Origin of the sequence: Brevundimonas sp. UBA5713 (assembly GCF_002419815.1) — a bacterium.
Taxonomy (GTDB): Bacteria; Pseudomonadota; Alphaproteobacteria; order Caulobacterales; family Caulobacteraceae; genus Brevundimonas.
In genome coordinates this window covers 1-56745 of record NZ_DIGV01000055.1, presented here as the reverse complement: position 1 = coordinate 56745, position 56745 = coordinate 1, and the positions used below count along the sequence as shown (strand labels likewise).

At 60.4% G+C, this 56745-nt stretch carries 55 protein-coding genes and 1 pseudogene (1 of these 56 only partly in view); 34 read left to right on the top strand and 22 right to left on the bottom strand.

The features are described from left to right. The 3 genes from mreC to B3B04_RS13445 form a co-directional block, all read right to left on the bottom strand. Positions 1-770, bottom strand: the 5' portion of a protein-coding gene (gene mreC, locus B3B04_RS13455; RefSeq protein WP_292043610.1) for a rod shape-determining protein MreC. Its footprint begins 361 nt before the window's first position; the window shows 770 of its 1131 coding nt (coding positions 1-770); the start codon lies at positions 768-770; its stop codon lies off the left edge, out of view. A 109-nt stretch (positions 771-879) separates the two neighbouring features. Beyond that, entirely contained in the window at positions 880-1920 is a 1041-nt protein-coding gene (locus B3B04_RS13450; RefSeq protein WP_292043608.1) for a rod shape-determining protein, read from the bottom strand. 289 nt (positions 1921-2209) lie between these two features. Continuing rightward, the gene (locus B3B04_RS13445) at positions 2210-2911 is read right to left on the bottom strand and encodes a TVP38/TMEM64 family protein (RefSeq protein WP_292043607.1); all 702 of its coding nucleotides are present in this window, start codon (positions 2909-2911) and stop codon (positions 2210-2212) included. A gap of 123 nt (positions 2912-3034) precedes the next feature. On the opposite strand from B3B04_RS13445, the gene B3B04_RS13440 reads away from it, so the two are divergent. Then, on the top strand, positions 3035-4240 hold the full coding sequence (locus tag B3B04_RS13440) for a pyridoxal phosphate-dependent aminotransferase (RefSeq protein WP_292043606.1): 1206 nt from the start codon (positions 3035-3037) through the stop codon (positions 4238-4240). Between the two features lie 72 nt (positions 4241-4312). Here the strand turns inward: B3B04_RS13440 and B3B04_RS13435 are convergent, their stop codons facing one another. Further along, the gene (locus B3B04_RS13435; protein WP_292043635.1) at positions 4313-5287 is read right to left on the bottom strand and encodes a polyprenyl synthetase family protein; all 975 of its coding nucleotides are present in this window, start codon (positions 5285-5287) and stop codon (positions 4313-4315) included. A 142-nt stretch (positions 5288-5429) separates the two neighbouring features. Here B3B04_RS13435 and B3B04_RS13430 point away from each other — a divergent pair, with 142 nt between their 5' ends. After that, a complete protein-coding gene (locus tag B3B04_RS13430; protein ID WP_292043605.1) occupies positions 5430-6200 on the top strand; it encodes a tRNA1(Val) (adenine(37)-N6)-methyltransferase in 771 nt (256 codons plus the stop codon). Between the two features lie 7 nt (positions 6201-6207). Further along, on the top strand, positions 6208-7899 hold the full coding sequence (locus B3B04_RS13425; RefSeq protein ID WP_292043603.1) for an alpha/beta hydrolase: 1692 nt from the start codon (positions 6208-6210) through the stop codon (positions 7897-7899). 58 nt (positions 7900-7957) lie between these two features. Here the strand turns inward: B3B04_RS13425 and B3B04_RS13420 are convergent, their stop codons facing one another. Next, positions 7958-8185 (bottom strand): hypothetical protein, encoded by a 228-nt coding sequence (locus tag B3B04_RS13420; protein ID WP_292043602.1) that lies wholly within the window; start codon positions 8183-8185, stop codon positions 7958-7960. 142 nt (positions 8186-8327) lie between these two features. On the opposite strand from B3B04_RS13420, the gene B3B04_RS13415 reads away from it, so the two are divergent. After that, positions 8328-8939 carry a TIGR02466 family protein gene (locus B3B04_RS13415; RefSeq protein ID WP_292043601.1) on the top strand — a complete coding sequence of 204 codons (612 nt, stop codon included), beginning with the start codon at positions 8328-8330 and terminating at the stop codon, positions 8937-8939. A 9-nt stretch (positions 8940-8948) separates the two neighbouring features. Here B3B04_RS13415 and B3B04_RS13410 read toward each other — a convergent pair whose 3' ends face one another. After that, entirely contained in the window at positions 8949-9581 is a 633-nt protein-coding gene (locus tag B3B04_RS13410; RefSeq protein ID WP_292043599.1) for a TetR/AcrR family transcriptional regulator, read from the bottom strand. Between the two features lie 109 nt (positions 9582-9690). On the opposite strand from B3B04_RS13410, the gene B3B04_RS13405 reads away from it, so the two are divergent. The 8 genes from B3B04_RS13405 (at position 9691) to metH (ending at position 19470) form a co-directional block, all read left to right on the top strand. Beyond that, positions 9691-10443 (top strand): SDR family oxidoreductase, encoded by a 753-nt coding sequence (locus B3B04_RS13405; RefSeq protein WP_292043597.1) that lies wholly within the window; start codon positions 9691-9693, stop codon positions 10441-10443. 177 nt (positions 10444-10620) lie between these two features. Further along, a complete protein-coding gene (gene ettA / locus B3B04_RS13400) occupies positions 10621-12288 on the top strand; it encodes an energy-dependent translational throttle protein EttA (protein WP_292043596.1) in 1668 nt (555 codons plus the stop codon). 111 nt (positions 12289-12399) lie between these two features. After that, the gene (locus tag B3B04_RS13395) at positions 12400-13326 is read left to right on the top strand and encodes a 2-hydroxyacid dehydrogenase (RefSeq protein WP_292043594.1); all 927 of its coding nucleotides are present in this window, start codon (positions 12400-12402) and stop codon (positions 13324-13326) included. Between the two features lie 136 nt (positions 13327-13462). Then, complete coding sequence (locus tag B3B04_RS13390; RefSeq protein WP_292043593.1) at positions 13463-14425, top strand: ArsR/SmtB family transcription factor; 963 nt, start codon at positions 13463-13465, stop codon at positions 14423-14425. Between the two features lies 1 nt (position 14426). Continuing rightward, on the top strand, positions 14427-15371 hold the full coding sequence (gene metF, locus B3B04_RS13385; protein WP_292043591.1) for a methylenetetrahydrofolate reductase [NAD(P)H]: 945 nt from the start codon (positions 14427-14429) through the stop codon (positions 15369-15371). A 3-nt stretch (positions 15372-15374) separates the two neighbouring features. Next, a complete protein-coding gene (locus B3B04_RS13380) occupies positions 15375-16445 on the top strand; it encodes a homocysteine S-methyltransferase family protein (protein WP_292043589.1) in 1071 nt (356 codons plus the stop codon). Next, on the top strand, positions 16445-16813 hold the full coding sequence (locus tag B3B04_RS13375) for a DUF6508 domain-containing protein (protein WP_292043588.1): 369 nt from the start codon (positions 16445-16447) through the stop codon (positions 16811-16813). The genes B3B04_RS13380 and B3B04_RS13375 overlap by 1 nt, the downstream gene beginning before the upstream one ends. Beyond that, positions 16813-19470, top strand: coding sequence for a methionine synthase (gene metH, locus B3B04_RS13370; protein WP_292043587.1), 2658 nt, complete (start codon positions 16813-16815; stop codon positions 19468-19470). The genes B3B04_RS13375 and metH overlap by 1 nt, the downstream gene beginning before the upstream one ends. Positions 19471-19535: 65 nt before the next feature. Here the strand turns inward: metH and B3B04_RS13365 are convergent, their stop codons facing one another. Next, positions 19536-22574: a TonB-dependent receptor gene (locus tag B3B04_RS13365; protein WP_292043585.1), complete on the bottom strand. Its 3039-nt coding sequence runs from the start codon at positions 22572-22574 to the stop codon at positions 19536-19538. Positions 22575-23047: 473 nt separating this feature from the next. After that, positions 23048-26053, bottom strand: coding sequence for a TonB-dependent receptor plug domain-containing protein (locus B3B04_RS13360; RefSeq protein WP_292043584.1), 3006 nt, complete (start codon positions 26051-26053; stop codon positions 23048-23050). A 166-nt stretch (positions 26054-26219) separates the two neighbouring features. On the opposite strand from B3B04_RS13360, the gene B3B04_RS13355 reads away from it, so the two are divergent. Beyond that, positions 26220-26702, top strand: coding sequence for a hypothetical protein (locus B3B04_RS13355; RefSeq protein ID WP_292043582.1), 483 nt, complete (start codon positions 26220-26222; stop codon positions 26700-26702). A 60-nt stretch (positions 26703-26762) separates the two neighbouring features. On the opposite strand, the gene B3B04_RS13350 is transcribed toward B3B04_RS13355, so the two are convergent. Further along, positions 26763-29633: a TonB-dependent receptor domain-containing protein gene (locus tag B3B04_RS13350; protein WP_292043580.1), complete on the bottom strand. Its 2871-nt coding sequence runs from the start codon at positions 29631-29633 to the stop codon at positions 26763-26765. Positions 29634-30046: 413 nt separating this feature from the next. On the opposite strand from B3B04_RS13350, the gene B3B04_RS13345 reads away from it, so the two are divergent. Both B3B04_RS13345 and B3B04_RS13340 read left to right on the top strand, forming a co-directional pair. Next, the gene (locus tag B3B04_RS13345; RefSeq protein ID WP_292043579.1) at positions 30047-30541 is read left to right on the top strand and encodes a hypothetical protein; all 495 of its coding nucleotides are present in this window, start codon (positions 30047-30049) and stop codon (positions 30539-30541) included. A 177-nt stretch (positions 30542-30718) separates the two neighbouring features. Beyond that, positions 30719-31609 (top strand): MBL fold metallo-hydrolase, encoded by an 891-nt coding sequence (locus B3B04_RS13340; RefSeq protein ID WP_292043578.1) that lies wholly within the window; start codon positions 30719-30721, stop codon positions 31607-31609. Positions 31610-31615: 6 nt separating this feature from the next. Here the strand turns inward: B3B04_RS13340 and B3B04_RS13335 are convergent, their stop codons facing one another. Then, the gene (locus tag B3B04_RS13335; protein WP_292043576.1) at positions 31616-32308 is read right to left on the bottom strand and encodes a DUF1499 domain-containing protein; all 693 of its coding nucleotides are present in this window, start codon (positions 32306-32308) and stop codon (positions 31616-31618) included. A gap of 27 nt (positions 32309-32335) precedes the next feature. Next, positions 32336-33964: a long-chain-fatty-acid--CoA ligase gene (locus B3B04_RS13330; RefSeq protein WP_292043574.1), complete on the bottom strand. Its 1629-nt coding sequence runs from the start codon at positions 33962-33964 to the stop codon at positions 32336-32338. A gap of 183 nt (positions 33965-34147) precedes the next feature. Here B3B04_RS13330 and udk point away from each other — a divergent pair, with 183 nt between their 5' ends. Together udk and B3B04_RS13320 are read left to right on the top strand one after the other, a co-directional pair. Further along, the gene (gene udk / locus B3B04_RS13325; RefSeq protein WP_292043572.1) at positions 34148-34807 is read left to right on the top strand and encodes a uridine kinase; all 660 of its coding nucleotides are present in this window, start codon (positions 34148-34150) and stop codon (positions 34805-34807) included. Positions 34808-34945: 138 nt separating this feature from the next. After that, positions 34946-35548, top strand: a complete 603-nt coding sequence (locus B3B04_RS13320; protein ID WP_292043571.1) for a TetR/AcrR family transcriptional regulator — start codon at positions 34946-34948, stop codon at positions 35546-35548. 6 nt (positions 35549-35554) lie between these two features. On the opposite strand, the gene pdxH is transcribed toward B3B04_RS13320, so the two are convergent. After that, positions 35555-36217, bottom strand: coding sequence for a pyridoxamine 5'-phosphate oxidase (gene pdxH / locus B3B04_RS13315; protein ID WP_292043569.1), 663 nt, complete (start codon positions 36215-36217; stop codon positions 35555-35557). 127 nt (positions 36218-36344) lie between these two features. Here pdxH and B3B04_RS13310 point away from each other — a divergent pair, with 127 nt between their 5' ends. The 5 genes from B3B04_RS13310 to B3B04_RS13290 all read left to right on the top strand — a co-directional run bounded on the left by B3B04_RS13310 (position 36345) and on the right by B3B04_RS13290 (position 39926). Beyond that, positions 36345-37040, top strand: coding sequence for a J domain-containing protein (locus tag B3B04_RS13310; protein ID WP_292043567.1), 696 nt, complete (start codon positions 36345-36347; stop codon positions 37038-37040). An 11-nt stretch (positions 37041-37051) separates the two neighbouring features. Beyond that, the gene (gene aroC, locus B3B04_RS13305; protein WP_292043566.1) at positions 37052-38137 is read left to right on the top strand and encodes a chorismate synthase; all 1086 of its coding nucleotides are present in this window, start codon (positions 37052-37054) and stop codon (positions 38135-38137) included. 23 nt (positions 38138-38160) lie between these two features. Next, positions 38161-38364, top strand: coding sequence for a DUF4365 domain-containing protein (locus tag B3B04_RS13300; RefSeq protein WP_292043565.1), 204 nt, complete (start codon positions 38161-38163; stop codon positions 38362-38364). Between the two features lie 35 nt (positions 38365-38399). Further along, entirely contained in the window at positions 38400-39125 is a 726-nt protein-coding gene (locus B3B04_RS13295; protein ID WP_292043633.1) for a DUF4365 domain-containing protein, read from the top strand. A gap of 105 nt (positions 39126-39230) precedes the next feature. Continuing rightward, the gene (locus B3B04_RS13290) at positions 39231-39926 is read left to right on the top strand and encodes a pirin family protein (protein WP_292043564.1); all 696 of its coding nucleotides are present in this window, start codon (positions 39231-39233) and stop codon (positions 39924-39926) included. A gap of 54 nt (positions 39927-39980) precedes the next feature. On the opposite strand, the gene B3B04_RS13285 is transcribed toward B3B04_RS13290, so the two are convergent. After that, positions 39981-40433, bottom strand: a complete 453-nt coding sequence (locus tag B3B04_RS13285; protein WP_292043563.1) for a GNAT family N-acetyltransferase — start codon at positions 40431-40433, stop codon at positions 39981-39983. Positions 40434-40601: 168 nt separating this feature from the next. Here B3B04_RS13285 and B3B04_RS13280 point away from each other — a divergent pair, with 168 nt between their 5' ends. Together B3B04_RS13280 and B3B04_RS13275 are read left to right on the top strand one after the other, a co-directional pair. Then, a complete protein-coding gene (locus B3B04_RS13280; RefSeq protein WP_292043562.1) occupies positions 40602-40853 on the top strand; it encodes a hypothetical protein in 252 nt (83 codons plus the stop codon). Positions 40854-40940: 87 nt separating this feature from the next. After that, a complete protein-coding gene (locus tag B3B04_RS13275; protein ID WP_292043561.1) occupies positions 40941-43025 on the top strand; it encodes an alpha/beta hydrolase family protein in 2085 nt (694 codons plus the stop codon). A gap of 59 nt (positions 43026-43084) precedes the next feature. On the opposite strand, the gene B3B04_RS13270 is transcribed toward B3B04_RS13275, so the two are convergent. From B3B04_RS13270 to queC, 5 genes are all read right to left on the bottom strand, one after another. After that, entirely contained in the window at positions 43085-43378 is a 294-nt protein-coding gene (locus B3B04_RS13270; protein ID WP_292043560.1) for a hypothetical protein, read from the bottom strand. After that, positions 43375-43902, bottom strand: a complete 528-nt coding sequence (locus B3B04_RS13265; RefSeq protein ID WP_292043559.1) for an RNA polymerase sigma factor — start codon at positions 43900-43902, stop codon at positions 43375-43377. The genes B3B04_RS13270 and B3B04_RS13265 overlap by 4 nt, the downstream gene beginning before the upstream one ends. A 25-nt stretch (positions 43903-43927) precedes the next feature. Continuing rightward, positions 43928-44344: a hypothetical protein gene (locus tag B3B04_RS13260; RefSeq protein WP_292043558.1), complete on the bottom strand. Its 417-nt coding sequence runs from the start codon at positions 44342-44344 to the stop codon at positions 43928-43930. A 95-nt stretch (positions 44345-44439) separates the two neighbouring features. Beyond that, on the bottom strand, positions 44440-45075 hold the full coding sequence (gene queE / locus B3B04_RS13255) for a 7-carboxy-7-deazaguanine synthase (RefSeq protein WP_292043556.1): 636 nt from the start codon (positions 45073-45075) through the stop codon (positions 44440-44442). Beyond that, entirely contained in the window at positions 45072-45812 is a 741-nt protein-coding gene (queC, locus tag B3B04_RS13250; protein ID WP_292043554.1) for a 7-cyano-7-deazaguanine synthase QueC, read from the bottom strand. The genes queE and queC overlap by 4 nt, the downstream gene beginning before the upstream one ends. A gap of 228 nt (positions 45813-46040) precedes the next feature. On the opposite strand from queC, the gene B3B04_RS13245 reads away from it, so the two are divergent. From B3B04_RS13245 to B3B04_RS13220, 6 genes are all read left to right on the top strand, one after another. Next, positions 46041-47642, top strand: a complete 1602-nt coding sequence (locus B3B04_RS13245; protein WP_292043553.1) for a response regulator — start codon at positions 46041-46043, stop codon at positions 47640-47642. A gap of 68 nt (positions 47643-47710) precedes the next feature. Beyond that, positions 47711-48178 (top strand): PaaI family thioesterase, encoded by a 468-nt coding sequence (locus tag B3B04_RS13240; protein ID WP_292043551.1) that lies wholly within the window; start codon positions 47711-47713, stop codon positions 48176-48178. Further along, complete coding sequence (locus B3B04_RS13235) at positions 48175-48594, top strand: PaaI family thioesterase (RefSeq protein WP_292043549.1); 420 nt, start codon at positions 48175-48177, stop codon at positions 48592-48594. The genes B3B04_RS13240 and B3B04_RS13235 overlap by 4 nt, the downstream gene beginning before the upstream one ends. Positions 48595-48688: 94 nt before the next feature. Further along, on the top strand, positions 48689-49039 hold the full coding sequence (locus B3B04_RS13230) for a hypothetical protein (RefSeq protein ID WP_292043547.1): 351 nt from the start codon (positions 48689-48691) through the stop codon (positions 49037-49039). 83 nt (positions 49040-49122) lie between these two features. Continuing rightward, positions 49123-49578 (top strand): hypothetical protein, encoded by a 456-nt coding sequence (locus tag B3B04_RS13225; protein ID WP_292043546.1) that lies wholly within the window; start codon positions 49123-49125, stop codon positions 49576-49578. A 215-nt stretch (positions 49579-49793) separates the two neighbouring features. Further along, the gene (locus tag B3B04_RS13220; protein ID WP_292043545.1) at positions 49794-50249 is read left to right on the top strand and encodes a S24 family peptidase; all 456 of its coding nucleotides are present in this window, start codon (positions 49794-49796) and stop codon (positions 50247-50249) included. A 69-nt stretch (positions 50250-50318) separates the two neighbouring features. Here B3B04_RS13220 and B3B04_RS13215 read toward each other — a convergent pair whose 3' ends face one another. From B3B04_RS13215 to B3B04_RS13205, 3 genes are all read right to left on the bottom strand, one after another. Next, the gene (locus tag B3B04_RS13215) at positions 50319-50795 is read right to left on the bottom strand and encodes an SH3 domain-containing protein (protein WP_292043544.1); all 477 of its coding nucleotides are present in this window, start codon (positions 50793-50795) and stop codon (positions 50319-50321) included. A 153-nt stretch (positions 50796-50948) separates the two neighbouring features. Further along, entirely contained in the window at positions 50949-52619 is a 1671-nt protein-coding gene (locus tag B3B04_RS13210) for a lysine--tRNA ligase (RefSeq protein WP_292043542.1), read from the bottom strand. A 72-nt stretch (positions 52620-52691) separates the two neighbouring features. Then, positions 52692-53135 (bottom strand): Lrp/AsnC family transcriptional regulator, encoded by a 444-nt coding sequence (locus B3B04_RS13205; protein ID WP_292043540.1) that lies wholly within the window; start codon positions 53133-53135, stop codon positions 52692-52694. Positions 53136-53263: 128 nt separating this feature from the next. Here B3B04_RS13205 and B3B04_RS13200 point away from each other — a divergent pair, with 128 nt between their 5' ends. Continuing rightward, a complete protein-coding gene (locus B3B04_RS13200; protein WP_349679374.1) occupies positions 53264-54541 on the top strand; it encodes a D-amino acid dehydrogenase in 1278 nt (425 codons plus the stop codon). A gap of 44 nt (positions 54542-54585) precedes the next feature. Further along, on the top strand, positions 54586-55677 hold the full coding sequence (gene queA, locus B3B04_RS13195) for a tRNA preQ1(34) S-adenosylmethionine ribosyltransferase-isomerase QueA (protein WP_292041020.1): 1092 nt from the start codon (positions 54586-54588) through the stop codon (positions 55675-55677). Here the strand turns inward: queA and B3B04_RS13190 are convergent. Next, on the bottom strand, positions 55674-55892 hold the full coding sequence (locus B3B04_RS13190) for a hypothetical protein (RefSeq protein WP_292041022.1): 219 nt from the start codon (positions 55890-55892) through the stop codon (positions 55674-55676). The two genes, queA and B3B04_RS13190, sit on opposite strands and share 4 nt — an antisense overlap. 213 nt (positions 55893-56105) lie before the next feature. Here B3B04_RS13190 and B3B04_RS13185 point away from each other — a divergent pair, with 213 nt between their 5' ends. Both B3B04_RS13185 and B3B04_RS13180 read left to right on the top strand, forming a co-directional pair. Then, positions 56106-56582, top strand: a complete 477-nt coding sequence (locus B3B04_RS13185) for a hypothetical protein (protein ID WP_292041024.1) — start codon at positions 56106-56108, stop codon at positions 56580-56582. Positions 56583-56597: 15 nt separating this feature from the next. Beyond that, positions 56598-56745: pseudogene (locus tag B3B04_RS13180) on the top strand (tRNA guanosine(34) transglycosylase Tgt); the annotation flags it as partial.

Sequence of the window (56745 nt, the reverse complement as noted above, 5' to 3'; positions counted from 1 at the left end):
ACACGCCACGATCCGTCAACGCCCTTGGCCACCACGCCCACCGGCAGGCCACGCGGAATACCGCCACCGTCGCCAGACGTGATGACACGGTCGCCTTCCTGAATGACATCAATTCCGCGCACATAGTCGAGGCGCGGGTTACGGCTGGCATCACCGGCCAGAATGGCGCGGGCATCCGTGCGCTCGACCATGACCGGGATACGCGAGGACACGTCGGTCACCAGCACCAGTCGGCTGACACCGTGGCTGACACCGCTGATCCGGCCCACAATGCCGTGCTCGCTCAGGGCGGGATTTCCGGGACGGACGCCATCACGACTGCCCAGATTGATCAGACGCGCGCGGGCGAAAGGCCCACGGGAATCCAGAACCGTACGGCCCGTCACCATCGGAATGGGTGGATCGGCATGGATGCCCAGCATCTGCTCATAGCGGGCATTGATGTTTTTGAGGGCGATGGCCTCGTCACGCCAGTCGCTCAGTTCGGCAACCTGTTCGCGCAGACGGCGGTTCTCGGATACGGCGAAGAAGTAGCCCGTGACGTATTCGACCACGTCGCCGGTCCAGCGGACGGGAGCCGACAGAACTTCGCCGACGGGCGCCGTCGCGCTTTCGACGCCAGCGCGCATGTAGGAGGCCTGCCCCGCCGACTGACGCGATCCGCTGGCCAGCATGACAATGGCGGCAACCACGCCAACAACGACAACTGCCGCAGCAGTCCACGCCAACGGCAGTTTAAGATTCTCGAATGGTCCGTCGCGAAACGCCACGGCCAGCCTTCCTACCTAGTGTTCGATACCGACAGCGTCGGTAATGGGGAATTGGAGTAAAGGCCGATTCTCATGAAACCGGCCTTTGCACCAGAGGAATCACGCTGGATTAGAGCGTCGAGTCCAGAATGCCCTTCATCCACGACGGATGTTCCAGCACCTTGCCGCAGCCAATGGCCACGCAGGACAGCGGATCATCGGCCACTTGAACCGGCAGGCCGGTGTGGTCGCGGATTTCAGCATCCAAGCCGCGCAGCAGTGCGCCGCCGCCGGTCAGCATGATGCCCTTGTCGGCGATGTCGGCCGCCAGTTCCGGCGGGGTCGCTTCCAGAGCCACCTTCACGGCTTCGACGATTTGCGAGACCGGCTCGGCCAGAGCTTCGGCAGCCTGACGCTCGCTCATCTTCACTTCGCGCGGCACGCCTTGCATCAGGTCACGGCCCTTGACCTCGATCTGAAGGCCTTCGCCGTCAGCCGGAGTACGGGCGGTGCCGATGTCTTTCTTGATGCGCTCTGCGGTCGTTTCACCGATCAGCAGGTTGTGGTTACGGCGCATGTAGCTGATCAGCGCATCGTCCATCATGTCGCCGCCGACGCGGACCGAACGCGAATAGACGATACCCGACAGCGACAGCACGGCCACCTCGGTCGTACCACCACCGATATCGACGACCATCGAGCCGGTCGGCTCGTGGATCGGCAGACCGGCACCGATAGCGGCTGCCATCGGCTCGTCGATCAGGCCGACGCGGCGGGCCGAAGCATTCAGGCACGAATCGTTGATGGCGCGGCGCTCAACGGCCGTTGCGCCCGAAGGCACGCACACGATCATCTTCGGATTCACAAAGCCCTTGCGGTTGTGAACCTTGCGGATGAAGTGCTTGATCATTTCCTCGGCGACTTCGAAGTCGGCGATGACGCCATCGCGCATCGGGCGAATGGCTTCCATGTGGCCGGGCGTACGACCCAGCATCTGCTTGGCCTCGAGGCCAACGGCGTGAACGATCTTGCGACCACCGACATTACGCAGGGCAACAACGGACGGTTCGTTCAGGACGATCCCCTTGCCGCGCATATAGATCAGGGTGTTCGCCGTACCCAGATCCATCGCGATGTCGTTGGAGATCATGCCGAAAAGGGGTGAAAGCATGGGCGTCGGGTACCGCTTGTGTGTTTTTCGAGCCGAATGGGCGCTAAAGGATGTTTGTCAGCACTGGCTACGCCCCCGTCCCGAAACGCCAAGAGTATGACGCGTCGGGCCTTTCTGTGTGTACGCCAGCCGACTTAAAGTCCGGTGTGCCCTTATGACGCGATGATTGCAAGCACCTATGCAACTGCCATCACCGCCTTGTCAGAAGGGCCGTAAACTTAAGTCACCAATGAGGCGATTTCTGACCGGTTTTTAGCCCTGCCGTCAGAAACCACCGCAAATGCCCGCTCTATCTGACCGTGTGACGACGGATTAATTCTCGCACAGCCAACATGACCGCCAGCGACACCACGGCCACAACCGCCAGGATGACCGACGACCACACGCCGTCGCCTTTAACCGCGGTGACAAAGCTCCCGCCAAAGAAAGCAACCATGGCGGTCTTGGGCAAAATTCCCAGCGCGCACCCCGCCAGATAGGCCCAGAAATTGGCCCTTACTGCGCCAAACGCCGCATTTACAACGATAAAGGGTGCGGATGGCACATTGCGAATAACGAAGCTGGCGACAAAAGCATTGCGATCAATGAAGGTGCGAAGACGCTGCCCATGCTCGCTGGCGCGCCCTTCCAGCCACCGCGCCAAGGGCCCTCGCCCTGCCCAATAGGTCACGGCTGCCGAAACGACCGTGGCGATCCAGCTGTAGGTAAAGCCGTGCCAGGGACCAAACGCCAGCACGCACAGCGCAATCAGAATGAACTGTGGCGCGCCGATAAAGGCTGAAACTGTAAACAGGAAAATCGCGGCAGCCAGACCCCATGGTCCCGCTCGATACCCCATCAACCACTGCGCCAGATCTTCCTCGGCCTGGCCGAACTGCTGCTTGCCCACGGTGAACAGCACGCTGATTCCCGCGAACACCAGCACACCGACCAGCAACACCCGCCAGCGACGGGCCTCCATGTGCATTAAAAATTCGGCCAAACGTCGCATGAATCTCGCTCAAATTGCCGAAGTCGGCGATCATTGGCGCACAAACATTGTGCTAAGGGGCGGCTGTGGTTATCAACCCTCGCCTCCCCGGCGCATTCGTCCATTTGTTCTGACGGGATCACTATGTCCAGCCTGCAGTCCTCCGCCCTTGCCCGCGTCAAGCCTTCGGCCACCATCGCCGTCACTGCGCGTGCACGCGAACTCAAACGCGAGGGCCGTGATGTGATCGGTCTGGGTGCTGGCGAGCCGGACTTTGATACGCCCGAGAACGTCAAGCAGGCAGCCATCGACGCCATCTCGCGCGGCGAAACCAAATACACCGACGCCGACGGCATGCCGGAACTGAAGGCTGCCATCGTGGCCAAGTTCGCCCGGGAAAACGGCCTGAAGTACGAAACCAACCAGATCCACGTCGCTCCGGGCGGCAAGCCGGTCATCTTCAACGCTCTGGTGGCCACGCTGAACCCCGGCGACGAAGTGATCGTGCCGGCCCCGTACTGGGTGTCCTATCCGGACATGGTGCTGCTGGCCGGTGGCGAGCCAGTGACCGTAATCGGCGAGGAAGCCGATGGCTTCAAGCTGCGCCCCGAAACTCTGGAAGCGGCCATCACGCCCAAGACCCGCTGGCTGATCCTGAACAGCCCATCGAACCCGACCGGCGCCGCCTATACGCGCGCCGAGCTGGAAGCCCTGGCGGATGTGCTGCGCAAGCACCCGCACGTCTGGGTGCTGACCGACGACATGTACGAGCACCTCGTCTATGACGGCTTTGAATACACGACCATCGCCCAGGTCGCACCGGACCTGTACGACCGCACCTTGACCGTCAACGGCGTGTCCAAGGCCTATGCCATGACCGGCTGGCGCATCGGCTATGCCGGTGGCCCCAAGCCGCTGATCGACCTGATGCGCAAGGTGGCCAGCCAGACGACGTCCAATCCGGCCTCGATCTCGCAATGGGCCGCTGTTGAAGCGCTGAACGGTACGCAGGAGTTTCTGGCTCCGCGCGCCGAGGCCTTCAAGAAGCGTCGCGATCTGGTTGTCGGTCTGCTGAATGACGCCGAGGGCATCACCTGCGCCACGCCGGAAGGTGCCTTCTACGTCTACCCGTCGTGCGCAGGCGTGATCGGCAAGACTTCGCCGTCGGGCGTCGTCATCGAGAACGATGAAGTCTTCACCACCGAACTGCTGAACCACGCCGGTGTCGCGGTGGTGCAGGGTTCGGCCTTCGGTCTGGCCCCGTACTTCCGCATTTCCTACGCGACGTCCGACGCCGTGCTGGAAGATGCCTGCAAGCGCATTCAAAAGTTCTGCGCTTCTCTGAAGTAAGCGGCTCAACCGTTTGAATTGGAAAGGGCGCTAACGGTATCCGGTAGCGCCCTTTTTTATTGGCCGGAAAAGTTAGGCACCGCGGCTGACGGCGTAGTCGGCCACATCTTCCAGCGCCTTGCGCCACGGGGTGTCCGGCAGGATGGACAGCGCCGCCTTGGCTTGGTCCGCGTACTCATAGGCGCGATCCAGAGTGGCCGTGATGGCCCCGCAGCCGCGCATCAGCTTCAGCGCGTGCTCGAAGTCACCGTCCTTGCGGTCGCCACGGTGGATGGTGCGCTCCCAGAAAGCGGCCTCGGTGTCGCTGGTGCGCTCAATGGCCAGCAACAGCGGCAGGGTCACCTTGCCCTCGGCAAAGTCGTCACCGGCATTCTTGCCCAGAGCCTCTGACGTTGCGCCGTAATCCAGTGCATCGTCTGCCAGTTGGAAAGCAATGCCCAGTGCCATGCCGTATTCGCGCATGGCGGTCACGCGATCGGCCGAGACGCCGACACCCAGCGCACCCGTTTCAGAGGCCGCCGCAAACAGTTCAGCCGTCTTGGCCCGGATGATTTGCAGATAGGTGTCTTCGTCGAGGTTCACATCGTGCGAGCGGGTCAGTTGCAGCACCTCCCCCTCGGCGATCACCGACGAGGCCGTGGCGAGCACGCCCAGCGCCTTGATGGAATCCGTCTCCACCATCAGCTCGAACGCGCGCGCAAACAGGAAGTCGCCCACCAGCACCGACGAGGCCGCACCCCAGATGAGGTGCGCGGCGACCTTGCCACGGCGCATCTCCGACGAGTCAACGATGTCGTCGTGCAGCAGGGTAGCTGTGTGAATGAACTCGACCGAGGCGGCCAGTTTGCGGGCGGCGACAATATCGCCCTCTCCGCCACAGGCGCGGGCCGAGGCCACGGTCAGCAGAGGACGCAAGCGTTTGCCACCCGCCGCAATCAGATGCTCGGCCAGCGCCGGAATGACCGGCACGTCAGACTGCATCCGCTCGACGATCAGGGCGTCGACAGCGGTCATGTCTTCCTTGGCCAACGCAACCAGAGCGTTCACATCACCCTTGGGGCGATCAGCGACGGCGAGCTTTGCGTCCACGAAATTCTCTTTCAAGTCTTGGGCAAAGTACAAATTCTGCCCGAAAATCCCCTGCGTCGTCTTGCCCCGACGCAATGGCGCGCACAATGGTGTCGGCACCATGATGGGTCAAGCCGAACACGACATCGAAAACCCTGCTTTCGCCACAGAGACGCATCTCTTGGGGGGACGTGTGACCTTACGGCAGCCCGCCAAGGGCTATCGGGCAGGAATGGACGCGGCCCTGCTTGCCGCTACGGTTGCGCCCAAGGCGGGCGAGCGACTCATCGAGGCCGGATGCGGGGCTGGTGCTGTGCTGATGCAACTGGCCAAGCGTCACAGCGATCTGAACCTGTGCGGGCTGGAACGCGATCCGTTCGCGCATGCGCTGGCCCGGCACAATGCCAAGGCCAATGGCGTGGACGATCGCACCACCCTTTTACAAGGCGATGTCGCCAAGGGTTTCCGCGCGCTGGATTTGCCTCTGTTTGACTGGGCCGTCAGCAACCCGCCCTATTTCGATGATCCCAACACCATCCGCGCCCCTGCCGAAGAACGTCGCGGCGCGTGGATCGCCGATGACGGCCTCAAAGCCTGGACCCTTTTCCTGCTGAAGTCGGTACGCGAAGGCGGCAAGATCGTCATCGTTCACCGCGCCGACAGACTGGCCGACATTCTATCGTTGCTGGCCCCCAAGGCCGGATCATTCGCTATCCGTCCCGTCCACTCCTTTGCCGACGAGCCCGCCAAGCGCGTGCTGGTTCAGGCCATCAAGACGGGCAAGGCTCCGTTGCGCCTGTTGCCGCCACTGATCCTGCATCCGCGCACAGGGCCCAAGCACACGCCCGAAGCCGAAGCCATCCTGCGCGGCGAAGCCGATTTGGTGTTCTAGACCTGTCATGATCATCCAACGCGCGAACCAATTGCTGAATGGCCTCCGAGCACGACGCTGGTGGCGAATATTTCTGGCTCCGTTCGGCGTGTCGGTCCTCGGCATTGTGCTGGGCTCGATCTGTTTCTTTACGTCCCTGACCCCCAGTCTGGTCCCTCGCAGTGGTCTGTTGCAGGGTGTGCTGGCAGGCTGCTGTTTTGCAGCGGGCTATGGGGTTGGCGTCGGGGTGAAATTCATCTGGACGTGGCTGGGCCTGCCACGTCTTGATCGAACCAAGCGCAACATGGCCATCAAGATCGCCATCGGCACGGCTGTCGCCTTCATCGTGGCCGGCCTTGTGATGGCGGCCCACTGGCAGCAGGACGTGCACACCGCCATGGGCTTGCCGCCGGTCGAGACGGTGCGCCCCTTCACCATCGCCGGTGTGGCGGGCGCGGTGGCCATTGTGCTCCTGAGCATAGGGCGCGTGTTCCGGGCGGCGGTTCAGGTCAGCTCGAAATGGCTGGCCGAGCACCTGCCGCAAAAGGTCGCCCTGCTGGCCAGCTTGGTCGCCACTATCGCGGCCTTTGTCTTCATCGGCGGAGACGTGATCATCGGCGGGGCGTTCACGGCCTTTGACAAGACCTATGCCCGCATAGACGCCACCTTGCCCGACGATGGACTGAGCCCGTCCGATCCCTTGGCGACCGGCTCGCCTGCGTCCTTGATCGACTGGTCATCCATGGGGGCCGAGGGGCGCGCATTCGTCAGCCAAGGTCCTGACGCCCCCGCCATCAGCGCCATCACCGACCGTCCGGCCCTTCAACCCTTGCGCATCTATGTCGGCATGGGTTCGGCAGAGACGGCGGCCGAACGGGCCCGTCTGGCTTTGAACGAAGCCATCCGCGTCGGGGCGTTTGAACGTGACGCCTTGGTTATAGCCACCCCCACGGGCACGGGCTGGATGGACCCGTCATCGCATTTCCCGCTGGAAGTTCTACTGGACGGCGATGTGGCCACGGTGGGCGTGCAGTACTCCTATCTGCCCAGTTGGCTGTCCTTGCTCGCCGTTCCCGAATACGGGGCCGAGAGCGCGCGCGCCGTGTTTCTGGCCTTCCATGACTATTGGTCGCGCCTGCCCGAAGACACCCGCCCCAAGCTCTATCTGTTCGGCCTCAGTCTGGGAGCCATGAACACCGACCTGTCCTATGATTTCTACGACGTGGTCGATGCGCCGATGGACGGGGTCTTTATGTCGGGCCCGCCCTTTACCAGCCGAGGATGGGGGCAACTGACCCGTGATCGGGATGCCGGCTCTGCGGCGTGGCTGCCACGCTTCCGGAACGGCGAAGTCGTGCGCTTCATGAACCAGGACGGCATCCCGCCCCAGTCCGGTGAATGGGGTTCGACCCGAATTCTGTATCTTCAGTATGCGACAGACGGCATCGTCTTCTTCTCGCCGTCACTGATCTGGCAAAGGCCCGAATGGCTGGATCAACCGCGCGGTCCGGGCGTCAGCCCGCGGCTGCGCTGGGTGCCCATCGTCACCTTCCTGCAAGTCGGGTTTGACCTTTTGACCGCCACCACCACGCCCAGCGGTCAGGGCCACGTCTATGCCGGAGTGGACTATATGACCGGTTGGAACGCCATGCTGGGTACGGACCGCTCTTCTCAGGAAAAAGAACGATTGAAGCGTGCCATGGCCGCTAATGACCTCTAACTCCAGATAAGGTTATAGCATCGATCGGCGCGAAAGTGCGCCGACCGATGCCGCCCTTTTAGTTGCAGGAGTAGGTTTCCGTTTCGGTGTAATTGCCGAGTATTAAAGGGAAATGATAATAGCGTCCGGAGCAGTCGACGCCGGACTCAGCAACCAGCCTGCCTGAGAAATCATAGTGATATGTCCGCTCGCCGAAATCGCGAGGACCACCTTTACCCGCCGTTGCGCCTCCTGCGCCGAAAATTAGTAGCAGAGCCGCACTGGTTGCGATCAGTTTACGCTTCATGTTCCACTCCTATTAGCCCCCGCCTTATCAAACAGTGTGATGACAGCGCGCAACCTGTGCGAGATCACATGAACGTGGCTAGGTTGTATCTTCCAGTTAAACGCCGCTTGGCCGACCATAATCGGCGCGATAAGAGAACCTTATGTCTCTACGCACCCTCTTCCCGACCCAGATCTATGAAACCAGCGTCGCCGCCGACAAGGGCTGGGCCGAGCTGCACGAAGAGTTGCTCGACCTGTGTCTGGTCATGGGCGAGGAAGATGAAGCGGGCATTAAATGGTGCGAGGACAACCACTATTCGGGCTATACCTCCTATGGCTCGATCAACGACCTGCCCCAGCGCTTCCCCGAATTTGCCGAGCTGAAACGCATTCTGGACAAGCACGCTGCCGCCTATACCAAGGCGCTGAACTTTGACATCGCGCGCAAACCCAAGCTGGACAATCTGTGGGTCAATATCCTGATGCCGGGCGGTGGCCATACCGGTCACATCCACCCCCACTCCATCATCTCTGGCACCATCTACATCCACATTCCGGACGGCGCGTCATCGCTGAAAATGGAAGACCCGCGACTGGTCATGATGATGAACCGGCCGGGCGTGACCGAAGCCGCGACCGAGGCGGAAAAACCCTTCGTCTACCTACGCCCCCAGGCGGGCACCATCCTGATGTGGGAAAGCTGGCTGCGTCACGAAGTGCCCGCCAACCGCGCCAGCGAGCAGCGCATCTCCATCAGCTTTAATTATAGCTGAAGCCCGTGTTCAGGCGGCGCGGACAAGGGTGTCCCACACCGCCATGGAAGAGGCTATGACGCTGCGCAACTCTTCGGGCGTGGCACCGGTCTTGGCGCTGATCGACAAGCCGCGCTGGAGAGTGCCGTAAAACTCGGCGATGGCGCGGGCATCGATATCCGCCGGCACCTCGCCCGTTTCCATGGCCCGGTGAAGCCGCTGCTCCATCAGCGCCACAGCGACCGCACGGCGCGACGACAGGTCATCGGCCAACTCTGGCGATAGTTCGGCGCGCTGTTCGCAGGCCATCAGCATCATACAGCCCGCAGGCGTCTGGCGATCATTCTCTCGCGCCGACAGGTGCAGCAGTCCCTCGAACTGGTCGCGCACCGGGGCATCGCTGTTCAACGCCTCGCCTGCCAAGTTCCGGAAATTACTGTCGTAACGATCCAGCGCCTCGCGGAACAGGTCTTCTTTAGAACCGAACGCCGCGTAAAGGCTGGGCGAAGCAATCCCCATGGCCGTGGTCAGATCAGTCATGGACGTTGCGACATAGCCCTTTTCCCAGAACACGCGCATGGCCGCTTCCAGCGCCTGATCACGATCAAAGGCACGCGGGCGTCCACGTTGCGAACGGGCTTTCTGAGGCAGGGTCTCGGACATGGATTCATATTATTTTATAATGATCATCAAATAAAGCCTTGCGGAAGCTTGGCCACTCCAATTCATTTTGTATCGATCAGCACAAAAAGAATCACCGGAGCGACTTCCCATGACCAACACCTCCCTTCCCCTCGCTGGCAAACGCGCACTGGTCACAGGCGGCGCACGCGGCATTGGCGCTGCTGTCGCCCGCCAACTGGCCGCTGATGGAGCCGACGTCGCCATCACCTATGAAAATTCAACAGAGCGCGCCGAGGCCCTGGCCGCAGAACTGCGCGCGCTGGGCCGCAGGGCCATTGCCATCCGGGCCAATGCGGCGGATCGCTCGGCGGTCCGCTTCGCGGTAGATCGGACCGCATCCGAACTGGGTGGTCTGGATATCCTTATCAACAATGCGGGCGTGGCGCGGATGGCCCCTTTCGCCGAAATGTCGGCCGAAGACATCGATATCCAGATCGATGTGAATGTTCGCGGCGTCTTCTATACGACCCAAGCCGCTTTAAAGCATTTGGCCGACGGTGGTCGCATCATCACCATTGGCAGCAATATCGGTCTTCAGGTTCCGTTTGCGGGCCTCGCCGTCTACGCCGCCACCAAGTCGGCGCTGGAATCCTTCACACGCGGCCTTGCTCGCGACCTGGGCAGCCGCAAGATCACCGTCAATCTGGTGCGTCCCGGCCCCACCGATACTGACATGAATCCTGCTGACGGCGAACTGGCCTCTATGGTGACCAGCACCATCCCCGTGCAACGCTATGGCCGCCCCGAGGAAATCGCCAAGGCTGTAGCTTTTCTCGCCGGTCCGGATGCGGCCTTCATCACCGGCACTGGCATCACCGCGGATGGGGGTTCCATCGCCTAATGTGACGCCCGTTTCCCAAAGGTGCGGCACCGATCGGGTTTATGAGAGCGCTGGAAGCTCTGCTACCCGCCAAATAGGTCCGACATTCGTCGCGCCACATTTGCCCTTTCGCCGCCCAATCGCTACATCCCCCTGCAACACTCCCAATTCCTCTGAATCAAGGGCGCGACGCACCGAATGGCGCAACAATATATTTTCCAGATGCAGGGCCTGACCAAGGCCTATCCCGGCGGCAAGAAGGTCTTCGAGAACATCTGGCTCAGCTTCTACAACGACGCCAAGATCGGCGTGGTCGGCGTGAACGGCTCGGGTAAGTCCACCCTGCTGAAGATCATGGCTGGCCTGGACACCGAGTTCCAGGGCGAGGCCCGCGCTGCCGATGGCATCAAGCGCGGCTATCTGGAACAAGAGCCGAAGCTGGACGACAGCCTGAACGTTCGCGAGAACGTCGAAGCGTGGTGCGAAGAGAAGCAGTGGGTCAACCGCTTCAACGCCATCGCTGCCGAGCTGGGCGAAAACTACACCGATGAACTCATGGAAGAGATGACCGCTCTCCAGGAGAAGATCGACGCCGCCGACGTGTGGGACATCGACAGCCGTATCGAAATGGCCATGGGTGCCCTGCGCTGCCCGCCGGACGATTGGGCTGTGACCAACCTGTCGGGTGGTGAAAAGCGCCGCGTGGCTCTGGCTCGCCTGCTGCTGTCGAAGCCCGACATGCTGCTGATGGACGAACCGACCAACCACTTGGACGCCGAATCCGTCGCATGGCTGCAGCACCACCTGGAAAACTTCCCGGGCTGCGTCATCCTCGTGACCCACGACCGTTACTTCCTTGACCAAGTGACCAAGTGGACGCTCGAACTGGACCGCGGCAAAGGCCACCCGCACGAGGGCAACTACTCCTCCTGGCTGGAAGCCAAGCAGAAGCGCGTTGTGCAAGAGCAGTCGGAATCCGAAGCTCGCCAGCGCGCCCTTACCCGCGAACTGGAATGGGTCCGTTCGGGTGCCAAGGCCCGTCAGGCCAAGTCGAAAGCCCGTCTGGCCGCCTATGAGCGCATGGTGGAGGAACAGGAGGCCCAACGCGGCGCCCAGACCTACGCCCACATCCAGATCCCGCCGGGCCCGCGCCTCGGCAACGTGGTGCTGGAAGTCAACGGCCTGTCCAAGAAGTTTGGCGACAAGCAGCTCTTCAAGGATCTGACCTTCAAGCTGCCGCCGAACGGTATCGTTGGCGTTATCGGCCCGAACGGTGCCGGTAAGTCGACCCTGTTCAAGCTGATCACCGGCCAAGAACAGCCGGACGAAGGCACGATCCGTGTCGGCGAGACCGTCAAGCTGGCCTATGTCGACCAGTCGCGCGACGACCTGAAGCCGGAAGACACCATCTGGCAGGCTATCTCGGGCGGCACCGACGTGATGATGGTCGGCAAGCGCGAGATCAACACCCGCGCCTATGTCGGCTCGTTCAACTTCAAGGGCGGCGACCAACAGAAGAAGGTCGGCCTGCTGTCGGGTGGTGAGCGCAACCGCGTCCACCTGGCCAAGACGCTGGCCACCGGCGGCAACCTGATCCTGCTCGACGAACCGACCAACGACCTTGACATCGAAACCCTGCAGAACCTCGAAGAGGCTCTGGAAGAGTTCGCCGGCTGCGCCGTGGTCATCAGCCACGACCGCTGGTTCCTTGACCGTCTGGCCACCCACATCCTCGCCTTCGAAGGCGACGGCCACGTGGAATGGTTCGAAGGTAACTTCGAAGCCTACGAACAGGACAAGATGCGTCGCCTTGGTGCGGACAGCATCATTCCGAAGCGTATCCAGCACCAGAAGTTCGGCCGCTAAGCCGATCTTCCGCTGACATGATAGACGGCCTCGCCCACCACGGGCGGGGCCGTTTTTCTTTGGTTCTCTATTGGCTATAGCCAGATGGAATAACAGCGGTAGTGTAGAGGCATGACACGCCCTGCCGTCCTGATCATGCAACGGATGCTGGCCCCGCTCAGCCCGTTCCTCGAAACCCAGTTTGACGTCTATCGCCTGTGGGAAGGCCCGCCCGTGGAAGCCGCCAACGACATCCGCGCCATCGTCACGGCGGGCGAAGAGCCACTGGACAAGCCGCTGATCGAAAAGCTGCCCAATCTGGAACTCGTGGCCTGTTTTACAGCGGGCTATGACGGGCTGGACGTCGAATGGTGCCGTGCGCGCGGGCTGAAACTTAGCCACTCGCCCAATGTGAACCATGAGGACGTGGCCGATCTGGCCATGGGGCTGGTGCTGGCGGCGCGGCGTGAAATGGTTGCGGGACACCTCAAGGTGCTGTCGGGCACATGGAGCCTCGAGCAGCGGAACATCACTGCCTCGCTGCAAGGCCAAAAGGTGGGCATCGTCGGACTGGGTGCCATCGGGGCGGCCGTAGCAAAACGCGCCGAGGCCTTTAATCTGGAGGTTTCATGGTGGGGCCCGCGCGCCAAAGACGCACCGTGGCCACACGCGGAATCCTTGCTTCAACTGGCCAAGGATACTGACATTCTGGTGGTCGCCTGCCGCGCCGATGAAACCAATCGCGGCCTGATCGATGACCAGGTCATCAGGGCCATCGGCCCACACGGCATTCTGGTGAATGTCTCGCGCGGGTCTCTCGTCGATGAAGATGCCCTGATCGCCGCCCTGCACAGGGGGGCCATCGGTGGAGCCGCACTGGATGTCTACGCCACCGAACCGACGCCGCCTGAACGCTGGATCAATGTGCCGAATCTGGTGCTGTCACCCCACGCGGGCGGCGCGACCACGCACGGCGTCCAAGCCATGTTGGTGCTTACGCTGCAAAATCTGGCCGCTCATTTTGCCGGACAGCCTCTGCTAACACCGATCTCGGACTGATTTTTCACATTTAACGCTATTAGCGCTCGATTTTGAACGATCCGTGCGGCATTCCCACGCCGCAGGGCGGCTTTAGTGCGGCGGGAAAACGGTTTTTCCCTTGCATAATCATATAAAGATATCTTTATATGGGCGCATGAACCTGTCCGCTGATCAGACTGTCGAGATTCTCCGCGCCGCGGGTGAGCCGACGCGCCTGCGTATCCTTTCCTTGCTGGCCGCCGAAGAGCTTTCGGTCATGGAACTGTCCCGCGTGCTGGACCAAAGCCAGCCGCGTGTGTCGCGCCATCTGAAACTGATGGCTGACGCCGGTCTGATCGAGCGCTTTCCCGATGGGGCGCGGGTCTTCTACCGCCTGTCGCACGACATGACGGCCCGCCGCTTGATCGACACCGTATTGGACATGCTGGACGATGGCGAAGGCGAAGCCGACCATCGCCGCCTCGAAGAGGTCCGCGCCGAACGCGCCGAAGAAGCTGCCCGTTATTTCGAACAGGTCGCGCCCCAGTGGGACCAGATGCGCTCGCTCTATGTCTGCGAAAGCGATGTCGAGGCCGCCGTTATGCGCGCCGCAGGCCCCGGCCCGTTCGAGCGTGTTGTCGATCTCGGCACCGGTTCGGGCCGCATGCTGACCTTGCTGGGCAAGAAGGCCAAGATGTCGGTCGGCCTCGATCTCAGCCAGAACATGCTGAACATCGCCCGCGCCAATGTCACCAAGGCCGGTCTGGAGAAGGTGGAACTGCGCCACGGCGACATCTTCTCCACCCGCTTGCCGGTGGGCAGCGCCGATCTGGTGATCGTGCATCAGGTTCTGCACTATCTGAACGACCCCGCCGCTGCCATTGCCGAGGCCGCGCGCGTGGTGATGGCTGGTGGCCGTCTGCTGATCGTCGACTTTGCCCCGCACAATTTCGAACACCTGCGCGAGGCGCATCAGCACCGCCGTTTGGGCTTCGATGATGCCGAAGTGCACGGCTGGCTGACCGAGGCTGGTCTTGTCCCGCAACAGCCCTTCATTCTGCCGCCCGACAAGGAAGGCCTGACTGTTCACGTCTGGACCGGCATCCGTCCGGCCGACAAAGCCCGAAAGACCGCCTGATATGGCCCCCTCCTCCCTCGCCGAAGCCCGCGCCCTGCTGCTGAGCCCGCTGGGCCCCGTCGCCCGCGCCGGCAACAGCAAGAATCCGGTCAATGTCTCGTTCGAGTTTTTTCCGCCTAAGTCGGACGAGGCCGAGGCCAATCTGTGGAAGGCCATCCGCCGTCTGGAGCCGCTGAACCCCGCGTTTGTGTCTGTGACCTATGGCGCGGGCGGCTCGACGCGCGAGCGTACGCACCGCACGGTCCAGCGCATCATTACCGAAACCACCCTTCGCCCTGCAGCCCACCTGACCTGCGTCGAGGCCAGCCGCGAGGAAGTGGACGAGGTGATCGAAGGCTATAAGACCATCGGCGTTGACCATATCGTGGCCCTGCGCGGTGATCCGCCCGGTACCAGCGGCATCGGAGGCGTCTATCAGCCCCGTGCCGACGGCTATGCCAACGCCACGGAGTTGTCCCGCGCGATCCAGTCGGTCGGCGGCTTTGACATTACTGTCGGGGCATACCCCGAGAAACACCCCGAAAGCCCGTCCATCGAGCATGATCTGAATGTGCTGAAGGCCAAGCAGGACGCAGGTGCGACCCGCGCCATTACCCAGTTCTTTTTTGATCTGGATGCTTTCTTGCGTTTCCGCGATCAGGTCCGCCGCGCGGGCATCACGATAAAGCTGATCCCCGGCATTATGCCGGTGTCGAACTTTGCCGGTCTTCAGCGCATGACCGCCGCCTGTGGTGCCGCCCTGCCCGACTGGTTGGCCGCGCACTTTGACGGTCTGGATAATGACCCCGAAACGCGCAAGCTGATCGCCGCCTCCGTCGCCGCCGAAACCTGCGCCCGCCTTCAGGAAGAAGGCTTCGAGGATTTCCACTTCTACACCCTGAACCGCGCCGATCTGGTCTACGCCATCTGCCGCGTTCTGGGCGTGCGTGAACAAAAGGCTGCTTGAGTTATGGCTTTGACCCGCTCCGAACGTATCGCGGCCCTGCACAAGGCCGCCAAGGAACGTGTACTGGTTCTGGATGGCAGCTGGGGCGTGATGATCCAGCGCGAGAGCCTGACCGAGGAAGACTTCCGCGGTGAGCGTTTCGCCAACCATTCCCACCCCCAGAAGGGCAATAACGACCTTCTGATCCTGACCCGCCCCGACATCGTGGCGGGCCTGCACGACGTCTATTATAGCGTTGGCGCGGATATCTCAGAGACCAACACCTTCTCCTCGACCACCATCGCCCAGGCCGATTATGGCCTCGAAGATGCGGTCTATGATCTGAACTATGAAGGTGCGCGTATCGGGCGCGAGGTCGCCGACCGCTGGACCGAGAAAGAGCCGCACAAGCCGCGCTTCGTGGCCGGTGCCATCGGCCCGACGAACCGCACCCTGTCACTCAGCCCCGATGTGAACGACCCCGGCTTCCGCGCCGTTTCCTTCGACGAAGTCTATGAGGCCTACAAACAGCAGGCCAAGGCTCTGCATGACGGCGGAGTGGACCTGTTCCTGATCGAAACCGTCTTCGACACGCTGAACTGCAAGGCCGCGATCAAGGCTGTTAAAGACCTTGAGGACGAGGGCTATGAGCCGCTGCCGATCTGGATTTCCGGCACCATCACCGACCGCTCGGGCCGCACGCTTAGCGGCCAGACGGCAGAGGCCTTCTGGAACTCCATCCGTCACGCCAAGCCTTTCGCCGTGGGCTTCAACTGCGCGCTGGGTGCCGAGCTGATGCGCCCGCATATCGCAGAACTCAGCCGCGTGGCCGATACCCTCGTTTCCGCCTATCCGAACGCGGGCCTGCCCAATGCCATGGGCCAGTATGACGAAGAGCCGCACGAAACCGGCCACTTCATCGAGGAATGGGCCAAGTCGGGTCTGGTCAACATTGTCGGCGGCTGCTGTGGCACCACACCGGACCACATCAAACACATTGCCGAGGAAGTGGCGGGCGTTGCGCCGCGCGCTATCCCCGAGCGCCCCGTGGCCTTGCGCCTGTCGGGACTGGAACCGTTCGAACTGGTCGCCTGATGTCTGCCCTGCTGGAACTGGCTGACGAACTGGATGCCACCACGGACGAGCAGTTCGTCACGTGGGAGCGGACCGGCACCGGCTTTAGCTATGCCAAATATGCGCCCGTGTTCCACGCCTGGGAACGGGCGCTGGGCGCTATCGGTCTGGGCGGCCCGTCCGACATCTATGACCGTATGCTGAAGGGTGAGCGGATACCGAACCCTTCGATCGAAACCATTGCCACCGCCGATCAGGCCACCCTGCTCGGCTATGCCACCTATATCGTGCGTTCCGAGAAGTTCAGCGAAGGGCATTTCGCCGCCTGCCACCGCAGGGGCTACCTCGCCGCCATCGTCCGCCGCCTTGCTCAATTGGAAAACGCCTGATGCGTCCTGTCTTTATCAACGTCGGCGAACGGACCAACGTCACCGGCTCGGCTAAATTCCGCAAGCTGATCGTCGAGGGCGATTATACCGCCGCGCTGGACGTCGCCCGCCAGCAGGTCGAGGCCGGTGCCCAGATCATTGACGTGAACATGGACGAAGGCCTGCTGGATGGCCCCAAGGCCATGCGCACCTTCCTGAACTTGATCGCGGCCGAGCCCGACATCGCCCGCGTGCCGATCATGATCGACTCCTCCAAATGGGAGGTGATCGAGGAAGGCCTGAAGTGCGTTCAGGGCAAGCCGATCGTCAACTCGATCAGCATGAAGGAAGGCGAAGAGGCCTTCCGCCACCACGCCATCCAGTGCCTGCGTTACGGTGCCGCCGTCGTCGTCATGGCCTTTGACGAGCAGGGTCAGGCCGATACCGCCGCGCGCAAGATCGAGATCTGCACCCGCGCCTACAACATCCTGGTGAACGAGGTCGGCTTCCCGCCCGAAGACATCATCTTCGACCCCAACATCTTCGCCGTGGCGACGGGGATCGAGGAACACGACAACTATGCCGTGGACTTCATCGAGGCGACCAAGGTCATCAAGGCCACCGTGCCTCATGCCAAGGTCTCGGGCGGTGTATCGAACGTGTCATTCAGCTTCCGCGGCAACGAGCCTGTGCGCCGCGCCATCCACTCGGTCTTCCTCTACCACGCCATCAATGCGGGCATGGACATGGGCATCGTCAATGCGGGCGACCTGCCCGTTTATGACGACATCGATCCCGAACTACGCGAAGCCGTCGAGGACGTAATCCTCAACCGTCCGCAGCGTACGAATGTGTCGAACACCGAGCGTCTGGTGGACATGGCCCCACGCTATAAGGGCGAAAAGGGTGCCGCCAAGGTCGTTGACCTGAAATGGCGAGAACTGCCCGTCGGCAAGCGCATCGAGCACGCCCTGGTCAATGGCATCACCGAATATATCGAGGCCGACACCGAAGAGGCGCGTGCCCAGTCCGAGCGCCCGCTTCACGTCATCGAAGGCCCGCTGATGGACGGCATGAACGTCGTCGGCGACCTGTTCGGTGCGGGCAAGATGTTCCTGCCGCAGGTGGTGAAATCGGCCCGTGTGATGAAACAGGCCGTGGCCTATCTTGAACCCTTTATGGAAGCCGAGAAGGCAGGCCAGCCGCGCCAACAGGCGGGCCGCATCCTAATGGCCACCGTCAAAGGCGACGTGCACGACATCGGCAAGAACATCGTCGGCGTCGTTCTCCAGTGCAACAACTACGAGGTCGTGGACCTCGGCGTCATGGTACCCGCCGACAGGATCATTGACGAGGCCATCGCCCATAACTGCGACATCATCGGCCTGTCGGGCCTGATCACGCCGTCGCTGGACGAGATGGTCTTTGTGGCCACGGAAATGGAGCGTCGTGGGCTGAACATTCCGCTGCTGATTGGCGGGGCTACCACCAGCCGCACCCATACGGCGGTGAAGATCGAGCCTGCCTATAAGGCCGGATCGACCACCTATGTCATCGATGCCAGCCGTGCCGTGGGCGTGGTCTCGGGCCTGCTGTCCGAGACGGAGAAGGACAAGAACGAGGCCGCGACCCGCGAGGAATATGCCCGCATCCGCGAGCAATATGCCCGAGGCCAGGAAGTGAAGGCCCGCGCCGCTTTGCCCGCCGCCCGCGCCAACCGCTTCAACGCCGAAAACCCAGCTCCGCCGCCTTCGCCGTCCTTCATCGGCACCCGCGCCTATGAGTGGGACCTGAAGGATCTGGCCGACCACATCGACTGGACGCCCTTCTTCGCCAGCTGGGAGCTGATCGGCCGCTTCCCGCACATTCTCGAAGACGAGATCGTCGGCGAGGCCGCGCGTGACCTCTACAAAGACGCCCGCGCCATGCTGGACCGCATCGTCAACGAGAAATGGTACACGGCCAAGGGCGTGGTCGGCTTCTGGCCCGCCAATGCCAAGGGTGACGACATTGTCGTCTGGGCCGACGAGGGCCGCAGCGAGCAGATCGCCACTTTCCACGGCCTGCGCCAGCAGATCGCCAAGACCAATGGCAAGCCGAACCTGTGCCTGTCCGACTTCGTGGCCGAGGACGGTGCCGACTACATCGGCGCGTTTGCGGTTACCGCAGGCCACGGCGAACTGGCCAAGGCCGCAGAGTTCAAAGCGGCGGGCGACGACTATTCCGCCATCATGGCCACGGCCCTTGCAGACCGTCTGGCCGAAGCCTTTGCCGAGCGTCTTCACAAGGAAGTCCGCACCAAGCTGTGGGGCTATGCCGCCGATGAGGACCTGACGGTTCAGGACCTGATCGAAGAGAAATACAAGGGTATCCGCCCTGCCCCCGGCTATCCGTGCCAGCCGGACCACACGGAAAAGGCTACGCTCTTCCGCCTGCTGGATGCCGGAAATGCCGCCGGTATGGAACTGACCGAATCCTATGCAATGAACCCGCCCGCCTCGGTCAGCGGCCTCTATTTCGGCCATGCCGAGAGCCACTATTTCGGGGTCGGCAAGATCGACCGCGATCAGGTCGAGGACTACGCTGCCCGCAAGGGCTGGGATGTCGCCACCTGCGAAAAATGGCTGGCCCCCATCCTCAACTACGATCCGGCCGCCATAAAAGAAAAGGCCGCCTGATCAGGCAGCCTTTTCTCTAAAACAAATCGCCCTGCCGGATTACTCCGGCAGGGCTTTTGTTTGCCTTAGAAGGAGTAGCGTACGCCGAGGTATGCACGACGCGGAGCCACCCAGTTGTTGGCTTCGCCGAAGTCATAGTCGGCGCTGCCAGCGCGGTTGGTGAACACCGAGGTTGCCGACTGCTTGTTCAGGACGTTGAAGACGTCCAGGAACAGTTCAACCTTCCCGAAGGAGAGGTCCAGGTCATACGACGCGCGTACATCGAAGGTATAGTACGACGGACCTTTGCCCTTGCCGGTGTACCCTGGCAGCAGCCAGGTGCTGGTCACACCGTCAACCGTCGAAGCCGGGCCGCGCGGACCTGCGACATAGCCGTACAGATAATCGATCGGCGTGTAGACGATGCCGCTGTTCCAGTTGAACACACCGGCCAGTTCCAGACCGAAATCGAACTCGTATGAGCCGTAGGCCTTGAACAGGTGCTTGATGTTGCCAGGGGTGTTACCCCAGGTGTTCGGCGCGCGCGGGTCAAGGTAGATGAAGTCACCTTGAACGCCAGCGTTCGAGTCCGACGAGGTGTTACCTTGCGCGTCGTTATAGGTGTACGACGCCGAGGCCTGCCAGTTGTCGGTCTTGAACTTCTGCAGGGTGATTTCATAACCCCAATAGTCGCGCTTGCCACCACGCAGAGTACCTAGAACGTAGTTGATTTGGCCCGCTTGGACCGCCGAAATTTGATCAGCGCTTAGGCCAAAGTACTCATACGGAATGTAGAACTTCGAATCCGGCGTTGCGTTACCCGCTGCACCGCTGCCGTTTGGATCGGAGTAAACGGCCAGATCGTAGTCTTCCATGATGTCGCGCGTGGCGCGCTTGGTCGCCGTCACCGTCAGGCCGATATCGCGGCCGAACGTGCGCGAGTAACCCAGCACATATTCATCGGTGTACGGGGTCTCGGTGCTGGGCGCGAAGATCGAGTCCAGAACCTGTGCGCCACCGCGGGTGCGGAAGGTCACCCAGTTGCCGCCGATATTGATCTGCTCTTCGTTCACGGCACCCGACAGGCTGCCGGCAAAGCCGGTCATGTCATTACGGGGCGGATCGTAGTAGCGACCGATGAAGGCCCAGACCTTGCTGCGGCCATCGCCCTGAAGGTCATAGACCACACTGAGGCGGGGTGCGACGGCCCAGTCGAAGGTGAACAGCTCTTCGCCGTTCGACGCCACATGGGTCCATTCTTCCGCGCGGATACCGGCGTTGACGGTCCAGTTATCGTAGGTCCAGGTATCTTGCAGATACAGGGCCTTGCCTTCACTGCGAACATCATTCGGACCATCGGCCACACGCAGCGAGCGATAGGCGTTGATCTGGCTGCCTGGGTTACCTGCCGTATCCGAGAAGGTGATCGCGCTGATCTCCTCAGGCGTCAGAACCCCGTCACCGTCGGCGTCAACGATGCCGTATAGGGCAGCTCTGTTCGAAGCAGAGTCGATGCCTGCAATGATGCGGGCGCGGTCATCATCACTGAATACCGCCGAAGTGAACTGGCTCTTGGCAAGCTCGTCAAAGGTGGTGCCTGCGTATTGGGAACCCAGCGACGTATAGGTCGCGCCACCCGGTACCAGCGAGTTCACCACGCTCTGCGTTTCAGACTGGGAATATCCCGCCTTGATGGTGTGGGTGCCAAAGCCGGTTTCCAGATAATATTCCAGCTTCAGGCCGAACTCTTCACGGTTACGGAAGCGCTCGGTATTTGCGCCTGCGCCACCGATGTTGGCTTGTTCGTAAGTGTAGGTGTCGCCACGACGGAAGTTGACGTTATTGCGCACCGACTGGTCTGCGGCCAGCGTGGTCAGTTCGGCCTCATGCTTATACCAATAGGCATTCAGCAGCAGGTCACCCCAAGTGCGGGTGTAGTCGATCTTGTACTTGTCACCGCCCTGAACCTGCGACGTGTCGCGATAGTTGCGCGTCGAAGCATTCGAGGTGCCGCTGATTTCAGTCGGGTCGTTGAAGTAGCTGACAGTCAGACGATCATCATCGGTGATCTGCCAGGTCAGCTTGGCAAAGCCGTATTCGGCTTCGTTGGTGACGACGCGCTGGACGTCTTCTGTACCCGGGAAGGTCACTTCATCTTCACGGTATTTCTTTTGGTACGAACCAAAGAACCACAGGCGGTCGCGCAGGATAGGGCCGCCAAGGGTAAAGGCGGTGTCGTAGGTCGAGAAGCCAGCCGATTCACCGTGCTTGTCGTCTTGGACCAGACCGTCATTCTGGAAGTAATAGTTCAGCGAGCCGTGCCACTCGTTCGAACCCGACTTGGTAATCACGGACGAGATCAGACCCGCGCCACCTTCATATTCGGCAGGCACCCCGCCGGTAATGACCTGTTGCTCCTGAATGATTTCGGAGTTGAAGTTGGCGCCGAACGTACCCGTGACCGGGTCGGTCACATTAACACCGTCGAGGATGTAAATGTTGTCCGAGGATGAACCGGTCACGCCCGTCACCGACGAGTTCACACCCGACTTGGACGAGGGGTTGCTACCGGGCTTCACACCCGGAACCAGTTGCAGATAGCTCTGATAGTTACGGCCGGTCGGCAGGGACTCCACGACGCCGAGCGTCAGGGTCGTCGCCACGGTGGCCGAGGTGGTATCGATGGCTGCCAGTGAACGGCCGGTCACGACAATGTCGCCCACGCGTGTCGTGTCGGAGCCAACGGAAGAGAGCGCATAGGTCAGGCTCAGGTCGCGACCGCTGACAACAGCAACGCTGGAAGCGGAGTATGGCGAATAGCCATCTGCGGTGACAGCGACCGTATAGTTGGTCGCCGGGTCCAGACCCGAGATACGGACACGACCATCAGCACCGGTTACGCCGGTGCGGGTCAACAGACTGTCTGGTGAGCTCACGACTACCGTCGCCCCGGACACAACTGCACCGCCCTCGCCCGTGATGGCCACACGAAGCGAGCCAGACTGTGCCTGAGCCACGGCAACTGTCGGCATCGAAATCGCTACCAACGGTGCCGCAATCCCCGCCGCCATGAGCGCACTGCCCAACAGGGTCGTGCCCATCATTCTCTGCTTAAATGCTTTCATCCCCGCCATTCATATCCCTCCAAAAGGCCCTTACGGCCCAAGATTCGCCTCAGCCCCTATGCTGCAGCGCACCTATATTGAGGACAGAATGTCGCGCCTTGCCACCGGGAACGCCCGCACGATATCACCGCGCACATTTTAGTCGCTTTTTCGTCACATTAACAAAAAGCAATCTAGTTTTTAGGTTTTCTGATCACGACGAAATTTTGTCATGTAAATCAGTTGTCTGAGCATTGCCCTAAAAGCTGACGAGCAAGAGTCTTGCGCCGTTGAGGTCTATTACCGGCGTTAAGTCAATAAAATTTTTCATGGATAATGCAGCTTGCGATCCTCCATTCCAAATAGAACATTGGGATACAAATCCCGTGTAGGCCGTCTCTAGCCCTAATGCGGGCACTGGCACACGGCTCCCAACGAAAATGGCGGCCCGCGAGGGACCGCCATTCTCGACACAATCTAACTTCAGCACATGCTTAGAAGTTCGCAGTCACGCCAAAGAACACGTAACGGCCCATGGAGTCATAGGTCTGCGGGAAGGTGTTCCCGTTACCGTCCGTGCTGGCAGCAGGCGAGATCGGCGGATCGCGATCCAGCACATTGTTCACACCTGCACGCAGGGTCACATTGTCACGCATGCGCCACGTGGCCGAGATGTCGAAGTAGTTTTGAGCATCCCAGATGCGATCAATGCCCGATGCGTTGTTCAGCGAACCATCAGCAGCCAGAATGGCTTGCTCGACTTCGCTGATGTGACGCCACGTGCCGTTGATGGTGAAGACATCGTTCGGCGAGTAATCGACACGGAAGCGGTGGCGCCACTCGGGGTTCGGCGTACCACACTGGCTACCGAAGAAGCCCGAGCAGTCGTACACCGAGTTCGAGAAGCCAAGGCCGGTATCGGTGACCAGCTCGTTCAGCCACGTACCGGTCATTGCGAAGCCGAGGCTGCCGCGATCGCCCAGGTCATAGCGATAGTTGGCACTGATATCGATGCCCGAGGTCTCCAGACCACCGATGTTGGTTGCCAGGTTCACAACCTGACCCGACCCGACCCACAACTGGCCGTTCGAGTTACGCTGGATGCGCTCACAGGCACTGGCCAAGCCGTTGTCATAGCAGGCCTGCAGGGTGTTCAGCGAACCAACCGAGGAAATCAGGTCTTCGATCGAAATATCGAAATAGTCGACCGAAATATTCAGACCCGGAACCGCTGATGGCGTGAACACCAGACCAAAGGTGTAGGTGTCCGAGGTTTCCGGAGCCAGATTCGGATTACCGCCGCCGAACACATTGTATTGCGTCGCCGGGCTGTTCAGAGACGCATTGTTCGACTGTTCAGGGGTGACCTGCCACGGGTTAGTACCGATACATGCCGCGTCGCCAGCGTAGGTCGCATTACCGCGATAGCAGGGATCACCCGTGGTCATATTGAACAGGCCCACGCCTTGAGCGGTGAACAGTTCAATGACGTTCGGCGCGCGAACGGCGCGTTGGGCCGAGGCGCGGAAGCGGATGTCCCGGGTCGGGGCCCAGTCGCCACCAATCTTCCATGCATCGGTACCGCCACCAAGTTTGTACTCGGAGTGACGATAGGCCAGATCCAGCGCAATCTGCTCGGCGAAGGCGCGACCTTCTACCAGCGGAATCTGGGCTTCCCCATAAACGTCGATGACTTCGTTAGAGCCCGACAGACCGAGGAACGGTCCACCTTGGCCTGCACCATCACCCGAGGTGAAGCTGATGTCCGGAGTCAGGTCCAGCGAGTCACGACGGAACTCCGAACCAAATGCGACTTGAACCGGATTATTTGCCCACGGCGACTTAACGCCATATACGCCCAGATCCACGGCGAATGACAGGTTCACGATCTGCTGCTGCGTCCAGGCATTGGAGAGCAGCGGAACCTGCAGATAGTTCAGCGCTTCCTGCGTCACGCCATCGCGCTGGAAGATGTTGTACGGCACGCAGTCGGCATCAAGGCCCGCCAGCGTCGCCGAGCACACAAGGTTACCGCTGCCGTCACGGACGACATCCAGAGCACGCGCCAGACGCGTGTTCGAGAACTCGTTGCGGTAGATCTGTGCTTCTTTCACGCGCTGATATTGAGCGGAGAAGTCATACGACCAACCTTCGTCCAGCTCCCCACGTGCGCCAATCACGCCACGGAAGCTTTGGAAGCTGAGGTCGGACTGACGACCACCGCCCTCCACGTTACGTCGGCCGATGAAAATGCTGAATCGATCCGTCGGAGCCGCGCAATAGCCGGCAGCCTGGATGGCCCCCAGTTGTTGCGCCGACAGGAGCGGCGTGGCGCAACTCATGGACGACTTACCGTCGGTGGTACGGAAGCCGTTTGCGAACTCACCGAAGAAGTTACCCGACGGCGCAATCTGCGCGACCGTACGGTAATCGGAGAACATGAGCTGGGTGTAGAGTTCCAGCTTGTCGTTCACCTGATAGTGGCCGAAAGTGCCAAGGGTGTAGCGCTCGTCCGGACGCTGGAAGTAGTTAATCGGGCCATAGTTGTAGGCGTCACGCGCCCCAACGTAGTCGACAAAATTGTTGTTCGCGTCGAGGGTATATGCGTAGCCGTCTGACTCAAAGTCCGTGAAATAGCCCGGATAGGTCGTGCCGGAACCCGCGCAGGTAAAGTCGTTCGGTGCCGCGGCGCTCGGATCGCCGATGGCACAGGCCGAGTAGTCATAATCGCGCTGTAGAACTTTGTTGTTCTTGCGATAGCCTGCATACAGGGTGATGTTGCCACGATCATCCGGCGCGTTCACGCCCATGATCATGTTCACTTCACGGCTGAAGCCAACCATGATGTCGTCGTCTGGCAGGCGGAACTGGTCCGAAGTCTGACCGCGATCTTCGATAACCTGACGCAGATTGCCGACGCCGTCGTAATCATTGTTGTGCTGATAGAAGCCGTAGCTGGCGTCGATTTCGATGCCTTCGAAATTCTTGCGCATGATGAAGTTCACCACGCCGGCCACAGCATCAGAGCCGTAGACGGCCGATGCACCGCCCGTGAGGACTTCCACGCGTTCCACCATCTGACCCGGGATCTGGTTCAGGTCGGCGGCGGCATCCGAAGCCGAGCCATAGCCCATGCGCTTGCCGTCGATCAGAACCAGGGTGCGGTCAGCACCCAGATTGCGCAGCGACACTGTCGCCGTACCCGAGGCACCGTTGGATACTGTCGAGTTTTGCGATGCGAAGGCTTGCGGCAGTTGGGTGACGAGGTCTTCAACGCGGGTCACGCCCTGCACGTCGATATCTTCGGCCGACACCTGGGTCACCGGACTGGTGGTGACCAGATTGCGCTGTCGGATGCGCGAACCCGTCACGACAATATCGGCAACCTGCGAGGCTTGCTCGGCCTCTTGAGCCGTGGCCGGTGCCGATACCGCGACTGCAGTCATTCCGGCCAGTACGCTGCTGGCAAGTAACCAGCCACGAATATGTTTCTTAGCCAAAACGATATCCCTCCATAAGTGCGCCGACCGACAATGTCGCGCCATGAGGGATGCTTGCTTGGTTAGTGACCGCTGTCATGCCACATATGATAATAAAGATAACTTTGTAATCTGACGTCACCTTTTCGACACACTCCTGCTGCCTTAGGGCTTATGGTGAAAAATCATGGTTTTCAGTTACTTGCTCGCTTCAATCGCCACCGCATCCATGCAAGCGATACCGTCTCCACTTGACGGATTACAACGATGCGAAAGCATCCACGAAGACCGCGATAAGCTTAGCTGTTATCATCGCGAAGCTTCTCTTTTGATTGAACTTCACCATAGCGGGGTAGTCATTATTTCTACTTCAGAACATCAAAGACAGGTCCCTCGTTTGGGGTTCGGAAGGAGAACGCCGACAACCACCAATGATGATGTCGCCTCCCTAGACCGCCTTGAATCGTCCATCGCCTCATCAACGGTGAATAGCGGCGGCAAGCGCGTCTACACTCTCAACGACGGATCAGTTTGGGAGCAGACGGACCAAAATCCCACGCGGATGACGCCAAGCCCTGACACCAGCGCAGTGGTAAGGAGAGGCTCTTTAGGCAGCTACTTTATCAAGATTGGCAACAGCCCTGAAATTCGAGTTCGACGGATAAACTAGAAATTGAAAAGGGCGGGAGATCTCTCTCCCGCCCTTTCCTATGATGATCGTTCTCTTCGATTAGAAGCGAGCGGTCAGACCCACGAAATAGCGACGACCTAAGACATCATAGGTTGACGGGTCGGTATTGGACTGGACGTTCGGGGTATACAGCTGAGGCTGTTCGTCGAACACGTTATTGACACCAGCGCGTAGGGAAACGGTATCATTAACATTCCAAGTTCCGCGCAAATCGAAATACCAAACGTTGTCAACGCCGGTACCCGAACCACCGGTTACAGTGTTCGAATGCACCATATCGTCGATGTAACGAGCCGTTGCCGTTAGAGACACGGGATCCAGCGTCCAGCTGGTTTGGATCGTATGGCGCCATTCAGGCACTGCCGAACCGGTGCCAGAACCGATCGTGCCTACAAAGTCATAAACCGGATCAACTGAGGACAGTTGGCTGGTGTACTTCTCTACCCAAGTGGACAGGACGTTCAGGCCAAAAGAACCTGCAGCTTCGGTGTCCAAACGGACGTTGAACGTCACGTCGACACCCGAGGTTTCGGTGGCTGCCTGGTTACGAGCAAACAGCTTCAGTTCTTCCACCCCACCAGTAGCCTGGTTACGATTGAAAAGCTGACACCATTCATTGTTAGCATCGAAAGTCGGATTGGCATTATCGCGGTTAAAGCAACGCTGAACAACCGTAGCCGCGCCCGGAGCGGCGATGACATCTTCCAGCGCGATAGACCAGTAGTCCACCGACAGATAAAGCGTGTCTGCCCAGCCGCCCGTGTTGAAGGGCGAATGTGCTACGAAACCGGCAGTCCACGACTCCGACGTTTCCGGCGAAAGATCCGGATTACCACCGCCGATCGAGTTGGCCTGACCGCTCCACGTGAAGGTCTCACGGCCCGCGACCGAAGACTGAGTAGCGCACAGTGCAGCGACTTGAGCCGCGTTCGGGCCCGAACGGCTATAGTCCGATGCGGGGAGACGAACGTCACACGGGTCCGACAGGTTGAACGAAGGGAAGTTATTGGTCTGCGGCGAGAAGAGGTCACCGATCGAAGGCGCGCGGATAGCGGTCTGCATGCCGCCACGTAGACGGAACCAATCGTTGACCTGCCACTCCAGGTTGGCCTTCCAGGACTCGGACGCCCCAGTGTTGGAGTTATCAGACACGCGCCAGCCCAAGGACAGCGACATGTCCTTCGCGAAAGCTACATCCTTAACGATAGGCACTAGCAGTTCTGCGAACAGGTCGGTCCAGTTCAAAGCCCCAGCGATCGGGAGTTGCTGGTTAAAGCCAGCAACCAAGCCCGGCTGCAGGCCGCTATCCGGACGGAAATCAAAGTCAATCTCGCGGTAGCTGATACCGAAGGCACCTTGAAGCGGACCTGCTGGCATCTCGAAGAGATCACCATTTACAGTTGCCTCGACCATCGATTGCTCAATAACCGTAAGGTTCTTGGCTTCCAAGCTGACCCAAGCCGCACAGGTCGGGTCCAGAGCACCTTGGCCGAAAAGGTTAAGACCGTTCGGGCAGGCTCCGCCGGAGAGAGTGCTCATCGCACTGACGGTCGGCGCGTCAAGCAGTTGCTGGACGCGATCGCGACGAACGTTACCGCCTTGAATCTCGTTCAGAACCGAACGCCCGTAAGACGCATAAACGTCGTACTGCCAGGTTTCGGTGCGTGCCAATGCACCCTTGGTACCCAGGGTCACCTGCCACACATCGTGGGTATTATAGCCGGTACGCCCACCAAGATCGTTAAAGCGCTTGGAGAAAGCGAACGGTGCCAACGGGTCCGGGCGAGCTGCAAGTACGGCAGCGAGGGACGGGCTAATGAATGGGTTGGTGGCGCTGACGTTCCAACCAGTGTTTCCGCCTGCTGGGGTCGGAGCCAGTTCCTGCAGAGCATTGTAGTTGGTGTACATCGCTTGCACGTATGGCTTGAACTGTTCGTTCAGGTCATAGTTGACGCGCGTGAACAGGTTCCAGCGCTCCATCGGCAAGACAAGTATGTTGTCGGGCTCGAAGTTGTACGAGAAAATGTTCGGAGCAAAGGCGGTGGCGATAGCCGATTCCGGGCCGGTATAGCCATACATGTTGTAGACCGAACTGGTCGACAGGCCGGTACAGAAGAGGCTACCGTCCGGGTTAAAGCCGAAGCCAGCCCAGCCGCCGCTCGCGTCACAACGCCCCGCGCCGCCGAAAATCGCATCAACAGCTGCCTGATCCGGCACGTTGTCGCCAATCATACCCGCGCTGCCGCCCGGGAAGATGGAGGTCGTGCTTGAAGCCTGACCGGCGAAGTCACGAGCATCCTTGTACATAGCTTCACGGCTGAAATATCCAGCGTTGAATACCGCGTTGCCTTTGCCATCGGCGAAATTGCCGCCGAAGGTGATGTCGGTCGACCATTCCTCGCCGTCACCCTGTTCAGTCAGACGATACTGAGAGTCGAGCTGAATACCGTCGAACCGATCTTTAAGAATAAAGTTGACGACACCCGAAACCGCGTCAGCGCCATAGGTCGAGGCTGCACCGCCGGAAATGATCTCAACACGGTCAATAAGAGCTGCTGGGATGGTGTTGGTATCGACTGTGCCGGCTCCTGTGGAGCCCATGGGGCGACGACCGTCAATCAGGACCAGGTTACGACCCGAGCCCAGCCCACGAAGGTCAATAAAAGCACGACCGTTAGACGACGGGTTGTTCGATTGTGAAGAGAGGCCTGCCGTAACTTGCGGCAGTGTGTTGAGGTAGTGCTCAACGGTGGTGGCCCCCGAGTGGGTGATGTCTTCCTGCTGGACAGTCAGAATCGGGCTTTCGGCCACCGCATCGCGACGCGCGATACGTGAGCCCGTTACCACGATGTCGGACACCGTCGTCGGCTGGTCCGCTTCCTGCGCCTGAACCGCAACCGGTGCGGCCATTGCCACCGCTGCGCCAAAGACAGTCGTCGCCAGAAGGCGACGACGGAGGTTGTGATGAGTCAAGTTCCCTACTCCCCGTAAGGGTCGACTAAGTGTCGATGAATGAGAGCTACCTATCCGAGAAGGACAGTAACTTTCCCTGCATTCACCAACCTGGGAAAAGAGTCTAGGATATCAACACTATTCGGTCATGATTGAGACAACGATGTAACATTTGAACCACATTCACCCGTTCGAGGAGAAAACTGCTACGTAAAGTTACCCCAGCGCGTCAAAACATGGCATCACTACGTCAAAATTACAGCTAAAATAGCACCGCTTGAAAGATGCTAAATTTGACAAAATCCGCCCATAACACTCGGAAAACTGGAAAATACATTCGTATAGTCAATAGATTTTTGTGCAGCGGAGGCATGTTTCTCCTTCTGCCAGGAATGGCATTTGGCTATTCGCAAAACCCATCTGCATCCCTCGTGGACGAACTCAAAGCTTGCCGAAGTATCGGAGATGGCCAAGCCAGACTGGAATGCTTCGATCAAAAGATAGCGGCTCTAGACGCGGCAGAGACGGCCGGCGAGATCGCTTTCATCGATCGAGCGCAGGTACAACAGACCAGACGACAGCTTTTCGGTTTCCAAGCTCCAGATCTTTCCGGCATTTTGGGACGGGGCGACGACGGTTCTGATTCGCTCGACCAAATTGAAACGACATTGGTTCGCGCCACGCGTGGTCAAAATGGGCGATGGCAGTTCCAACTTGAAGACGGCAGCACTTGGCACCAGACCGATAATGCCCGCCACGCCGTGCTTAATCGCCAAGGCGACCCGGTACGGATTCGCAAGGCCAGTCTTGGCAGTTACCTTATGTCAGTGGGGCGTAGTCGCGGCATCAGAGTTCAACGATTCTGAGCAGAAAAGTAAGGCGATCAGAATTGGCCGCAGCGGAGTGGTCACGGCCATTGGCTAGGTGCACTCGTGCAATGATTGGGCGAACCCTGCATGAGGTTGCGCCGCACTGTCCGCTGTGGCGAAGTTACGGCTCCTTGAACCGGCCATACTGGCCCCTCGGCGGGCCAAGGGTGACTTATGCAGTTCTATCGTGAGTTCGACTGGACCTATGGGCGCTGCGATCAGGTGTCGCCGCTGATCCAGCGGGTGATCTGCAACAATCCAAGTCCGTTCACCTATGTTGGCACCGGCACCTATGTCGTGGGCCGAGCAGAAGCAGGTGCCCGCGTGGCCGTGATTGACCCCGGACCGCATGATGATGCGCATTTCGAGGCCTTGTTGAATGCGCTCGACGGGCGGACCGTAAGCCACATCCTGATCACCCATACCCATCTGGATCACTCGCCGCTCAGCACCCGCCTGTCGCAGGCGTGCGGCAATGCCCCGATCTTGGCCGCGCCCCTGCCCGCGCGCACCGATGCCAGTGCCGAGGGTCAGGACGACAGCTTTACGCCCGACGCCCTGTTGTCCGACGGCCAGCTGATCGAGGGCGATGGCTGGACGCTGGAGGTCATGGAGACGCCGGGCCACGCCTCGAACCATCTGGCCTTTGCCCTGAAAGAAGAGAACGCACTATTCAGCGGCGATCACATCATGGGCTGGTCCACCACTATTGTGGCTCCGCCCGATGGCGACATGGCCGACTATATGGACAGTCTGGACAAGGTGATGGCACGCGGCTTTGACATCCTCTGGCCCACGCACGGTCCGGCCATCACCGAAGTCGCACCCTTCCTGCAAGCCTATAAGGACCACCGCATCGAGCGCGAAAATCAGGTGTTGGCGCAGCTGAAGGCCGGACATAGCACCATCGCTGAGATGGTCCCTGTGCTCTATGCCGCCGTTGACCAGCGGCTGTGGCCCGCGGCCAGCCTGTCGGTGCTGTCGCACCTGATGAAGCTGGCCAAAGATGGACGTGTTGTCCCCTCGCCCGCGCCTGAGCTATCGGCGCGCTGGACACTGGCGTAACCGCGCCTAGGCGTTTCGGGCTTCTTCCATAGCGTCGCGCAGTTTCTTCGCCAGCGTGCAGGCCTGATCGCCGATGGCCAGTCCGTCGCGACCCGAGACGCGCAGGTCCGTGCGCCCCGGACGGATACGCACAGTCACATCGTGGCGCACGCCATAGATAGCCCCCTCGGTCCAGCCATCGACGCGGAACGGCGAGGTGCCCATGACGGTGATGCCCGCCTTGTCCATGGCCCACGCCACGCTTTCGGCGGCCAGTTGGGAATGGACCGCCGCCAAACCTTCGCAAGCCGCCGGTTGATACTCGACGGGACGGACCGCGCGGCGCTCCTGTCCCAGACGGCCCGCAAAAGCCGGAGCGTCTTCGACATTGGTGGTCACGTCACGCGGGGCAGACGACCACTGGCGCGATTGGCTGACCACGCCGCCCACCATCACGCCTGCCACGACCAGCGATGCCAGTGACAACATCCAGAACCCGCGATCCTTGATCAGCAACAGGCAGGCCAGCACTGCCGCGCCCAGCCCGACATAAGACAGCATTGGCACCACCCGTTGGCCGATGGTGCCATAGCCGGTCTGGATATCCATGAAGCCCAGCCGCGTCCCGTACACCGACACCAGCAAGGTCAGCGGTGCCAAAAACACCACCAAAACCAACAGGGTAATCAGTGTCCGTACCGGACGCGACGCTTGGGTCATGAGAAGCCTCCCTTGTCGAGAGGACGATCAGCCCGCAGTGGGCAGGCGATAGTCCTTCATCCGCTCTCGCAGAAGCTTCTTGTCGATCTTGCCCGTGGCGCCAAGGGGGATTTCGTCAACCGCGACAACATCATCCGGCATCCACCACTTGGCAATCTTGCCTTGCAGGAAGTCCAGATGCTCCTGTTTGTCCAGAGTCTCGCCCTCTTTCAGCTTGACGATCAACAGCGGGCGTTCGTCCCATTTCGGGTGTGCGGCACCGATCACGGCGGCCAGCTCGACCTTGGGGTGACCCACGGCAAGGTTTTCGATTTCGATAGAGCTGATCCACTCACCGCCGGACTTGATCACATCCTTGGCGCGGTCGGTGATCTGCATATAGCCCAGCGGATCGATGGTGGCGACGTCACCGGTATCGAAGAAGTCATCCTTGTCCAGAATGCTGCCCTCGCCCTTGAAATAGGCCGCAGCAACCGTCGGGCCCTTGATCAGCAAGCGGCCATAGGTCTCGCCATCATGAGGCAGACGATTTCCGTCGTCGTCTTCCAGCTTCAAGTCGATGCCCAGCGGCGGAATGCCCTGTTTGACGCGGTATTTGATCTGTTCGTCCTGCGACCAGCCCTCCATCTCGGGCAGAAGGTTGGACACGGTGCCGATGGGCGAGGTCTCAGTCATGCCCCAGCCCTGCACCACTTCGACGCCAAACTCGTCATTGAAGGCACGGATCAGCATTTCCGGCACCGCCGCCCCGCCGATCAGCACGCGCTTGACCGTGGACAGCTTCAGTTTGTTCTCGCGCATGTGCTGCAACAGGCCCTGCCAGACGGTGGGCACGGCGGCGCTGAAGGTTACGCCCTCGGACTCCAGCAGTTCATAGATGGCCGCACCGTCCATACGCGCGCCCGGCATCACCACCTTGGCTCCCGCTGCCGGACCGGCAAAGGCAATACCCCATGCATTGGCATGAAACATCGGCACCACCGGCAGGATCACATCCTTTGGCGTTGCCCCCAGAACCGTGGCTTGCAGGCCCATCAGCGTGTGCAGGAAGTTGGAGCGGTGGGTGTAGAGCACCCCCTTGGGATTGCCGGTCGTGCCCGAGGTGTAGCAGAGGCCGCAGGCCGTGCGCTCGTCAAAGCCGCCCCAGACCACATCGGTCGAGGCCTGCTCCAACAGGGTCTCATAGCATTCCACATTCGGCAGCTTGGTCTGCGGCATGTGGGCCGCATCGGTCATGATGATGAATTTCTCGACCTTGGGAATGTGCGGCAGGATGGCTTCCAGCAGCGGCACAAACGTCAGGTCCGTAAAGACGATCCGGTCTTCGGCGTGGTTGATGATATAGACCAGCTGCTCGGCAAACAGACGCGGGTTCAGGGTGTGGCACACCGCACCAATGCCCATAATGCCGTACCACGCCTCCATATGGTTGGAGGTGTTCCAGCACAGGGTCGCCACGCGGTCGCCGGTCTTGATGCCGAACGCTTGGAGGAAGTTCGACACCTTGCGCGCGCGATCGTACAGCTCGGCATAGGTGACACTGACGATCGGTCCCTCCACCGAGCGGGTGACGACCTTGCGATCCGGATGCCAGTTTTTGGCGTGTTCCAGAATCCGGTCGACCGTCAGCGGCCAGTCCTGCATCAGTCCGTGCATCGTGTATCCTCCTAAACCTATGCCAAATGCGCTCGTTGTTCGTCGATCGGCGCTTGGTCAGCAGGCTATGATAAGAAACACGACAGGATCAATGTGACCTAAGGTCAGCTTCAGCCATGAAAAGCTGTGAATACGACCTTTGCCGACTTGCTGAACGGGTCATCGGGTGAGAGAGGCAGGACCATGACCATCCTCATCGCGATCACCGGCGGCTCGGGCTCGGGCAAGTCCACTCTGGCCGAAGCCCTGATTTCCTCGCTTCCACAAGGCTGCGCCACCCTGTTGCGAGAGGATTCCTATTATAAGGACGCCGCCTCCGTTCCCGGATTTGATCCGGCCACGCATGATTTCGACCATGTTGACGCACGCGATCACGATCTGCTGATCCGCGACCTCAAGGCGCTGAAAGCCGGTCAGGACATTGTCGCCCCGATCTATTCCTTCATCACCCACGGCCGCGAAGCCGGTGGCGAGCCCGTGCGCGCCGCCGAGGTGGTGGTGATCGAAGGCACCCATGTGCTGTGTAATGCCGCCCTGTGCGATCTGTTCGACATCAAGGTGTTTGTCGACACCCCCGCCGACATCCGCTTCATCCGCCGTTTGCTGCGCGATCAGATCGAGCGCGGGCGCACCGCTGACTCTGTGGTGAACCAATATCTGCTGACGGTCCGGCCGGGTCACGAGAGCTTTACCGAACCCTCCCGCGTACATGCCGATTTCATAGTGGCAGACGCAACGGCAGCCGTACGACTGATTGATCGTCAGGCCGTGGTACGTTTGGTCGCACCCGTACTCACCCATCCTAAGTTGTTAAAATACAATCCCAATATTTGTTCCGTGTGATCTTACGTAACTTTACGGATAAGACCTCTGCGGTTCCGTTATTGCATTTCCGATGCAAATATAGCTGTGCTTGCGCGGTGTAGACTATTGCGCCATGGTCAAGCTTAGAAACAGCAATCGACGAACGTTGCCGCCTGCATGCATCCGACACAGGATCCCCGAGCGCTCGCCATTGTCCGCGAAGCGCGCCATCAGTTCGTATCGGTTGGCTATGCAGCCACCCGCATAGAGCCCATCGCGCGTGAAGCCAGCGTTTCTACCGCCACCCTCTATATGTTCTTCGAGAGCAAGGCGGCCCTGTTCGAAGCGGTCGTAAAAGATGCCGCGCAGGATTTCGGCAAGCGGATGGAGGCGGTCAAATCCGAAGGTCCGCCCAGCCGTCAAAAGCTGACACAGTTTATGATCAGCTATGCAGAGTTTCTCGCCGACCCGTTCGTGCGGAGAATGTTCCGCCTGATCATTTCTGAACGCCAACGATTTGAAGGGGTTGTGGCTGACTTCTTCGACGAAGGGCGCGGAAACATCGCCCAAAACCTGATCGATATGTTCGACCAGATGAATGCCCAGGGCCTGACCCGAATGGAGAAATCCAGCTGGGCGGTCAGCCAGCTTCTGGGCATGGTGGAACACCCGATCATGCTGCTGCCGCTGGCCATGGGCAAGGATCCGGTATTGAACCGCACCCCTGCCGCCATTGCCGAAGACGCCGTTCAGACCTTCTGGGCCCGCTACGGCGTCTGATCCCGATCAGGGATAGAGCCGCGTTTTCGTCCAGCCCTCTGCGTCCTTACGGAACTGCATACGGTCGTGAAGGCGGAAGGCGCGATCACGCCAGAACTCGATAGACTGCGGCCTCAGTCGCCATCCGGCCCAGTGTTCGGGTCGCGGCACGTCCTGCCCCTCGAAACGCTCGGTCTGTTCCTGAACCCGCTGTTCCAGTTGCGCGCGGCTGTCCAGCGGACGGGACTGGTCCGACGCCCATGCACCGATACGGCTTTCACGCGCGCGGCTGGCGAAATAGGCATCGGCCTCGGCAGCGGAGACCGGCTCGACCACTCCGCGCACCCGCACCTGACGGCGCAGCGACTTCCAGTGGAATACCAGCGCCGCAACCGGCCTGTCGGCCAGTTCCTGCCCCTTGGCGCTTTGGGTGTTGGAGAAGAAGGTAAAGCCGTCGGCGTCGATATCCTTCAGCAGCACAATGCGGGCATCGGGCATGCCGTCGGCATCGACCGTCGCCAAGGTCATGGCATTGGCGTCATTCGGCTCGGCCTGTCGCGCCTGCGCCAGCCAGTCGATGAACAGGGCGACGGGGTTATCGCCGTCATAGACGGTGTCGTCGGCATTGGCGGCTAGTTGGGCCGCATAGTCATCGTGACTGGGGCTGGGCGGAATGACGGAATGGCTCATGCCCCTGCTATACAGCCGCCACGCCCGCTGGCCCAAGTCAAAGACACGAGGTTTGCGCACGAATTGATCAAGGTTAACCCGCTCTTGACCATATGGCCGCAGGGTGCGCCCCATGGATGGCAAGGCAATGACCGTGACAGAGGCCTGTCGCCTGCTGGGGCTGCGCGCTCCGGTGGGGGCTGACGGCCTGTCGGCGGCCTTTCGCCGCGCGGCCAAGGCCGCCCATCCCGACAGCGCAGGCGGCGATGTAGAGCGGTTTCGCGCCGTCATCGACGCCTATCACCTGCTTCAGGCCCAGCCTGCGCCCCTGCCCGTTCCGCTTACGCCGCGCCCTGCGGAAAAGGCCTTTACCCCGCCGCCCTTGTTGGTGATCACGCCGATGCAGGCCCTGCACGGCGGCTGTGTGTCGCTGAAACTGTCCGGGCGGCGTTTGCTGGTGCACATTCCGCCGGGCATCCGTACTGCCGACCGTGTGCGGCTGGATGACGGCCAGCAGGTGCCGGTGATGATCCGCCCTGCCGACGACATGTCGGTGCTGGACGGCGATCTGTTTGTCACCCATCGGATCGCCCATCGCTATCTGCGAGACGGGGGCCGCATCGAGATCGACACCCACGCAGGGCCACAGGTCGCATGGCTGGTGCCCGACATGGTCGAGCCCGTACGTCTGTGCTTCAAGGGATTAGGCCTGCCCGCCCGCGGCAACCGCCCTGCCGGAGACCTGTTCATCAAGCTGGAAGGCTGTGACGACATGCCCTCGGCGGTTGAAGATATGCTGGCCCGCTTCACTCGGGTCTGGACGGACCATAGCGCAGCGGCTTAATCCCCGTACCCATGTCACATAACAGCTTCGGTCACCTGTTCCGCATCACCACCTGGGGCGAAAGCCACGGGCCGGCCATTGGCGTCGTCGTTGACGGCTGCCCGCCGCTGATCCCGCTGACCGAAGCGGACATCCAGCCGTATCTGGACCAGCGCAAACCGGGCGGCAGCCGTTTCGTCACCCAGCGCCAAGAGGCCGACGCGGTCAAAATCCTGTCCGGCGTGTTCGACGATGGCAACGGCCCCGTCACCACCGGCACGCCGATCAGCCTGATGATCGAAAACACCGACCAGCGCTCCAAGGACTATGGCGAGATCGCCCACGCCTTCCGCCCCGGTCATGCCGACTTTGCCTATCAGGCCAAATATGGCGTGCGCGACTATCGCGGCGGCGGTCGCTCATCCGCCCGCGAAACGGCCAGCCGCGTGGCTGCCGGTGCCGTGGCGCGCAAGGTTCTGGGTGACAGCATCCAAATCCGTGCAGGCGTGGTGCAGCTTGGCCCGCACCGCATCCCTGACGACCAGATCGACTTCAGCGCCGTTTACGACAACGCCCTGTTCGCGGCATCCAATGAAGTGGTGCCGGAATGGGAAGCCTATCTGGATACCGTGCGCAAGGCAGGCTCCAGCATCGGCGCGGTCGTGGCGCTGGAAGTCACCGGCGTGCCTGCCGGATGGGGCGCACCGCTCTATGCCAAGCTGGATAGCGAACTGGCCGCGGGCCTGATGACCATCAACGCCGTCAAGGGCGTGGAAATCGGCGCGGGCTTCGAGGCCGCCATGCTGTCAGGCGAGGAAAACGCCGACGAAATGCGCATCGGTCCCGACGGCGAGCCTGTCTTCCTGTCGAACAAGGCGGGCGGCATCCTCGGCGGCATCTCGACAGGCCAGCCCGTCACCGCCCGCGTGGCCTTCAAACCCACCTCCTCCATCCTCACCCATCGCCAGACCATCAACCGCGATGGCGCCGAAGTGGATCTACGCACCAAAGGCCGCCACGACCCCTGCGTCGCCCTGCGCGGCGTTCCAGTAGTCGAAGCGATGGCAGCGATTGTACTGGCGGATGCGAAGCTGCGGCACAGGGCGCAGGTGGGATAGCAATCCAAATTATGTGCAAACTCATGAAAATGACCGCAAAAGCAAAGCAAAGATCACCTCAACACCTCACTGACGAAAAAGGGATAGCCCTACTAAAGTCTTTACTACCGAAAAATTGGGTAATCAGAGAATACAAGCCAGATTACGGCCTAGATTTTGCAGTAGAAGTTTTTGAAAAAGATTCTGAATACCCGCAAACACTTGGTGAACATTTTTTGTTCAGTTAAAAAGCACTGAATCTCCCACCTTTCAAAAGAAAAAAATATACGAACGAGGGAATGTAGAAAAAAGTTTTGAGATTTTAGATAAAAGACAATTCAAAGAAGTAGAATGTTACAAATTCAAACTAGAAACGAGCGAATTGGTAACCATTCAGAGAATGGGAATAGCACTTCCTGTTTTATTAGTAATTGCAGATATAAAAAACAAAACATGCAATTTTGTATGCCTAAATGACTATATAGACAAAATACTTTTACCGCAAAAAGAAGATTATCGCAATAAATCAAGCAAAATGATTTATATACCTAAAGCAAATAGTATAAATTCTGAAGTCGGCACCAATGCTTTAAGGTGGTACGCCAAAAGATCAAAGCTTATTTCAGCATTTCAAAGATTTACGTATCAATATTCCGAATTAAAATTCCACTCTGATGGTGATTGGAGATCTATGGCGGAATACTTTGCAAAGAGAATTGAGGCGTATGATTTTTGGTATGACGTAGAAATGTGCCCAATTATTGGTCATTACCGCGATGGACTCAGAAGATTTATACATAATGGTCAACCAGAACTAATACAAAGCTCTATACCTTTAGTTGACATCACTACATTCCACGGAAATCCCAACGAAGAACAAAAAAAGCATGATATTTATATGTTGTGGCACGGACTATCAGTTTTGCCCAAAAACTATGAAGACATCTGGAGGGAATGGTTCCTCCCTACTTATTTGGGATTACTCACGAGCTACCCCGAAGATCTGTAACAATCCGTGATCACCCCACCCCCTATTCGTAACAGTAACTGTTCCTTATATAGCTCTCAACGACGCAGCAACGGGCTGCACACTTTAAGCGTTGGGGAGATCACCATGATCGATGTCCGTCCTTTCAATACCCTCGGTGGTGCCAACCACGGCTGGCTGAATGCCAAGCACCACTTCTCGTTCGCCAACTATTACGATCCGAACCGTATGGGCTGGGGCCGTCTGCGCGTCTGGAACGATGACGAGATCGGTCCGAAGTCGGGCTTCCCGCCGCACCCGCACGCTGACATGGAAATCATCACCTATGTCCGCACGGGGGCCATCACACACCAGGATTCCATGGGTAACCAAGGCCGCACTGGTGCTGGCGACGTTCAGGTCATGAGCGCCGGCACGGGTGTTCGTCACGCCGAATACAATATGGAAGACGAGCTGACGACGCTGTTCCAAATCTGGATCGAGACCGATCGTCCGGGTGCAGAACCTTCGTGGGGTCAGCGCGAGTTTCCGAAGTCGGACCGCTCGGGCAAGTTCACCGTCGTCGCCTCCGGCGATCCGGCAGACGAAGCCCTGAAGATCAACGCCGACGCCAAGGTTCTGGCGGCCACGCTGAAGGCTGGCGAGAGCCTGAGCTATGAGCTGAAATCGGGCCGCCGCGCCTATCTCGTCCCCGCCGTGGGTCAGGTGGACGTGAACGGCACCCAGCTCAACGCCCGCGACGGCGCAGGCATCATCGACGAGGCCGTGATCACCATCACCGCCAAGGAGGATGCCGAACTGGTCATGGTCGACAGCCTCTAAGGCCGACTGACCTCCGAAACGACAAAGGGCGCTGGATCACTCCAGCGCCCTTTTCTATACGCGCACCCACACCATGCGGGCATTGGCATAGGGTTGGCCCTGATCGTCGGCCTCTCGCTGGCTTTCGATGGTGAAGCCATAGCGTTCATAGAAGGCTACGGCCCTGGTGTTGTCGGTATAGACTTCCAGCGTCAGCACATTGTTGCGGCTGGCGGCAAAATCCAGCAGCGCCCGACCGATCCCCTGCCCCTGATGGGCCGGATCGACGAACAGGGCCGCGATGTGGCTTTTCAGCAGACACACAAAGCCAACCGCCTGCCCGTCTGTTTCCGCCACCCATGTGCTGGCCATCGGCAGGTAGACGTCCTCCATCAGCGGTTGCTGCTCGCGCAGGGTCGCCTCGCCGATAAAGGGGTGAGCGATCACCGAGGCCCGAAGCCAGATATCGGACAGGCGCGCCGTATCTCTGTCCGCCTCAAACGGGCGCAGGGTCAGGTTGGTCGTCATCTTGGTTTCAAAGCCTATGCGCGGATTCTGACGTAGTAAGACGCGCGCCATGACCCTTTTTAGGTGATGCCCGGATAGGTCGATATAACACAGTTAGAACAACTACCAAGGTAGCCACACGGCCACTGAACGCTTAAGGCTAAGGCTCCGAACTACACAGGTACCGCCATGCGCTCGACTGCCTCCACCCTGATCCGCCTGTCTGTCGCGACCTTGTGCGCGATGGCCCTCTCCGGTTGCGTGGTAGGGACTGTCGTGGGGGCCGGTGCCGCCGTGGTGGGCGGTGCGGCCAAGGCCACAGGTGCCGTCGTCGGCGCGGGCGTCGATGCGGTCACCACTTCGGACGAAGAATTGCGCGCCAAGCGCGAAAAGGCAGAACGCCGCTGCGAGCGCCGACAGCGCCGCGGTCTGGAGTGCTAAGACTCCGGCCATAGGCAGCGTAAAAACGGCTTGCCGCGCCCCTTCGTGGACCTATGATCGTCCAAAGTTACGAGGGGGTTATATTAAATGAGACAATCTATTTGGGCCTGCTGCGCCCTGATGCTGGTGGCGACGCCCGTTGTGGCCCAACCGGTGCCGCTGGCGTCGGAGGCGGCGCGCTTTCAGGCGCAGGACCTGTTCAATCTGGAGGTCGCATCCGACCCGCAGATCAGCCCTGACGGCTCGCGCATTGTCTATGTGCGCCAAACCGCAGACATCATGACCGACCGTATGCGCCCGACGATCTGGATGATCGACGTGCGCACGGGCCAGCAATCGCCGCTGGTCGCATCCTCTGGATCACACAGCCAGCCGCGCTGGTCTCCCGATGGCACGCGCGTGGCCTATATCTCGACCGCAGAGGGCGGACGCGCCCAGCTGTTCGTGCGCTGGATCGACAGTGGCGAGTCCGTGCGTGTGACCAACCTGCCCAACACGCCGACCGGCCTCAGCTGGTCGCCGGACGGGACCAAGATCGCCTATTCCGTACTGGTGGCTGGTCAAGCCCCGAAGCTGGGCACCGCGCTGACCAAGCCCGAAGGCGCGCAGTGGGCACCGCCGCTGGAAGTGATCGATTCCGTCGCATATCGCGCCGACGGTCAGGGCTATCTGAAGCCCGGCTATCGCCAAGTGTTCATTGCCCCCGCAGATGGTGGCGGCGCACGACAGGTCACGGATGGACAGTTTCACCACAGCGGCAAGCTGTCGTGGTCGCCCGACGCCACCACCCTCTATCTCAGCGCCAATCGCGGTCCGGACTGGCAGCGCGAAAGCAACAACAGCGAGGTCTATGCGCTGGACGTGCGCTCAGGTGCGCTGACGGCTCTGACCGACCGCCTCGGCCCTGACCAGTCGCCCGTCGCCTCACCCGATGGTCGCCTCGTCGCCTATGTCGGCTTCGACGACCAGCGCATGGGTTATCACAACAGCCGACTGTATGTGATGAACCCCGACGGCTCCAACCGCCGCGTACTGACGGGCGATCTGGACCGTTCGGTCCAGTCTCCGGTCTGGAGCAAGGACGGGCGCTCGATCCTGTTTGCCTATGACGACCACGGCACCACCACCGTTGCGCGCGTCACGCTGGACGGCACGGTTTCCACGGTCATTCAGGGCCTCAGCGGCGACGACATCGGTCGCCCTTACACCGGCGGCTCATTCTCGCTGGCCAATGATGGCACCATCGCCTTCACGCGCGGCAGCGCCCTGCGTCCTGCCGACATCCACGTCGCGCGCCAAGGTCGCCAGACCCAGCTGACGCGCCTCAACGCCGACTATCTGGATGGCAAGACCTTGGGCGCGGTCGAGAGACTGGAGGTCGCTTCCTCGCATGACGGCCGTGCGATTGAATCGTGGCTGACCCTTCCGGCGGGCTATGTGGAAGGCCAGAAATATCCGCTGGTGCTGGAAATCCACGGCGGGCCGTTTGCCGCCTATGGCCCGCACTTTGCCACCGACAACCAACTGTTGGCAGCAGCGGGCTATGCGGTGCTGTCGGTGAACCCGCGCGGCTCGACGTCGTATGGTGACGAGTTCGCCAACCTGATCCACCACAACTATCCCAGCAATGACTATAACGACCTGATCAGCAGCGTCGATGCTGTGATTGCGCGCGGTGTGGCTGATCCGGATCGCCTGTTCGTCACGGGTGGCTCCGGCGGCGGCGTGCTGACCAGCTGGATCATCGGCAAGACCGACCGCTTCAAGGCCGCCGTGGTGCAAAAGCCGGTAATTGACTGGGCCAGCTTTGTGCTGACCGCCGATAACCCCGCCTTCTTCGCCCGCTATTGGTTCGGCGAGTTCCCGTGGGAAAATCCGCAGACCTATTGGCAGCGTTCGCCGCTGTCGCTGGTCGGCAATGTGACCACGCCGACCATGGTGGTGGTCGGCAGCGAGGACTATCGCACGCCTGTCAGCGAGTCCGAGCAGTACTACACCGCCCTGCAGCTGCGTGGCGTACCGACCGCTCTGGTGAAAATCCCCGGCGTCGGTCACAGCCTGGCTGTGCGTCCGTCACAGAATGCCGCCCGTATGAGCGCCATTCTGGAATGGTTCGAACGCTATAAGAATGGCGCGCCTACGTCGCCTGCGACGACGACGGCACAGCCGTAAGTGAACATCCGGCGCGCTGTTGATCCTGATCATGGCGCGCCGGAACTCATCCCGCGGCTTTAATGCTCGCGGGGTGCAACACGGCCCAAGGTCCAGACGATCAGACCCGCCACGCTCAACGCGCCTACCGACATCAGGACGGACACGACCGCGGCGCTATCTCCAGCTTGCAACGCCCAAGCACAGGCCATCAGCACACCGCCGCCAACCACGATCTTGGCCAGCATATGGGCGAATGCGGCTACGGCCCGCTGTTTAGCCACACGGTTCAACACCCCGTACTCTAAAACAGGATCGGGCTGCTTGGGCGTATCGAGCGCCATCAAGGCCATCAGTTTCTGTTCAGCGGTCATTCGACACCTCCCAGTGCGGCGAGAAGCTTTTCCCGCCCACGCGTTAGATGGGACTTTACCGTCCCCAGTGGCAAGTTCAGCGAAGCCGATATCTCGGCGTGGGTCCAGCCTTCGCCCAGCGAGAGCGCCACACAGGCCCGCGCATCGGGCGCAAGGGTCTGCATGGCCTGTTCCAACGCCATCCGGTCTTCCTGACTGACGCCTTGCGGCAAGGATAGGGATTGCAGCCAATCCTGATCGCGTCGGGCGCGGCGCTGGTGGCTGCGGATGTGATCCTGCGCCCTGCGCCACGCGATCCCGATCAGCCATGACTTGAACCGATCCGGCTCGCGCACTGAATGTAGGCTCTGCCATGCGTGGACAAAGACGTCCTGCGCGACATCGTCAGCATCGGCCCAGCCGCCGCCCAGCATGCGGCGCAGAAACCCTCGCACCACAGTCTGATGGCTGGCGACCAGTCGCCCATAAGCAATGTCCGAGCCGTTTTGGGCCTCTGACAGCCACTGCCTGTCTTGCGGTGTCATTTCCCCGCGCCCCGTCCGTACGGGCCTACTTCTTCACACTGAGGCCAATGGCCATGATCAAGGCCCACACACCCACCGCGCCCATGGTAAAGGCCACTATGGCGAACGGATACATCACATCGCCCGTGCCCCAAGCCGCATAGGCAAAGCCCGCCGCAAACACAGCAAACAGCCCGACCAGCGACCAATAGTGCATCGGCCCTTGCGTCTTGGGAGGGCCAGCAGACGCCAATGTGCTGGGCGCGTTCAGACCCGGCTCCGCTAGACAGTGCGACTTGCTCAGGGCCGCCAGCACCTCCTGCGGTGGGGCCTCGCCCTTGTCGGCATAGACCTTGAGCACATCCAGCATGGCGCGATGCTGGCGATACTTCAGGTATGAAGTGAAGGCGGCATAGAAAATCCCGAAGATCGGGATCAGCATGGCAAGATACAGAAAGTTCATAACAGCGCCCTCCGGTGGCGACGATAACGTGGTTCTATCCGTTAGTCGTCACCGAGGAGGCTGCTGGATGCAGCGCAGGTAAAAAAGCGCGCTTCCTACCGGACACCGATGTATTTGTGCGTCTGGATGCTGAGCCGCCATTGCGGGTGCTTCAGGCAATAGTCCATGGCCGCCTGGGTGTTGGCGGCTTGCTCCGGCCCATCCATTGGTTGTAGCCAGAAGCGCTCGAAATCCATGTGCTCGAAACGCTCGGGCATGGCCTTCTCCTGCGGATAGACCAGTTTTAGTTCCTGCCCCGAGGTTTGGACCACTTCGGCGTCGGCCTTGGGGCTGATGCAGATCCAATCGATGCCTTCGGGGGCCTTGATCGTGCCGTTGCTCTCGATGGCGATCTCGAAGCCGCGCGCGTGCAGGGCGTCGATCAGCGGCGCATCCAGTTGCAGCAGTGGCTCGCCGCCCGTGCAGACGACCAGTTTGGGGTCGCCCTCGCGGCTCGTCCAGAAGCTGTTGACGTGGTCAGCCAGCAGTGCGGCGGTCTTGAACTTGCCGCCGCCGTCGCCGTTGGTGCCGACGAAATCGGTATCGCAAAAGGTACACACGGCGGTGTCGCGGTCACGCTCCAGCCCGCTCCACAGGTTGCAGCCCGCAAAGCGCAGGAAAACCGACACGCGACCCGCCTGCCCCGCTTCTCCCTGCACCGTCAGAAAGGTTTCTTTGACCGAATAAGTCATTGGCCTTCCTTCCACTGGCGATAGCCCGCTTCGCGCAGTTCACAGGCCGCGCAGCTGCCACAGCCATAGCCCCAGTCGTGGCGATGCTCGCGGTCACCCGCATAGCAGGTGTGCGAGGTCTCGATGATGGCGTCCACCAAGGCTTGGCCGCCGATCTGGTGCGCCAGTTCCCACGTCTGGGCCTTGGTCAGATACATCAGCGGGGTTTCAATCGGCACCGGACGGTCCAGCCCCAGCGTCAGCGCCTGTGACATGGCGTCAATGGTGGCCTGACGGCAATCGGGATAGCCGGAATAGTCCGTCTCGCAAACGCCGGTTACCAGCACCTTCAGACCGCGACGGTCGGACAGCGCCGCCGCCGCCGTCAGGAAGATCAGGTTGCGCCCCGGCACAAAGGTGGCCGGCAAGCCGCGCTCGTCCATCTCTATGGCGACCTCGCTGGTCAGGCTGCTTTCGGCGATGCGGCCATAGCCGGTCAGGTCCACCACATGGTCCGGACCCAGCCTGTCTGCATATTGGGACAAGACGCTCTTCATCGTCTCGCGCACATTCAGTCGCGCCTGCATCTCCACGACGTGGCGCTGGCCATAATCAAAGCCGATAGTCTCTACACGACGATAACGCTCCAGTGCCCATGCCAGACAGGTGGCACTGTCCTGCCCGCCCGAGAAGAGAACAAGGGCAGTGTCGGCCAAGGTGGCCTCCTCGAGCGGAGACGTCGAGTTGATTTCGTTCATGAAAAACCTGCGGTCGGCCTTTTGGCCGCGCGCATCCACACAGACTGGAGAACTAGGGGTAGAGCGCGCCTTATATAGTGCGGCGCGCCACATGCAAAATGGGCCGCAAACAGCCCTTGGTCTCGCTTGTCACCAAAACAGGCTTAAGTTGTCTGCATAAGCTTAGCAGCTTAACCGTTCCGCAAAGTTTCGGTGTGACTTTGGTCTCGTACCAGCGGAGTGCCGGCCTTGCCGACCATTGATTTGCTCGCAGAACGCGTCGCACCAGTTCACCCACAGGCGTCAGTCGCCGAAGTGTACAACTGGTTCTCGGCGAACCCTGACGCCCTGGCCTTGCCAGTGGTGGAAAACGGTCGCCCTGTCGGGCTGATTGACCGTCAAGATTTCCTGCTGAAACTGGCCGAGCCGCTGGGTCACAGCCGATATGGTTCGCGTCCGATCGAAAAGATCATGGACCCCGAGCCGGCGGTCGTTTCGCACGACACCAAGGTTCACACCTTCTCAGACATCGTACTCAAAAGCAGCGCTGGCACTATGATGCGCGGCTTTATCGTCACCAAGGGCGGTAACTATTGGGGTGTCGGCACCGTCATCTCCCTGCTGCGCCTCGCCAATGATGCACAGGCCCGGGCCATCGGCGAACGCGACCAGCAGATTGCTAGCCTGATGTCTGAAAAGGCCAGTAGCCCCCATATCGCCTCGGCCAAGTCCGGTTTTGTGGATCTGGTTGAACGAGAACTGAAATCGCCTCTGCAATCCATCCAGACCTTTGCTGACATGCTGGGCCGACAGCCGCTGCCTGCTCTTGTTCTTGAACAGGTGGCAGCGATCAGGGATGCGTCGCACGACGCTATGGAGCGCCTGAACAGCGCGCGCGATCTGGTTCACCTTGAGCACGGGCAGCTGCAGTTCAACCTCGAGCCTACGCTGATCCGCAGCTTCGTCGACGAGATCGCCAACACTTGGACCACACGCGGCGCACAGGATGGCGTTTCGATCATCGTCAGCTATGAGGGTGATACCGAACTGACGGCCATGCTGGACCGACCCCGCTTTGCCCGCACGGTAAACACCCTAATCGAAAACGCGCTGCGCCTGGTTCGTAACGGAATCATCGAAGTGGGCCTCAAGGCCGAAGTCCACGGCAGTCAGGTATGTCTCGGTGCCCGCGTAAGGGATGACGGCCCCGGACTGGATGCAGACCAGTTGAAGAACTGGCAGTCGGAAGAGGGTCTGCATGACGGCATGGACCTGACCGCAGCCAGCCTGTTGTTGAAAGCTTTTGGCGGGCGCATTTGGGCCGAGAACAATCAAGGGCGCGGTGCCACCTATGCCTTTGATGTGAATGTCTCTCGCGCCATTATCGAAGACGCAGCCGACGAGAACGTAACCCATCTGGAACGGCTGGACATCAATAGCCACCCTCACGTGCTGATTGCCGACGACAACGCGACCAACCGCGTGGTCGCACAGGCCTTGTGCGAAATGTTCGGCTGCACCTGCGAGACTGTCGAGGACGGCCAGTACGCCGTTGAAGCCATCCAAACCGGGCGGTTCGACATGGTACTCATGGACATCAAGATGCCCCGGATGGACGGCGTGCAGGCCACTCGCGCCATTCGCGCCATGGGCGGCGACTTGGCGTCACTGCCTATCATTGCCCTGACGGCAAATGCTGATCCAGACGATGCGCTCGGCTATGTCGCGGCTGGCATGATGTGCGTGGTCGAAAAGCCGATCAAACCCGAGCGACTGCGCATGGCCATGGTGCGCGCATTGTCGGGGGAAGTGATCAGCGATAACACAACAGTGTTGCGACAGGTTAGCTAAGCGCGCCGGGGGGCTGGACAGGTCTTGCCGACCTGTTCACCAATACGTTCCGTATCAAAGGATTACGGATGCCTAACCCCGAACTTCTCAATATCCTGCCGCAGTTGGCGTCAGGCTCGGCCCACACCCATACGCTCGGGTTCAAACTCGAATCCGTGGATGGCAAAAAGGTGCGACTGCGCGCCCCCTACAAGCCCGAGTTTGTCGGCGACCCGCTGACCGGCGTTCTGTCCGGCGGACTGGTCAGCACCTTGCTGGATCACGTTGGCGGTCTGTCTGTCTGGCTGGCACTGGACCAGTTTCAGTCCATCGCCACTCTGGATCTGCGCGTCGATTATATGCGCGCCGCGGCCCCAGGGCGTGACCTGATCGCCGAGGCCCACTGTTACCGTCTGAACCGGACCATGGCCTTTGTTCGCGCCTGGGCGTTCGAGGACGATCCCTCCGATCCCGTCGCAGCGTCGCAAGCCGCCTACATCATCCACAAGCCCTCGCTACGCAAAGATCTGGCCAACGCCAAAGGCGGTGCCGCATGACCAAACCCCTGCTCGACCACCTGCCCTACGCCCAGTTCCTTAATCTGCGCACCGAGATTTACGGCGACGACGTCACCGTCATTATGCCGTTTGCCGACCATTTGATCGGCAATCCCATGATTCCGGCTCTGCATGGCGGCACCACGGCGGCCCTGCTGGAAATGGCGGCTATGGCCAAGGTCTCACACACCTATCCCCGCCTGCGTCTTCCCCGCCCGATCAATGTTTCGGTCGCCTATCTGCGCAGCGGCGCGGCTCAAGATGTCTATGCCCGCGCCCATATTGGCAAGGCAGGACGGCGAGTCGCCTACGTGACCGCCGAGGCGTGGCAAGAGAGTCAGGACAAGCCCATCGCCACCCTGACCGCACATTTCCAACTCGATGAAAATTCAGAGGATTCCAGCCCCGGGCGTTAACCTTGGTTAAAAAAGTGTTAACAAACCCTTTACGAACAAGCTTAACAGTTGGTAAACGTATATCGCCAGATCGGCGTTATATGAGGGGTACCCAATGGACCGCACTGAAGTAGTCACCGGAATTGCGAACGAACTCTACGCCACGGAACTGGCTGTAGATGACGCGATCTCGCACGCTGCTGCCATGGTTCAGGCCTTGATTGCGGGCCGTAACGAGCTGTCGATCTCCGCCATCGCCGGCACAGCCTCGCAAACCAAGGCCATGGAAACGCTGGCGGCTCTCTCGGCAGCCCGCGAAGCCATCGTGTCGTGCCACGAGGAAATGCAGAAAGATCACCGCCGCATGGGCTGGGGCACCTACGCCGCAGGCACCCGCGACAAGCCGTCGGATCTGGACAAGCTGCTGCCGGGCAACCACTACCAGCCGCACCTGCGCGCCGTATGAAATTTTAGTCATACAACGAGTTTCGTTCTGCGAAACGGCTAAGTTAAGCTACAAAGCCCTCAACCTTTGCGTTGGGGGCTTTCGTGTTTGAGACAGCAATAGGTCTTATCGGTGCAGGACTAACCGCAATTGTATGCGTGTTCGCACTGATAGCTGGTGAAAAGATCGAACGCGTCGGGGCGATATCTTACCTCGTGGCTTGGCTAGCAACCACGCTGATCATCGCAAGCTTCGGCGACGAGGGACAAGGTAACTGGTTCATGCTGGCTATCGACCTAGCTCTGCTAAGCACCTTCGCAGCTATCGTGTGGAAAGCCCCCCGGAATTGGCCTGTGTGGGCCTGCGCTTTCCAGATTCTGATCGTTGCTAGCCAAGTCCTGATCCTCAGTAATTTCGATACCCCAATCGTCAGCTACTACATCATTGTGAATATGGCCTCGATTGGCATCCTGATCTCCATCGCCATCGGCACCTTCATGGCATGGCAAGAGCGGGCCGCGATCGGGCGGGCCCATGATGAACTGGGTGGATATTCCTGAGGGGTTAACCTAGTCTGGGCTTCCCCTAGGAAGTCCCCATGCCGCTATCGCACGCCAAGGTCTGGAAGGGCTTGGACGCACTGGCCAGACGGGAAGGCACAACCCCATCGGGATTAGCGTGTCGCGCCGGACTGGACCCCACAAGCTTCAACCCTTCCAAGAGGTTCGCTTCCGGCCATCCAGCGCGGCCCCGCTGGCCTTCGACTGAAAGCCTGATGCGCGTACTGTCGGCAACCGGACTGTCGCTGGCGGAGTTCGCCACGCTGGCCGACGATGCAGGCCCTGAACCCTCGCTTCCGGTTTTGGGATTGGCCAAGGCTGGTGATCAGGGCTTCTTTGATGATGCAGGCCTGCCCCTGTCGGAGGATTGGGACCGCGCCGCCCTGCCCCGCCCTAAGGACACATTGTTCAGTCTGGAAATCGACGGGGATTCCATGGTCCCGCTGTACCGTCCTGGCGACAAGGTCATTGTCGATCTGGATCAGTCACAGGTGCGGCGCGGCGACCGCGTGGCCCTACGCACGCGATCCGGCGAAACCTTGGCCAAGGAACTGCGCGACATCACCGCCACGGCCCTCACCCTCTATTCCTATAATCCGGACTATCCTGACCGCATCATCGCCCGCGAGGACGTGGTCTGGATCGCGCGGATCATCTGGGTCAGCCAATAGAAAAGGCCGCCCCGGCTGGACGGGACGGCCTTTTCCTCTGACATCGGGCCAAAAAGCCCTGTGCCCAAATCAGTAGTTGCTGACGTAGCGGGCGTTCACCCAGCCACCACCGGCGATCTGCACCCATTCACCTTCCGAACCAATAGCCGTGAAGGGCTGGCCGGCGGACAGATTGCCGACCTGACGATAGTTGGTACCCGGCCCCGAACGGATGCGCAGGTTCGACGTCGATCGATACATGTTTTCGCCGCCCTGTTGAGCCGCACGCGCGCGTTGCTGGTTACAGCCTATGTACGAGCCCGCCGCCGCACCGGCACCAGCGCCCACCACCGCACCCAGCGTCCGTTCATTGCGCGAGACCTGACTACCCGCCAAACCGCCCAATACAGCGCCAATAGCGGCACCCGCTTGCTGGCGCCCACCGGGTGCATCACAGTTGGTGATGCCATTGGCTTGCTGGGCATTGGCGGTCATCGGCACAGCTGCCGCACCCATGGCCGCAATCAACGAAGCGGTGGCCAGACCGGCCTTAAAGAATTTCGACATGGCTCTCTCCTTATCGTCGAGTTGGTCGTTGATAGGAGAATGCATCAACCGGCCTGAAGGCTCCCCGACAGTCACTGTCAGAAACTGTTCATCGACCAGCAAAAAGGCCGCCTCCTTGCGAAGACGGCCTTTAAACTCAAGCTTTTGAACCGATCAGGCGGCCAGTTCGCCATTGGCACCTTTTTCGATCAATTCGATCGATTGAGGCAGGCCATAGATGGCCGCGAACGAGCCAAAGCGCGGACCTTGCGAGGCACCCAGCAGCACTTCGTACAGGGCCGCAAACCATGCGCGCAGCGGCTCAAAACCATGTTCTTTGCCGACGGCATAGACTTCGTTCTGGATGACTTCGCCATCGGTCGTGTCCTGCGGCAGAGCCTTAAGACGCGCGGCCAGATCCAGTAGCGCCGCCTTTTCCATCTCGGTCGGTGCGCGATAGACCTTCGTGGGTTTCACGAAGTCCTCATAGTAGTTCAGCGCATAGTCCATCAGACGGTCGAGTAGCGGCTCGTTTTCCGGCGTGGCGTTCGGCAGATACTTCGCGAAATAGGCCCAGAGCTGATCCTTGTTGGACGCATTGGCCACGCCCACCAGGTTCATCATCAGCGAGAAGCTGACCGGCGAGGTCGTCTCCGGCGGATTGCCCCCGTGGATCGACCAGACTGCATTGTCGATCTGCTTGTTCGGTTCCTGGGTCTTGTACTGCTCGACGAAGGACATCCAGTCGTCGGTCGCGCGCGGGATCACGCCGAAGTGCAGGCTCTTGGCCGACTTGGGCGACTGGAACATGTACCAGCTCAGCGATTCCGGCGGACCGTAACGCAGCCACTCTTCCATCGTCAGGCCATTGCCCTTCGACTTGGAGATCTTCTTGCCCTCGATGTCGAGGAACAGTTCGTAGTTGAAGCCCACCGGCGGCGAACCATCCAGAGCGCGACAGATCTTGCCGCTCTCGCGCACGGACTCGATCAGGTCCTTGCCGGCCATCTCGTAATCGACGTCCAGAGCGGTCCAGCGCATGGCCCAGTCCGGCTTCCACTGAAGCTTCACATGGCCACCGGTGACAGGAACCTCGGCGCGACCGCCAGCGGGGTCGTCAAACACGATGGTGCCCTTCTCGAGATTGCGCTCTAGGGTCGGCACCTGCAGCACGTGGCCCGTGATCGGGCTGATCGGCAGGAAGGGCGAATAGGTCGCGCGGCGCTCTTCACCCAGCGTCGGCAGCATGATGCCCATGATGGCGTCATAACGCTCAAGCATCAGCAGCAGGGTCTCGTCAAAGCGGCCCGACCTATAGGTCTCGCTGGACGACATGAATTCGTAGTCAAAGCCGAAGCTGTCGAGGAAGGCGCGCAGACGGGCGTTATTGTGCGCGCCAAAGCTGTCATGGGTGCCAAACGGGTCGCGCACCTTAGTCAGCGGCAGGTGCAGGTCCTCGCGCAGCATCTCAGGATTGGGGATGCCTTCCGGCACCTTGCGGAAACCGTCCATATCGTCCGAAAAGGCGATCAGCTTGGTTTCCCAGTGGTCGCCGGTCAGGGCGCGGAACGCATTGCGCACCATGGTGGTGCGGGCCACTTCGCCGAAAGTGCCCATGTGCGGCAGGCCCGAGGGGCCATAGCCGGTCTCGAGAATGACCGGACGGCCAAGACCTTCGAACTGTTTCAGAGCCTCATCCGCCTTGCCAGCATCGATCAGGGACTGCGCGACAGCGCGGTCGGCGTCCGACAACCGTTTTTTGAGCACGTGCGCCAGCAGATTACGGGCTTGCTCAAACGGCCACGAACGGGCCTCACGGGACAGGGATTCAAGGTTCTGAAGCATGCAGCGGGGTTTGACGCTTCATGCGCGCGGGGTCAACGCCGACTTGGGCTGACCGATGTGGTTTTTAGGCACTTATCGCGCCCTGAGCACATTGCGGATGGCCAAACTGGACTGAATCCGCGACACGCCAGGCAGTCGCGACAGCACATCTTTGTGCAACACCTCATAGGCCGCCATGCTGGGGGCTACGGCGCGCACGATATAATCAGCGGCCCCCGCCATCAGATAACAGTCACGGATTTCGGGATAATGGCGCACGGCCTCCTCGAACCGGCGCATCTGCTCATCTGTCTGTTTTTCCAGTGTGATTTGTACGAAGGCGACAATGCCCTCGTCCTCGTCAGCACCCAGAATGGCGGTGTACCCGCGAATGACGCCGCGCGTCTCCAACTGGCGCACACGGCGCAGACAAGCCGAGGCTGACAAGCCCACCTGATCGGCCAAATCTGCATTGCTGATACGGCCCTCGGTGCGCAGAATCTGAACGATCCGGCGATCCACATCATCCAGCAGCATTGCAATCTCCTAGCGCCCGAGCCGCAGATAATTGCGTTTAGTCCATTTATGACGCAGATCAATGCGTATTGAGGCAGGAAAATCCTTATTCTTGCGCGTAGTTTTCGCCAAATCGGCCCGCGTCGGGCCTGTCAGCGCGAGCTTTCCCCATGCGTGTTCTGGTTCTTGGCGCAGGTGTCATCGGCACCACCACGGCTTGGTATCTCAATCAGGCCGGTCACGAGGTCACTGTCGTGGACCGTCTTTCGGGTCCGGCGCTGGAGACCAGCTATGCCAATGCCGGTCAGGTCTCGCCCGGTTATTCCGCGCCATGGGCCGCGCCGAACATCCCGACCAAGGCCATCAAATGGCTGCTGATGAACCACCCGCCGCTGATCCTGCATGCCAAGCTTGATCCTGCCATGATCCGCTGGACGCTGCAGATGCTGCGCAACTGCACTGCCGCCCGCTATGCGGTGAACAAGGGCCGTATGGTGCGTCTGGCGGAATATGCGCGCGACGAACTGGACCATCTGCGCCAGAAGACCGGCATCCAGTACGACGGTCGCCAGCAAGGCACGCTGCAACTGTTCCGTACCGAAAAGCAGCTGAAGGATGCCCATAAGGACGTCGAGGTCCTGAAATCCGAAGGCGTACCGTTCGAACTGCTGGACCCGGAAGGCTGCCGTCGCGCCGAGCCGGGTCTGACCTTCTCGGACGTGCCCTATGTGGGCGCGCTGCGCTTGCCGGGTGATGAAACCGGCGACTGCCGCATCTTTACCCAGACGCTGGCCAAGATGGCCGAGGATGCGGGCGTGACGTTCCGCTGGAATGAATCCGTGCTCAGCGTCCAGCGCAATGCCGACGCCATCGAAGGCGTGGTCACCGACAAGGAGACCCTGACCGCCGATGCCTATGTGATGGCGCTGGGGTCATGGTCGCCGCAACTTGCCAAGGCGCTGAACCTGAACCTGCCGATCTATCCGGTGAAGGGCTACTCCATCACCGCCAACATCGTGGACGAAGCTCGCGCGCCGGTATCGACCGTGATGGATGAAAGCTACAAGGTCGCGATTACCCGTCTGGGCAACCGTATTCGCGTGGGCGGCATGGCGGAACTGAACGGCTATAACAAGGACCTGTCCGAGCGCCGTCGCGGCACTTTGAACTATTCGGTCAGCAGCCTCTTCCCCGGTGCGGGCGATCTGGAAACTGCCGAGTTCTGGACCGGCCTGCGCCCCAACACGCCGGACGGCACCCCCATCGTCGGCGGCACCAAATACAAGAACCTGTGGCTGAACACCGGCCACGGCACGCTGGGCTGGACCATGTCTTGCGGCTCGGCAGCGGTGATCCGCGATCTGGTGACGGGCGCGCAACCGGCCATCGAAACCCATGATCTGGGCCTGTCGCGCTACGCTGGATAAAGGCAGCACTTGACCGCGCCTGCGGTCAGGTGTTCACCGCGCCTGTGAAAACTTCCGACTTCGACTTTGACCTGCCCGAGGACCGCATTGCCGTGCGGCCCGTTTCTCCGCGTGACAGCGCCCGCTTTCTGGTTGTGAAGGACGGCGCGCTAGAAGATCGCATTGTGCGTGATCTTCCGGACCTGCTGCAGCCTGGCGATGCGCTGGTGTTCAACGACACCCGCGTGATCCCTGCCCGTATGAGCGGCGTCCGCGAGCGTGTGGGTCCGGAAGGCGAAACCCTGACGGTCGAGGTCGAAGCCACCCTGCACCACCGCGATGCGCCCGACGTCTGGTCTGCCTTTATGAAGCCGGGCAAGCGCCTGAAGGTCGGCGACCGCGTGCGCTTTGGCAGTACCGAAGATCGCGCCTGCGAGGCCTCGGCCCTAAACGCCACCATCGAAGCCAAGGGCGAAGACGGCTTGGTGACGCTGAAATTCGATCTGGCGGGCCCCGCGCTGGATGACGCCATCCGCAATGTCGGCGTCATGCCCCTGCCCCCCTATATCGCGGCCAAACGCCCCGAGGACGAGCAGGACCAGAAGGACTATCAGACCGTCTATGCCCAGCATGACGGCTCGGTCGCGGCCCCGACAGCGGGCCTGCATTTCACACCGGAGCTACTGCAGCGACTTCGTGATCGAGGCGTCTCGACCCACGCCGTAACCCTGCACGTGGGCGCAGGCACCTTCCTGCCGGTCAAGGCCGACGACACCAAGGACCACAAGATGCACTCCGAATGGGGTACGGTGTCCGAGGAAACGGCCAACGCCCTGAATGAAGTCCATGCCAAGGGTGGCCGCATTGTCTGTGTCGGCACCACCTCCCTGCGCCTGCTGGAAAGCGCGACGGGAGAAGACGGCATCATCCGGCCCTTCCACGACGACACGGCCATCTTCATCACGCCGGGCTATAAATTCCGCGCGGTTGATGTGCTGATGACCAATTTCCACCTGCCGAAATCGACCCTGTTCATGCTGGTCAGCGCCTTTGCGGGCTTCGAGACCATGCAGGCTGCCTACAAGCACGCTATCCAGAACGAATACCGCTTCTATTCCTATGGGGACGGCAGCCTGTTGTTCAGGGCGTCGGCCTAGAATACGCCCACAGCCGCCTGCGCCCAGATCAGGGTCACCACCGCAGCGACAATAACCCCTGCGGTCGCTCTGGCACGGGCGGATTTCAGCCGTCTGACCGCCAACTCGACCAGCAATCCGGCACTTCCCAACAGAAGGATGGCGAAGGCGAAATCTTCAACGCCCCAGTTTACGCTCTCGGTAAAAAGCATGCTGACTGCGGGCAGAAGGAGCAAGGCCACAATCCAACCCCACATAAGGGTGCGCCAGTGACGGCTGAAAGTCTGCGATGCCGTATGCGATAACAAAGCCATAGCTGCACCTCTGAAATAATCGGATCAGGCGACCCCTGCCCCAAATAATACGCCAGATTTGGCACCGTTCGGTATCGCAAAGAATAATGCCGAACAGTGATTTGCTCAGAGGACAGAGCGGCTTATAGAGAGGTCATGCCTACACACTACGAAGACCTGCCCGAAGACCTTTCCGCCGCTCTGGACATTCTGGCCTCTGCCGCCACCGAGTTGCGTGATCCGTGGTGGGTATTTGGCGGGGCAGCCATGGCACTAAGCGGTCTGACGGAATGGCGCGTTCCAGACATTGACGTGATGTGCAGCCCACGGGATGCCAAGCTTCTGATTGAAAGCCTATATGGCGAGACCTCGCCTGATCCTGGTGAAGGCCTGTTCCGGTCGCGTGTCTATGGGCAAATCCTGACCACGCCGGTTCCGGTGGAGGTCATGGCCGAAATGGAGGTCCGCAACGGTGGCGAATGGACACTGGTGACCTTCGATAGTCGTATCCCTGTGGCGGTTGACGGCGGACGCATCTATATCCCCTCCGTCGCCGAGCAGATTGAGACCTGCAAACTGTTTGGCCGCCCCAAGGACCTGCAGCGCGCCGAACAGCTTCAGCGCCTGCTCTAACCGCGTAAGAACACTTTGCCTTTTCCGTTTGATATCAAGGCCACCGATGGCCGCGCCCGCACCGGCGTCCTGAAAACCGCACGCGGCGATATCCGCACGCCCGCCTTCATGCCCGTTGGCACAGCTGCCACGGTGAAGGCCCTGACGGTCGATCAGGTCAACC

Excerpts from the sequence above, each read along its gene's own strand:
- B3B04_RS13430 (WP_292043605.1), top strand. The coding sequence starts at position 5,430 with ATGATGGGTCAAGCCGAACACGACATCGAAAACCCTGCTTTCGCCACA.
- B3B04_RS13240 (WP_292043551.1), top strand. The coding sequence starts at position 47,711 with ATGCCTAACCCCGAACTTCTCAATATCCTGCCGCAGTTGGCGTCAGGC.
- B3B04_RS13210 (WP_292043542.1), bottom strand. The coding sequence starts at position 52,619 with ATGCTTCAGAACCTTGAATCCCTGTCCCGTGAGGCCCGTTCGTGGCCG.
- B3B04_RS13215 (WP_292043544.1), bottom strand. The coding sequence starts at position 50,795 with ATGTCGAAATTCTTTAAGGCCGGTCTGGCCACCGCTTCGTTGATTGCG.
- queC (WP_292043554.1), bottom strand. The coding sequence starts at position 45,812 with ATGAACGAAATCAACTCGACGTCTCCGCTCGAGGAGGCCACCTTGGCC.
- B3B04_RS13365 (WP_292043585.1), bottom strand. The coding sequence starts at position 22,574 with ATGAAAGCATTTAAGCAGAGAATGATGGGCACGACCCTGTTGGGCAGT.
- B3B04_RS13265 (WP_292043559.1), bottom strand. The coding sequence starts at position 43,902 with ATGACACCGCAAGACAGGCAGTGGCTGTCAGAGGCCCAAAACGGCTCG.
- B3B04_RS13335 (WP_292043576.1), bottom strand. The coding sequence starts at position 32,308 with ATGACCCAAGCGTCGCGTCCGGTACGGACACTGATTACCCTGTTGGTT.
- B3B04_RS13450 (WP_292043608.1), bottom strand. The coding sequence starts at position 1,920 with ATGCTTTCACCCCTTTTCGGCATGATCTCCAACGACATCGCGATGGAT.
- B3B04_RS13300 (WP_292043565.1), top strand. The coding sequence starts at position 38,161 with ATGAAAATGACCGCAAAAGCAAAGCAAAGATCACCTCAACACCTCACT.
- B3B04_RS13280 (WP_292043562.1), top strand. The coding sequence starts at position 40,602 with ATGCGCTCGACTGCCTCCACCCTGATCCGCCTGTCTGTCGCGACCTTG.
- B3B04_RS13345 (WP_292043579.1), top strand. The coding sequence starts at position 30,047 with ATGTTTCTCCTTCTGCCAGGAATGGCATTTGGCTATTCGCAAAACCCA.
- B3B04_RS13420 (WP_292043602.1), bottom strand. The coding sequence starts at position 8,185 with ATGAAGCGTAAACTGATCGCAACCAGTGCGGCTCTGCTACTAATTTTC.
- pdxH (WP_292043569.1), bottom strand. The coding sequence starts at position 36,217 with ATGAGCCATTCCGTCATTCCGCCCAGCCCCAGTCACGATGACTATGCG.
- B3B04_RS13320 (WP_292043571.1), top strand. The coding sequence starts at position 34,946 with ATGCATCCGACACAGGATCCCCGAGCGCTCGCCATTGTCCGCGAAGCG.
- B3B04_RS13395 (WP_292043594.1), top strand. The coding sequence starts at position 12,400 with ATGACACGCCCTGCCGTCCTGATCATGCAACGGATGCTGGCCCCGCTC.
- B3B04_RS13445 (WP_292043607.1), bottom strand. The coding sequence starts at position 2,911 with ATGCGACGTTTGGCCGAATTTTTAATGCACATGGAGGCCCGTCGCTGG.
- B3B04_RS13290 (WP_292043564.1), top strand. The coding sequence starts at position 39,231 with ATGATCGATGTCCGTCCTTTCAATACCCTCGGTGGTGCCAACCACGGC.
- B3B04_RS13230 (WP_292043547.1), top strand. The coding sequence starts at position 48,689 with ATGGACCGCACTGAAGTAGTCACCGGAATTGCGAACGAACTCTACGCC.
- B3B04_RS13355 (WP_292043582.1), top strand. The coding sequence starts at position 26,220 with ATGGTTTTCAGTTACTTGCTCGCTTCAATCGCCACCGCATCCATGCAA.
- B3B04_RS13375 (WP_292043588.1), top strand. The coding sequence starts at position 16,445 with ATGTCTGCCCTGCTGGAACTGGCTGACGAACTGGATGCCACCACGGAC.
- B3B04_RS13270 (WP_292043560.1), bottom strand. The coding sequence starts at position 43,378 with ATGACCGCTGAACAGAAACTGATGGCCTTGATGGCGCTCGATACGCCC.
- B3B04_RS13425 (WP_292043603.1), top strand. The coding sequence starts at position 6,208 with ATGATCATCCAACGCGCGAACCAATTGCTGAATGGCCTCCGAGCACGA.
- ettA (WP_292043596.1), top strand. The coding sequence starts at position 10,621 with ATGGCGCAACAATATATTTTCCAGATGCAGGGCCTGACCAAGGCCTAT.
- B3B04_RS13260 (WP_292043558.1), bottom strand. The coding sequence starts at position 44,344 with ATGAACTTTCTGTATCTTGCCATGCTGATCCCGATCTTCGGGATTTTC.
- B3B04_RS13340 (WP_292043578.1), top strand. The coding sequence starts at position 30,719 with ATGCAGTTCTATCGTGAGTTCGACTGGACCTATGGGCGCTGCGATCAG.
- B3B04_RS13440 (WP_292043606.1), top strand. The coding sequence starts at position 3,035 with ATGTCCAGCCTGCAGTCCTCCGCCCTTGCCCGCGTCAAGCCTTCGGCC.
- metF (WP_292043591.1), top strand. The coding sequence starts at position 14,427 with ATGGCCCCCTCCTCCCTCGCCGAAGCCCGCGCCCTGCTGCTGAGCCCG.
- B3B04_RS13220 (WP_292043545.1), top strand. The coding sequence starts at position 49,794 with ATGCGCGTACTGTCGGCAACCGGACTGTCGCTGGCGGAGTTCGCCACG.
- B3B04_RS13235 (WP_292043549.1), top strand. The coding sequence starts at position 48,175 with ATGACCAAACCCCTGCTCGACCACCTGCCCTACGCCCAGTTCCTTAAT.
- B3B04_RS13275 (WP_292043561.1), top strand. The coding sequence starts at position 40,941 with ATGAGACAATCTATTTGGGCCTGCTGCGCCCTGATGCTGGTGGCGACG.
- aroC (WP_292043566.1), top strand. The coding sequence starts at position 37,052 with ATGTCACATAACAGCTTCGGTCACCTGTTCCGCATCACCACCTGGGGC.
- B3B04_RS13390 (WP_292043593.1), top strand. The coding sequence starts at position 13,463 with ATGAACCTGTCCGCTGATCAGACTGTCGAGATTCTCCGCGCCGCGGGT.
- B3B04_RS13405 (WP_292043597.1), top strand. The coding sequence starts at position 9,691 with ATGACCAACACCTCCCTTCCCCTCGCTGGCAAACGCGCACTGGTCACA.
- B3B04_RS13330 (WP_292043574.1), bottom strand. The coding sequence starts at position 33,964 with ATGCACGGACTGATGCAGGACTGGCCGCTGACGGTCGACCGGATTCTG.
- B3B04_RS13185 (WP_292041024.1), top strand. The coding sequence starts at position 56,106 with ATGCCTACACACTACGAAGACCTGCCCGAAGACCTTTCCGCCGCTCTG.
- queE (WP_292043556.1), bottom strand. The coding sequence starts at position 45,075 with ATGACTTATTCGGTCAAAGAAACCTTTCTGACGGTGCAGGGAGAAGCG.
- B3B04_RS13415 (WP_292043601.1), top strand. The coding sequence starts at position 8,328 with ATGTCTCTACGCACCCTCTTCCCGACCCAGATCTATGAAACCAGCGTC.
- metH (WP_292043587.1), top strand. The coding sequence starts at position 16,813 with ATGCGTCCTGTCTTTATCAACGTCGGCGAACGGACCAACGTCACCGGC.
- udk (WP_292043572.1), top strand. The coding sequence starts at position 34,148 with ATGACCATCCTCATCGCGATCACCGGCGGCTCGGGCTCGGGCAAGTCC.
- B3B04_RS13285 (WP_292043563.1), bottom strand. The coding sequence starts at position 40,433 with ATGACGACCAACCTGACCCTGCGCCCGTTTGAGGCGGACAGAGATACG.
- B3B04_RS13310 (WP_292043567.1), top strand. The coding sequence starts at position 36,345 with ATGACCGTGACAGAGGCCTGTCGCCTGCTGGGGCTGCGCGCTCCGGTG.
- B3B04_RS13350 (WP_292043580.1), bottom strand. The coding sequence starts at position 29,633 with ATGGCCGCACCGGTTGCGGTTCAGGCGCAGGAAGCGGACCAGCCGACG.
- B3B04_RS13380 (WP_292043589.1), top strand. The coding sequence starts at position 15,375 with ATGGCTTTGACCCGCTCCGAACGTATCGCGGCCCTGCACAAGGCCGCC.
- B3B04_RS13205 (WP_292043540.1), bottom strand. The coding sequence starts at position 53,135 with ATGCTGCTGGATGATGTGGATCGCCGGATCGTTCAGATTCTGCGCACC.
- B3B04_RS13410 (WP_292043599.1), bottom strand. The coding sequence starts at position 9,581 with ATGTCCGAGACCCTGCCTCAGAAAGCCCGTTCGCAACGTGGACGCCCG.